Consider the following 57,671-nt stretch of genomic DNA (forward strand, 5'->3'; position numbering starts at 1 on the left):
GCCCCTGCAGGCGATACCCCATACGGTTACTTTGCGGGCTAAGCTGCCACGGCAGGCGCCAGAGCGCATCCTGCGAGGCCTTATCAAACTCGTGATACTCCGGCCCCGGCAAGACGCGCACGCGGTTATCCCACAGCAGTTGTTTTACCCCCTGGGCTTCGATGAACGCCCGCGCGCCAGGCCGAACGGCCAGGCGATCGCCATCTTTCAGCAGGCGTCCCTCGTGACCACCCAGCCCCACTTTCAGGTCGGTGCTGAGAGAGTTCATGACCGATGGCACGTCGATACCGCCCGCAATCGCCAGATAGCTGCGCATGCCACGGCGGGGACGATTCAGGGTGAGCTGTTGCCCGGCTTTCACCGGCAGACGCCAGCCGGTCCAGACCGCTGCGCCGTCAAGGTGGGCGTCGCAGCCCGCCCCGGTCAGGGCAAACCAGCCGTCTTGCTCGAATTCGAAAGTACACTGCCCGAGGGTGATCTCCAGCGCAGCATCGTCCGGGTCATTCCCCACCAGCAGATTGCCGATCTGTAATGCCGGTTTATCCAGCGCGCCACAGTAGCTGATCCCTGACTGGCGAAAACCGATACGTCCGCCATCCTGCACCGAGGTATATAACCCTGCGCGAATAATTTTTAGCATACCCCCTCCTTTTGCGGGATAAACCGCACGGTATCGCCCGGTCGCAACAGCACCGGCTCGTCACGATGGGGATCAAACAGCGGCAGCGGAGTGTGCCCAATCAGCTGCCAGCCGCCAGGGGTGGCTAACGGATAAATGCCGGTTTGCGCCCCGCCAATCCCCACCGAGCCAGCCGGAACCAGCAGCCGGGGCTCATCCCGGCGCGGCGTCGCCAGCTGCTCGGGCAACCCGCCCAAATAAGGAAAGCCCGGCTGAAAACCTAAAAACCAGACCACATAATCAACGGAGGCGTGAAGCTCCACGACCTGTTTCTCGGTCAGCCCGGCGTGCCGGGCCACCTCGCCCAGATCGGGGCCTGCTGCGGTGCCATAGACGACGGGAATGTCGATATTGCGGGACTCAGGTTCCAGCGCCTCGCTCTCCTCCCACCAGCGCTGCAGACGCTCAATCGCATCCAGCGCCAGCGAGTGAGGATTGCGCAACACCACGGTGATGTTATTCATCCCCGGAATGGCTTCCACCACTTCGGGGATCTCCCCCAGCCGCTGGGTCAGGCGCCAGATCCGTTTTTGCGTCGCCAGCGTGACCGGCGGCTCCAGTTCCAGCACTACGGCGGTTTCGCCTAACAGATAACAACGTGCTCGCTGCACTTATACACCTCTCATCAGGCTGGATTAGGGATATCCACAAAGGTGACATCCAGGTCAGTCGTTTCCGTCAACCATTCGCTGAGGGCACGGATGCCGCCGCGTTCCGTGGCATGGTGTCCCGCGGCATAAAAATGCAGCCCCTGCTCCCGGGCAGAGTGAATGGTTTGCTCCGACACTTCGCCGGTAATAAAGGCATCGACGCCAAAGCGCGCCGCGCTGTCAATAAAGCTCTGCCCGCCGCCAGTACACCAGGCGACGCGCTGTACGTTGTCCGGCCCGGTGTCGCCGCTCCACAGCGGACGACGCCCCAGACGGGCTTCAATCCAGGAGGCCAGTTCCAGGCCCGGTACCGGCATGGATAGCTCGCCCCAGGGCACCAGCGGCTCGATTTCGCCCATGACGGTAATGCCGAGCAGCGCCGCCAGCTGGGCGTTGTTCCCCAGCTGCGGGTGAGCGTCCAGCGGCAGATGCCAGCCGTAGAGGTTGATGTCGTTTTCCAACAGCGTTTTCAGGCGATTGCGCTTCATACCGCGGATCACCGGGGATTCGCCTTTCCAGAAATAGCCGTGGTGGACAATTACCGCATCGGCTTTCTGGCGCACTGCTTCATCGATCAGCGCCTGACTTGCGGTCACCCCGGTTACAATCTTCTGCACCTGCTCACGCCCTTCTACCTGCAGGCCGTTCGGCGCATAGTCACTAAAGCTGCTGCTGTTCAGCTTGTCGTTAATCAGTTTTTCCAGTTCACTGTTTTTCATTGTTGCTCCCTTACGCTTTTCGGGCGGCTTCATACGCTGCCAGCGTGGCTACGCGCGCCTGTTTATGATCGACAACCGGGCGCGGATAATCGAGGGTGATCCCCTGCTTGTCTGCCCAGGTCCAGGGGTCATGGATGGCCTTGTCCGGCACGGCGGCCAGCTCCGGCAGCCAGCGGCGGATAAACACGCCGTCGGAATCGAACTTCTGCCCCTGGGTTGTCGGGTTAAAAATACGAAAATAAGGGGCCGCGTCGGTGCCGGTTGACGCCGCCCACTGCCAGCCGCCGTTGTTGGCGGCCAGGTCGCCATCAATCAACTGCGAAATAAAGTAACGTTCCCCGGCTCGCCAGTCGATCAGCAGATCTTTCACCAGAAAACTGGCGGTAATCATACGTAGGCGGTTATGCATCCAGCCTGTTTCATTCATCTGGCGCATGGCGGCATCGACGATCGGGTAGCCGGTCTGTCCATATTGCCAGGCCCGCAACTGAGTCTCGTCTGCCTGCCACTGAACGTTATCAGTCCAACGAATGAAGGGTCGATATTTACACAAATCAGGGTGATACGTCATCAGGTGGCGATAAAACTCTCGCCAGATCAGTTCATTTAGCCATACCGAACCCGGGCCGCCTTCCAGGGCCTGGGGTTGCTCGGCGAGCAATCTGTGCAGGCACTGGCGGGGGGAAAGCACCCCCAGTGCCAGACAGGCGGAGAGACGGCTGGTGCCTTCGATAGCCGGGAAATCACGCTGTGTCTCGTAGTCGCCCGCGCTCTGCTGGCAGAACTGGCGCAGCCGGGCAATCGCCTCTTTCTCGCTCGCCGGAAACAGGTCTGCATCGAACGCCTGCTGCGGGTAGTCGAACTCCAGCGTCTCCAGCGTAACTTTTTCGCCCTCGCGCCCGGCAGGTGCCGCCGCACACTCAGGTAGCCCCTCTTTCAGTCGCCGCAGCCAGGCGTTTTTGAAGGGCGTAAACACTTTGTACATCTCGTGATTACCGGTCATGACGCTGCCGGGAGGCAGGATAACGCTGTCATCAAATCCCTGACACGTCACGTCCTCCAGCGCGCGCTCCAGCTGGCGATCGCGCTGTTGCTCGTTCAGTTCGTACTGATAGTTATAAAAAAGTTGGGTGACGTCATGCTCGGCGCAAATCTGCGCCACTTTCTCTGCTTGTGCCGCAAAATCATCGACCTGAGCGTACAGCAGCGGAATGCCTTTATCGGCCAGCTGCTGCTGTAAGCCGTTGAGATGGGCGTGAAGAAACGCGGCCTGGCGCTGTGCCATCGCGTGCTGCTGCCACTGTTGCGGCGTAGCGATGAAAAGCGCCAGTACGCGGGCATTTTTGTTGCGACAGGCGGCGGCAAGCGCCAGGTTGTCGTGGATGCGCAGATCGGCGCGAAACCAGACCAGATGGGTGGCCATAACACTCCAGTGATTATCGTCTGTAACATCTACAAGTCACCGAGGATACTTCGCTTTAACAAGTGTAGCCATATTGGAATAAAAAAGGCCGCCCTGATGGCGGCCTTAACGCTATTTGTCCTGCATGTACGCGGTAAGGGCAACGGATACGACAGACTCGTCACTTCTTACCACGAATACGCTGGTAACAATGAACGCAATACAAAGATAGCGTTTCATTATGCGGTCCCTGCATATAAACCGCTCCACCGTTCACCACCGGTGATAATCCGGCAGACACAAGCTCTGGAAGATCCTGATTTACGGTTGTGAATGCACCTTTCCCGGGACCGATGCCCATGTGCGAGATGGCAGAAAGGGACGACACATCATAGTAACATCCTGGCTCATAGGCAGACCGCCACAGGCCTTTCCGAATTCATTTAGATTGATTACATTTCCCCTGAGAGCGGTTAAGGATAAGATAGTCTTCTCTGGAAGAGCCTGATAGCTCCACCCAACGGACCGCGAATCCCGAGGGATAAAAAAAACCGCCACATTGCTGTGGCGGTTTTTTGTTGGTGCAAGTGCTGTGTGTAGTCTTTCTGAATGCTTAATAAAAATCACAAATGGCTTTTTCGGCCTGATCCATCCACACCGGTTTATCGCTGGTTTTAGCCCAGACGCGATGCAGATAGCTATAAAAACGAGAACGCTCTTTCCAGAAAAGCATCACTGGTAACGCCAGAACACCCGCTAAAACAGCGAAAGTGCGGCGAATAAAAACGATATGTGCCGGATAAGCTTTGTAAGATTCCATCATTTTCTCCCCTTTTTCTGGCCGGAAACCCTCTCCGGAAAATTGAAATTGCTTAACTGAGGAAAATAATAACGCTTTGGTTGTAATTTTACTACTCATCCGACCACTTTTTTGGTGAATAAGAAGGTACTTTACAATTCATACCGTAATTAAGTTACATAAAAGTTAAATTTATACTAACCATTAGTTAAATTAGGGTCTTATCCCTCTTTATACTTTTTTTACACCTCCCCCTCCGATTTTTGCGAAATCTTTGCGCCCGAAATTTTAGCCTTTGCACCAAGACTAATGTCACCCGGAGGTGAATTGTGAGTGCAGGTGTAATCGCGGGCATCGTGCTGGTGTTCCTGTTACTGGGGTATCTGATTTATGCCCTGTTGAACGCGGAGGCATTCTGATGGCCGCACAAGGATTTCTGCTTATTGCCGGCTTTCTGCTGGTGCTCCTGGTGCTCGCCCGCCCGCTGGGGATGTGGCTGGCGCGGATGATCAACGGCCTGCCGTTGCCGGGGGTGCAAGCCCTTGACGCCGGGTTACTGCGAATGCTCGGGATCCGCACCGGCGAGATGGACTGGCGTCACTATCTGCTGGCGATCCTGTTGCTGAATGGGGTGGGTCTGGCGGTGCTGTTCGCCATGCTGATGCTACAGGGTTATCTGCCGCTTAATCCTCAGCAGCTTCCGGGCCTCTCCTGGCATCTGGCGCTGAACACTGCGGTCAGCTTTGTCAGTAATACCAACTGGCAGTCCTATGCCGGAGAGACCACTCTGAGCTATTTCAGCCAGATGGCGGGCCTGACGGTACAAAATTTCCTCTCGGCCGCCAGCGGCATTGCGGTGATTTTTGCCCTCATCCGCGCCTTTGCTCGCCAGAATGTCACCACACTCGGCAACGCCTGGGTCGACCTGACCCGCATCACCCTGTGGGTGTTGCTGCCGCTGTCGCTGGTCATCGCCTTGCTGTTTATCCAGCAGGGGGTGTTGCAAAACCTGCTGCCTTATCAGCCCTTCACCTCGCTGGAGGGGGCAAAGCAGCTGCTGCCGATGGGGCCGGTGGCCTCGCAGGAGGCGATAAAAATACTTGGCACCAACGGGGGCGGCTTCTTCAATGCGAACTCTGCCCATCCGTTTGAGAACCCCACGGCACTGACGAACGTGGTGCAGATGCTGGCGATCTTCCTGATCCCCGCCGCGCTGTGCTTTGCCTTTGGCGAGGCGGTCAGCGAACGTCGCCAGGGGCATGCGATCCTCTGGACCATGTCCATCATCTTTGCGATCTGCGCAGCGCTGGTGATGTGGGCGGAATGGCAAGGCAACAGCCACTTCATGCTGCTGGGGGCAGACAGCAACAGCAATATGGAGGGCAAAGAGAGCCGCTTTGGCATTCTTGCCAGCAGCCTGTACGCCGTGGTCACGACTGCGGCCTCCTGCGGGGCGGTTAACGCCATGCACGACTCTTTCACCGCGTTGGGCGGGATGATCCCGCTGTGGCTGATGCAGATTGGTGAAGTGGTGTTTGGCGGCGTCGGATCGGGTCTGTACGGCATGCTGCTGTTTGTGCTGCTGGCGGTGTTTATCGCCGGGTTGATGATTGGCCGCACCCCGGAATATCTGGGCAAGAAAATCGACGTGCGGGAGATGAAGCTTACCGCGCTGGCGATCCTCGTCACCCCGGCGCTGGTGCTGCTTGGTACCGCGCTGGCGCTGATGACCGACGCCGGACGCAGCGGCATTTTCAACCCCGGCATCCACGGGTTCAGCGAGGTGCTGTACGCAGTTTCGTCGGCGTCCAACAACAACGGCAGCGCCTTCGCGGGCCTGAGCGCCAACTCGCCATTCTGGAACTGCCTGCTGGCGTTCTGCATGTTAGTGGGTCGCTTTGGGGTAATTATACCGGTCATGGCTATCGCCGGATCGCTGGTGAATAAGACTCGCCAGCCCGCCTCTGGCGGCACGCTCCCGACCCACGGTGCGCTGTTTGTTGGCCTGCTGATCGGCACCATCCTGCTGGTGGGTGCCCTCACCTTTATTCCCGCCCTCGCCTTAGGCCCGGTCGCGGAACATCTCTCTTTACGCTGATTTTGCGGAGTATTGGTCATGAGTCGTAAGCAACTGGCCCTGCTCGAACCCTCGCTGGTTCGTCAGGCGCTGATGGATGCGGTTAAAAAAGTCGACCCGCGCGTGCAGTGGCGCAATCCGGTAATGTTTATTGTCTGGCTGGGTAGCCTGCTGACCACCCTGTTGGCCCTGGCCATGGCGGGCGGATTACTGGCAGGCAGCGCCACCTTTACCGCAGCGATCAGCCTGTGGCTGTGGTTTACCGTGCTGTTTGCCAACGTCGCCGAAGCCCTGGCAGAAGGACGCAGCAAAGCGCAGGCCAACAGCCTCAAAGGAGTACAGAAAACGGCTTTCGCCCGTAAGCTGCGCGAAGCCCGGTACGGTGCCGCAACGGACAAGGTTCCGGCGGATACGCTGCGCAAAGGCGACATCGTGCTGGTAGAAGCCGGAGACATTATCCCCTGCGACGGGGAGGTGATCGAAGGGGGGGCCTCGGTGGATGAGAGCGCCATCACCGGCGAATCCGCGCCGGTGATCCGTGAGTCCGGCGGCGACTTTGCCTCGGTCACCGGCGGGACGCGCATTCTTTCAGACTGGCTGGTGATCCAGTGCAGCGTTAACCCCGGTGAGACCTTCCTCGACCGGATGATCGCCATGGTGGAAGGCGCGCAGCGGCGCAAAACCCCGAACGAAATTGCCCTGACCATTCTGCTGGTGGCGCTGACCATTGTCTTCCTGCTGGCGACTGCCACCCTGTGGCCCTTCTCGTCATATGGCGGCACGGCGGTAAGCGTCACCGTGCTGGTTGCCCTGCTGGTCTGTCTGATCCCAACCACCATCGGCGGCCTGCTGTCGGCCATCGGCGTGGCGGGCATGAGCCGGATGCTGGCGGCCAACGTCATTGCCACCAGCGGCCGGGCGGTGGAGGCGGCCGGTGATGTCGACGTGCTGCTGCTGGATAAAACCGGCACCATCACCCTGGGTAATCGTCAGGCATCCGAGTTTCTGCCTGCCCCGGGCGTGGATGAGAAAACGCTGGCCGATGCTGCCCAACTGGCCTCACTGGCGGATGAAACCCCGGAAGGCCGCAGCATCGTGATCCTCGCCAAACAGCGCTTTAATTTGCGCCAGCGCGACGTACAGAGCCTGCAGGCCACCTTTGTGCCCTTTACGGCACAAACACGGATGAGCGGAATTAACTTCCAGGATCGGTTGATTCGCAAAGGCTCGGTGGATGCCATTCGCCGTCACATTACCGCCAACAACGGCCACTTCCCGCCGCAGGTCGATACCCTGGTGGAGAACGTCGCCCGTCAGGGCGCCACGCCGCTGGTGGTTGCGGAAGGCTCGACTGTGCTGGGGGTGATCGCCCTGAAGGACATCGTTAAAGGCGGTATCAAGGAGCGTTTTGCCCAGCTGCGTAAAATGGGCATTAAAACGGTGATGATTACCGGGGATAACCGTCTGACCGCCGCGGCCATTGCCGCCGAAGCAGGCGTGGATGATTTTCTCTCCGAGGCAACGCCCGAGGCCAAACTGGCGTTGATCCGGCAGTATCAGGCCGAAGGACGGCTGGTGGCGATGACCGGGGATGGCACCAACGACGCCCCGGCGCTCGCCCAGGCAGATGTGGCGGTGGCGATGAACTCCGGTACCCAGGCGGCAAAAGAGGCGGGCAACATGGTCGACCTTGACTCCAACCCGACCAAGCTGATTGAGGTGGTGCATATCGGCAAACAGATGCTGATGACCCGCGGCTCCCTGACCACCTTCAGTATCGCCAACGACGTGGCGAAATATTTCGCCATCATCCCGGCGGCATTTGCGGCGACCTATCCGCAGCTAAACGCCCTGAACGTGATGCACCTGCACTCCCCCGCCTCGGCAATCCTGAGCGCGGTGATCTTTAACGCGCTGATCATTGTCTTTCTGATCCCGCTGGCGCTGAAGGGGGTGAGCTACAAGCCGCTCACCGCCGCCGCCATGCTGCGCCGCAATCTGTGGATTTACGGTCTGGGTGGGCTGGTGGTGCCTTTTATCGGCATTAAAGCCATTGACCTGGTGCTTACCCTGTTCGGGCTGGTTTAAGAGGAAAATCAAATGGCTATGTTACGTCCCGCTATACTGTTGTTTATTCTGCTGGCCCTGGTCACCGGCGGCGTTTATCCGTTGGTTACCACCGCCCTGGGTCAGTGGTGGTTTGCCGACCAGGCCAACGGATCCCTTATCCGTCAGGAGGGGGAGATCCGCGGCTCACGTCTGATTGGACAAGACTTTACCGCGCCGGGATACTTTCACGGTCGTCCTTCTGCCACGGCAGAAAGCCCGTATAATCCGCTGGCCTCAGGCGGCAGTAACCTGGCAGGCAGCAATCCTGAACTGGATAATGCCGTTCGCGCCCGCATAGCGGCATTACGCGTCGCCAACCCGCAGGCCAGCCAGGCGGTGCCGGTGGAGCTGGTGACCGCCTCCGGTAGCGGGCTGGACTACAGTCTGACGCCGCAGGCCGTCGCCTGGCAGATCCCCCGCGTGGCACAGGCGCGTCAGCTCACGCCTGCGCAGCTCAGCCAGCTGGTGGCCGAACATACGCAAAAACCGCTGTTCAGCGCGATGGGCGGCACGGTGGTCAACATTGTTGAATTGAATCTGGCGCTGGACGCACTAAGGAAAAACTAAATGATCGACGAGCCTCAGCGCCCGGACCCGGACAAACTGCTGGAGCAGGCTGCCACCCCCCATCGCGGCAAGCTGAAAATCTTTTTCGGCGCCTGCGCGGGGGTCGGCAAGACCTTCGCCATGCTCAGTGAAGCGCAGCGTCTGCGCGCCCAAGGGCTTGATATTTTGATCGGCGTGGCGGAAACCCACGGTCGCCAGGAGACCGCCGCCCTGCTGGCCGGGCTGGCGACCCAGCCTTCCCGGCGTATTCATCATCGTGGTCGTCTGGTGACGGAATTCGATCTGGACGCCGCCCTCGCCCGCCGTCCGGCATTGATCCTGATGGACGAACTGGCGCATAGCAACGCCCCCGGCTCGCGTCACCCTAAACGCTGGCAGGACGTTGAAGAGCTGCTGGAAGCGGGCATTGATGTCTTTACCACCGTCAACGTGCAGCATCTGGAAAGCCTTAACGACGTGGTGAGCGGCGTCACCGGCATCCAGGTACGGGAGACGGTCCCGGATCCCTTCTTCGACGCGGCAGATGAAGTGGTGCTGGTGGATCTGCCCCCGGACGATCTGCGCCAGCGCCTGCACGAAGGCAAGGTTTACATCGCCGGGCAGGCCGAGCGGGCGATCGAGCACTTCTTCCGTAAAGGCAATTTGATCGCCCTGCGCGAGTTGGCCCTGCGCCGTACCGCCGACCGGGTGGACGATCAGATGCGGGCCTGGCGCGACCGTCAGGGCGAGGAGAAGGTGTGGCATACCCGCGACGCCATCCTGCTCTGCATCGGCCACGGCAGCGGTAACGAGAAACTGGTGCGCACCGCCGCGCGTCTGGCGGCGAAGTTCGGCAGCGTCTGGCACGCTGTCTACGTCGAGACGCCGCAGCTGCACCGTCTGCCGGAGAACCAGCGCCGCGCCATTCTCAGCGCCCTGCGTCTGGCGCAGGAGCTGGGGGCCGAAACCGCCACCCTGGCCGAACAGGCAGAAGATAAAGCCATCCTGCGCTACGCCCGGGAGCATAACCTGGGCAAGATTGTCATCGGCAGGCGTTCTCATCGCCGGTGGTTTAACCGGGACACCTTTGCCGACAGGCTGGCGCAGCGCGCGCCCGACCTCGACCTGTTGATCGTCGCCCTTGACGACAAGCCCGCCGCCCTGCCCGCAAAGACGCCGGATAACCGGGCGTTTACCGAAAAATGGCGCATCCAGCTGCGCGGTTGTCTGGTGGCGGTATTGCTGTGCGCCCTGATCACCTTTATCGCCAACCAGTGGCTACCCGACTTTGATGCCGCCAATCTGGTGATGATCTACCTGCTTGGGGTGGTGATCGTGGCGCTGTTTTATGGCCGCTGGCCCTCGGTCCTGGCGACGGTGATCAACGTGGTCAGCTTCGATCTTTTTTTCATCGCCCCACGCGGTACCCTGGCGGTGTCGGATGTGCAGTACGTGCTGACCTTCGCCGTGATGCTGGCGGTGGGCTTGCTGATCGGTAACCTGACGGCGGGGGTGCGCTATCAGGCGCGGATCGCCCGCTACCGCGAGCAGCGCACCCGCCATCTGTATGAGATGTCGAAGGCGCTGGCGGTGGGCCGCACGCCGAAGGATATCGCCCACACCAGCCAGCAGTTTATTCACTCGACCTTTCACGCCCGCAGCCTGATCCTGAGCCCGGATCGCGAGGGCGCGCTGCGCCCATTGACCCCGGTCTCGGGAATGACGCCCTGGGATGAGGCCATTGCCCGCTGGAGCTTTGACAAGGGCCAGCCCGCCGGGGCAGGCACCGACACCCTGCCCGGCGTGCCCTATCTTATCCTGCCGCTCCAGCATCAGGGGGTGGCGATCGTTGAGCCGTCTAACCTGCGCCAGCTGATGATCCCCGAGCAGCAGCGCCTGCTGGAGACCTTCACCCTGCTGGTCGCCAATGCCCTTGAGCGGCTGGCTCTGACCGCCAGCGAAGAGCAGGCGCGGTTAGCCAGTGAGCGGGAGAGCATTCGCAATTCGCTGCTGGCGGCACTCTCCCATGACCTGCGCACGCCGCTGACGGTGCTGTTCGGCCAGTCGGAAATTTTGACCCTCGACCTGGCGGCAGAAGGCTCCCGCCATGCCCCGCAGGCCAGTGAGATCCGCCAGCACGTACTGAATACCACCCGACTGGTGAATAACCTGCTGGACATGGCGCGGATCCAGTCCGGCGGTTTTAACCTGAAAAAAGAGTGGCTGACGCTGGAAGAGGTGATCGGCAGTGCCTTAAAAACGCTGGAGCCGGGACTGGGTGGGCGGCATATCGCGCTCGATATGCCCGATCCCCTGGCGTTAATCCACGTGGATGGTCCTCTGTTCGAGCGGGTGCTGATTAACCTGCTGGAGAACGCTGGCAAATACGCGGGCCGCAAAGCGCAGATCGGCATTCATGCCAGCGTCACCCCGGAACAGCTCCAACTGGAAGTGTGGGATACTGGCCCCGGCATCCCGGCGGGTCAGGAACAGGCTATCTTTGATAAGTTCGCCCGGGGTAATAAGGAGTCGGCCATTCCCGGCGTCGGGCTGGGGCTGGCCATCTGCCAGGCTATTGTTGAGGTACACGGCGGCACCATCACGGCCCATAACCGCCCTGAAGGGGGGGCCAGATTCTGTGTTACACTGCCGCGCGATACGCCACCCGAACTGAATGAATTGCCAGAGGATTTGTGATTAACGTCCTGATTGTTGAAGATGAACTCGCTATCAGCCGTTTTCTGCGCGCCGCGCTGGAAGGTGAAGGGCTGCGCGTACACGATGCCGGGACGTTACAGCGGGGTCTGATAGAAGCCGCCACCCGCAAACCGGATCTGGTGATCCTCGATCTGGGCCTGCCTGACGGCGACGGCCTCGACTTTATCCGGGAAGTGCGTCAGTGGAGCCAGATGCCCATCATTGTGCTCTCGGCGCGTCTGGAAGAGACCGACAAAATCGCCGCGCTCGATGCCGGTGCCGACGACTATCTCAGCAAGCCGTTTGGCATTGGCGAACTGCAGGCGCGGCTGCGCGTTGCCCTGCGCCGCCACGCAACCACCTCTCCTGTCGACCCGGTGTACACCTTCTCTGATATTCGCGTCGATCTGGCGTCACGACGCATTCAGCGGGGGGAGGCAGAAATCCATCTGACCCCTATCGAGTTCCGCCTGCTGGCGGTCCTGCTCAACAATCATGGCAAAGTGCTCACCCAGCGCCAGCTGTTAAGCCAGGTCTGGGGGCCGAATGCGGTGGAGCATAGTCACTATCTGCGCATCTATATGGGCCACCTTCGGCAGAAGCTCGAAGTGGATCCCGCGCGCCCGCGCCACCTGTTAACCGAAACCGGCATTGGCTATCGGTTTATGCTTTGAGAGAAAGCAAAACGGCAACCCTGAGGTTGCCGTTTTTAGAGGTACCAGGCCGGGCAATCGCCTTGCCGCCCGGCACACAAACCGCACTTACGCGTTCTTCAATACTTCACTCACAATCTCAACCGCTTCTTTCTCAATCAGCTGACGGTGCTCGTCGCCGAGGAAGCTTTCACAGTAGATTTTGTACGCATCTTCCGTACCGGATGGACGCGCAGCGAACCAGCCGTTCTCGGTCATTACCTTCAGGCCGCCAATCGACGCGCCATTACCCGGTGCTGCCGTCAGACGGGCCGTGATCGGGTCACCTGCCAGGGTGCTGGCGCTGACCATTTCTGGTGACAGCTTAGACAGCGCTGCTTTCTGTGCGGAAGTGGCAGACGCCTGCAGACGGTTGTAGCTCGGGGCACCAAAACGGGCTGCCAGCTCGTTGTAGTGCTCCTGCGGGTTCTTACCGGTAACGGCAGTGATTTCCGCCGCCAGCAGGCACATGATGATGCCATCTTTATCGGTAGACCACGGCGTACCGTTGAAGCGCAGGAAGGACGCCCCCGCGCTCTCTTCGCCGCCAAAGCCGAAGCTGCCATCGAACAGACCATCAACAAACCATTTAAAGCCAACCGGCACTTCCACCAGCTTGCGGCCCAGGTCGTTGACCACACGGTCGATCATGGCGGAGGAGACCAGCGTTTTACCTACTGCAACCTCTTTGCCCCACTGCGGACGGTGCTGGAACAGGTAGTTGATCGCAACCGCCAGATAGTGGTTCGGGTTCATCAGCCCTGCCGGGGTGACGATGCCGTGACGGTCATAATCCGGGTCATTTGCGAAGGCAAGGTCAAACTTGTCGCGCAGCGCCAGCAGGCCAGCCATCGCGCACTCGGAGGAGCAGTCCATGCGGATCGCGCCGTCTTTATCCAGGTGCATAAAGCGGAAGGTCTGATCGACATGGTCGTTAACGATGGTCAGATCCAGCTTGTAGTGCTCTGCAATACGTTTCCAGTATTCGATACCGGAACCGCCGAGCGGGTCAACGCCTAGCTTCAGACCGGCTTTCTGGATCGCCGCCATATCGACGATATCCGCCAGCCCTTCAACGAACGGCTGCACCAGATCCTGCTCTTTCACGTGGCCGGAGGCCATCGCCTCGTCCAGGGAAATGCGCTTCACGCCGTTCAGACCGGCGGCCAGCAGGGCGTTAGCACGATCTTCCACCACTTTGGTAACGTTGGTGTCAGCCGGGCCACCATTCGGTGGGTTGTATTTGATGCCGCCATCTTCCGGCGGGTTGTGGGATGGCGTGATCACAATGCCATCGGCCTGTGCGCCGCCTTTCTGGTTGTGCACCAGAATTGCGTTAGAGACCGCAGGGGTCGGCGTATAGCCGTTGTTTTCCTGAATCACGACGTCCACGCCGTTGGCCGCCAGCACTTCCAGTACGGAAATAAATGCAGGCTCTGACAGGGCGTGAGTATCTTTACCCACGTAGCACGGACCGGTGATACCGTTTTTGGCGCGCTCTTCGGCGATAGCCTGAGCAATGGCCAGAATATGTGGCTCGTTAAAGCTGTGGCGTACCGCACTGCCGCGGTGCCCGGATGTACCAAACTTCACTGCATGTTCTGCGTTACCCACTTCCGGCTTCAGCACGTAGTACTGCGCGGTAAGTTGGGCGACGTTAATCAAATCGCTCTGTTGTGCAGGTTGACCCGCACGCTCATGATTTGCCATTGCCTGGTCCTTCTGATGCAAGGGTTAGATAGTGCCGCAAACCTTATCAGTCAATTCCGCCGGAAACTGCATGGATTGCATGATGTGTTCGATCATGCTGCGCTTGCGTCCGGTATTGGTATTGGTGATCACCCAGTACGGCGTACCGGGCAGGTGCTTGGGCTTAGTTTGATTGCCATTCTGTAACAGCGTTTGCTCATCCGCCGCGAAATAGACGCGGGTACGACCGTGAAGTGACTCTGTCGCGTCGGCAAATGCGTTGTTATCCAGTGAATAGAGTGTAGTCAGCACCAGCATAAAGCGGTTAACTGCTTTCTTCTGCTCAGCGTATTCGTCAGAAAGCAGCAATTCGCGCATCGCACGCACTTTGTCTTTAACCGGTGACAGCGGCTTCTCCTGCACGACAGCCGCGGGCTGGCGCGTTTCTTTGATGGCCGGAGCGGCAGACTGCGAGGCGGCGGCGATTTTCAGCATGCGCCGTAAAATGTCGGACGCGCTCTCACCGATATGCCGCGTCTGGCTGGCGATATACTGATAAAGCTCGTCATCAACTTCGATTGTTTTCATCTTAATCCAGTGCGATATCTTATCTGAATACAAGTCGTTGGGAGTATAAGGTCAAAACCCAACAGCGGATAGCGTCAAGCCAGAATGGCGGCAAAAGTCAGAATTAACTGTTTCCTTGCAGCCGGGCGGCAGAATGGTCAACATGATACCCTAACCTGACATACGTAAAAAAAGAACTTTGCCATGAAATTGAATACCCGAGCGCAATCTGCACAATCGCCGCACAATAATTCTCCCATCGTCCTGGTGCATGGCCTGTTTGGCAGCCTTGATAACCTTGGCGTGCTGGCGCGGGATCTGGTGACCGACCACACGCTGCTCCAGGTGGATATGCGCAACCACGGTCTGTCGCCGCGCTCGGCGCAGATGACCTATGCCGATATGGCCCAGGATCTGCTGGATACGCTGGATGAACACCATATCGAAAAGGCTATCCTGATTGGCCACTCGATGGGCGGCAAAGCGGTGATGGCGCTGACGGCGTTAGCGCCGGAGCGGATTGCCGGGCTGGTGGTGATCGACGTCGCGCCTGTGGATTACGACGTGCGTCGCCACGATGAGATCTTCGCCGCCATCAATGCCGTGACCGACGCAGGCGTCAGTACCCGCCAGCAGGCCGCAGCGCTGATGCGTGAACATCTCGACGAAGAGGGCGTGGTGCAGTTCCTGCTGAAATCCTTTGTTGACGGCGAGTGGCGCTTCAACGTGCCGGCGCTGTGGGACCAATATGACCGGATCGTTGGCTGGCAGTCGGTGCCCGCCTGGCCGCACCCTACTCTGTTTATTACCGGCGGCAGTTCACCCTATGTGACCGAGGCGTACCGTGACGCGCTGCTGGCGCAATTTCCTCAGGCCCGTGCGCATGTGATTGCCGGGGCCGGACACTGGGTTCATGCCGAAAAACCGGACGCCGTGCTGCGCTCTATCCGCCGTTACCTCGCTGACATCGAAAATTGATTAAAAAGAGAGCGACTGGTCGCCTGCGGGCCTCCAGTCGTTGGCGTGCCGTTTTCGGTGATGTATGATGGCGCGCTTATCGCCCGGGCATTAGCAGGGTGTCTTGTTTCCCCCGAAGTCTCAAAATCATGGCCAAAGAACACACGGACCGCACGACATTAGATCTGTTCGCGAATGAGCGTCGCCCGGGACGACCGAAAACCAATCCGCTTTCGCGTGATGAACAGCTGCGCATCAATAAGCGCAATCAGCTTAAACGCGATAAAAGTCGTGGGCTCAAACGCGTCGAGCTGAAACTGAATGCTGAAGCCGTCGATGCGCTGAATGAGCTGGCGAACGCCCGTGAGATCAGCCGCAGTGAGCTTATCGAAGAGATGCTGATTTCTCAGCTCGAGAAATGGCACGGCAAAGCGTAAGTCAGAAAACTCCCCTTCTTGTTGTTTTCATGTAGCACAGAGTGCAGTCCTGCGTGATAGCAGTTTCCGCAGGCTTCTCTGTTCTGCTATGATTGCCCTTATCCGTGGCTAAATTGCGCCACCATACCATTAAGTATCAAGAGGTTATTTTACTCATGGCAATCATCGGCATTTTTTTCGGCAGCGACACGGGTAACACCGAAAATATCGCAAAAAACATTCAAAAACAGTTAGGTAAAGACGTTGCCGATGTGCATGACATTGCGAAAAGCAGCAAAGAAGATATCGAAGGTTACGATATTCTGCTGCTGGGCATCCCGACCTGGTATTACGGTGAAGCGCAGTGTGACTGGGACGATTTCTTCCCGTCTCTGGAAGAGATCGACTTCAACGGCAAACTGGTCGCCCTCTTCGGCTGTGGCGATCAGGAAGACTACGCAGAGTACTTCTGCGATGCCCTCGGCACGATCCGCGACATCATTGAGCCACGCGGCGCAGTGATTGTTGGTCACTGGCCAACTGCCGGTTACCACTTCGAAGCCTCTAAAGGCCTTGCCGATGACAACAACTTTGTTGGTCTCGCCATCGATGAAGATCGCCAGCCGGAGCTGACCGCTGAGCGCGTGGACAAATGGGTTAAACAAATTCGCGAAGAGCTGCATCTCGACGCCATTCTGAATGCCTGATGATATCGCGGCGCAACGTTACAGTTGCGCCGCATCAATAGGCAAAACCAATCAAAATAATTGCTACAAATTTTTAACTTTTGCTGCCATACCTGTACAATGATCCAGGAGTAAACGCGGAACCTTGTAACAACTTTGTTGGCGGTACCACGTTTTTATAAGCATACTTTACTTGAGACTTGCAGTTTTCATTAGGTCATGGCAGTTCTATAATGAGACGCATTATCCCAGGTGCATTTTCTGTCACTTCTTCTTTAGAAGTGAATCGTTTAGCAACAGGACAGATTCCGCATGACTGACAACAACACCGCATTAAAGAAGGCCGGACTGAAAGTCACGCTTCCACGGTTAAAAATCCTGGAAGTGCTTCAGGGTCCGGATAACCATCATGTCAGTGCGGAAGACTTATACAAGCGTCTGATCGACATGGGCGAAGAGATTGGTCTGGCTACCGTTTACCGTGTACTGAACCAGTTCGACGATGCAGGCATCGTTACGCGTCATAATTTCGAAGGCGGTAAATCCGTGTTTGAACTGACGCAGCAGCATCACCACGATCACCTGATTTGCCTCGACTGCGGCAAAGTGATCGAATTCAGCGATGATTCCATCGAATTACGCCAGCGCGAAATTGCCGCACGTCATGGCATTCGTCTGACCAACCACAGTCTGTACCTGTATGGCCACTGTGCCGAAGGCGACTGCCGCGAAGATGACCACGCGCACGACACCAAGTAATCTTTGCATCAACTCTGAGCCAACCTGACGGTTGGCTTTTTTTTTGCCTGTCATCATGCAAAAAGCCCGGTGGCGCTGCGCTTACCGGACCTTAGGGGATTTCCCTCTTCAGGCTGTGTAAACGTAGCGCCACCGGGCGTGGCAAACAGCAGATTACTTCGCGTTGTTAGTGCGGATCTCCTGCCAAATCTTATCGCAGTTTTTAGTGACTTCCTGATTGTTACCCGTTTTCCGCGCCTGGATACAGGCCTGGTAATCCGCCACCCTGACGGTCTCCTGAGTTGCAAACTGTTCGTGCGCCTTCTCCTTACGCAGCACGTCGAGCACGCTTTGGCAGGCTTCGATCTTCTCTGGCGAACCTTCAGCGGTATTGATGCAGGCGCTGTAGGCCTCTTTCAGACGGGTATCTTCTTTCTGGGTCTGGGGCTGCGCGCAGGCGGCCAGTCCTGATGCCAGCACCGCAACCACTACGATTTTTTTCAGCATAACGCTCTCCAGTCAGGCGGGGATCGTCCCCGCCCGGATTGTCATCAGAAGATGGTGAACGGGGCGATAACCATAAACTTCACGTCACGCTCATCCTGGAAGATGTTGCCGTAGCCGCCGCCGTAGCTTGGGATATCGGAGTGGTTGTCATACTGCGTGAAGTGCAGTTTGAACATGGTTCCTTTCGCGCGGCCGTCCTGCAGGGTGTAGCTCGCATCCAGGCTATAGGCCGATTCTTTGATCTTGTTAGAGGCGATATCCTCACGCTGACCGGCGCTGTTGATTAACCAGTCTGCCGGTTTCGCATCCCAGGCGTAGACATAAGACGCACCAACGCTCCAGCCCGCCAGGTTCCAGTTGCTCAGGTCATACATGGCGCCAAAGAAGACCGCTTTTTCACCGTTGGCGTTAAAGTCAGAGCGGTTATCCCACCATACGTCCAGACGACCGTTGGAGGAGGCGTAAGTTGGGGTCATACGTTGCAGGAAATACCCCTGCTGCCCTTCGGCCTTGACGTAAGTCCCTTCCAGACGTAAATCCACCTGGCCAACTTTGTAGCCCAGGGTGAGCGCCTGCAGCCATGCCGTACCGTCATAAATATCATTCACGGTGCCGCTGTCGGCTTTATCACGCGTGCCGTAGAACTGATAGGTGGTAGAGAGCGGGCCGCCCACGATATCGAGCTTGTAGCTGGCTTTGGCAAAGTACTGATCGATAAAACCTTCAGCCTGGCCAAAAGCGGCTTCCAGAATCAGGTCATTTTTGAAATCGTACTTCGCACCAAAGGAGTGGAGATAATCGACGCGGGTTTTGCGGTCATTCTGATAAAACTTGTCCATCTCGAGATGCCACGGCGCTTTATACTCGTTGGTCCACATGTAAGAGAAACTCAACTCACCGCTATCGCCGTAGTCAAATTTTGCCCCGGCTTCGGCCCCCTGATAGGTACCCGGCATAAAGCTCCAGTGCGGTGCTAAAAGGGTTTGACCGGTTGGCTGCAGCCAGCCACCGCGCGCCCAGACCGGACCGTATTTAAATTTTGCAGCCGCTTTGTACAGGCTGATCCCGCTCTTATCACCGGACCAATCCTCTTTATAGGCTTTGTTGCTGGAGGAGAAGGCAATTTCGTTCGGGTGGCCGCTGTCGCCGTTTTCGGCCATTTCGATGGCAGTAAAGGCTGCCAGATCAAGACCAAACATATCGGCGGCATAGCCGGACTGGAAATCAAGGTTAGCGTTCCAGGTGGAATGAGCCAGGTTAGTTTTATATTTATCTGACTCAACATCTTTACGGTCACGTTCACGCTGCCAGTAATAGACACCGCCCGTGAGGGTTGAATCATCAATAAAACCTTCGGCCTGAGCTTTTGGAGAAACCATCAAGCCTGACATTGCTGTAACACCGGCGATAGCCAGCGCAAGCGCACTACGTTTGCCACTAAACGCACGCATAATTAATCCTCTTTGACGTATTAAAAGCGCCTTAAACGGCGAAAAACAAAAAAGTAAAAAGTGGAGGTAACCGGCAATAGCCACTTACATCTCCTGCCCTTAGACTATTTTTCGCGACGCGAATTATCAACGCTTTTCAGCGATCAAAAGTCAGGATTATGACAAAGCGCACATATTTGGTTGCTGTTTGTAACAAAAGAAATAAGGGAGAATTTTTGCTTAAAATAATATTAAGAATGAGTCATTTATTTTTATTAAATTAAATTTAATTATCCCATCCGGTAGTAATAACGGTTAATTTGCGTGAAGGAAGAGAAAGCGAACCGTTTTAAGAAACAGGATTAATTCGCAACGCGAAGATTTAAATGGCCAGGCTACGATCGACAGGTAAAAAAAACGCCGCAGTACGCGGCGTTTTTAAGAGGAGAAAGAGGTTATTCGCCCGCTTTCGCCCAGGTATCACGCAGACCAACGGTACGGTTAAATACCAGTTTGTCGGCGGTAGCATAGCGGCTGTCGAGGCAGAAATAGCCTTCGCGCTCGAACTGATAAGCGTGACCGGCAACGGCATCTTTCAGGGATGGCTCAGCAAAGCCCTGCTTGATCACCAGTGAATCCTGGTTAATCACCTGCAGGAAGTCCTCTGCGGCACCCGGGTTTGGCACGCTGAACAGACGATCGTACAGACGGATTTCAACCGGCAGCGCATGAGCCGCGCTCACCCAGTGGATAACCCCCTTCACTTTGCGACCGTCGGCCGGGTCTTTGCTCAGGGTCTCGGCATCGTAGGTGCAGAAGATGGTCGTGATGTTGCCTTCTGCATCTTTCTCGACACGCTCGGCTTTGATCACGTAGGCATTACGCAGACGCACTTCTTTGCCCATCACCAGACGTTTGTACTGCTTGTTGGCTTCTTCACGGAAGTCGGCGCGATCGATCCAGATTTCTGCGCTGAACGGCACGTCACGGCTGCCCATCTCCGGCTTGCTCGGATGATTCGGCATGGTCACCAGCTCGCTTTCGCCCTGCGGATAGTTTTCGATAACCAGTTTTACCGGATCGATAACAGCCATGGCGCGCGGCGCATTGTCATTCAGATCTTCGCGGATACAGGATTCCAGCGACGCCATCTCGATGGTGTTGTCCTGCTTGGTTACGCCGATGCGTTTGCAGAACTCACGGATAGAGGCAGCGGTATAGCCACGGCGACGCAGACCAGAGATGGTCGGCATACGCGGGTCATCCCAGCCTTCAACGTGCTTGTCGGTCACCAGCAGGTTCAGCTTGCGCTTGGACATCACGGTGTATTCCAAATTCAGACGAGAGAACTCGTACTGACGCGGATGCACCGGAATAGAGATGTTATCCAGCACCCAGTCGTACAGACGACGGTTGTCCTGGAACTCCAGCGTACACAGTGAGTGAGTAATGCCTTCCAGCGCATCGCTGATGCAGTGGGTGAAGTCGTACATCGGATAGATGCACCACTTGCTGCCGGTCTGGTGGTGATCGGCAAACTTAATGCGGTACAGCACCGGGTCGCGCATCACGATAAACGGCGAAGCCATATCAATTTTGGCGCGCAGACAGGCTTTGCCCTCTTCGAAGCCACCGGCACGCATTTTTTCAAACAGCGCCAGGTTCTCTTCCACGCTGCGATCGCGATACGGGCTGTTTTTACCCGGCGCGGTCAGCGAGCCGCGGTATTCGCGGATTTCGTCCGCAGAAAGCTCATCAACGTAGGCCAGGCCTTTGTTGATCAGCTCAACGGCGTAGGCATACAGCTGGTCAAAATAGTCAGAGGAGTAGCAGATGTCGCCAGACCAGTTGAAGCCCAACCATTGCACGTCGTTCTTAATGGACTCTACGTATTCGATATCTTCTTTCACCGGGTTGGTGTCATCGAAACGCAGGTTGCATTGACCCTGGTAGTCCTGCGCGATGCCGAAGTTCAGGCAGATAGATTTCGCGTGACCAATGTGCAGGTAGCCGTTCGGCTCCGGCGGAAAACGGGTATGAACTGTGGTGTGCTTACCAGTGGCCAGATCTTCATCGATGATCTGACGAATAAAGTTGCTTGGGCGGGCTTCAGCCTCACTCATCGTAGATTCCTCAAAGCGTAAACGACGTATAACGGCATATGATCTTATAAGCCGGGCGTAGTGACAACCTTTAGTTACACGAAAAAGGTCTCTGAAGAGAATAATCGGGGCGATTGCTGCAAAAAAAAGCGGCGGGGATATCCCCGCCGCTCAGGCATTAACGCTAACTCAGGAGCACTTATTTGCCTTTAATTTCATACAGTGGCGTCTGACCAGCAACAACCTGACCCTGCGCCTTAATCACCAGGCCGCTAAAGTCGTCGATGTTGCTGCAGACAACCGGGCTGATCATTGAGCGCGCATTGGCGTTCAGGTAAGCAAGATCCATTTCCAGAATCGGCTGACCTGCCACCACTTCTGCGCCCTCTTCAACCAGGCGTTTGAAGCCCTGTCCACCCAGCGCGACGGTACCGATACCCATATGGACAACGATCTCCGCACCTTTCTCCGTTTCCAGACAGAAAGCGTGGTTAGTATTGAAGATTTTAACGATGGTGCCCGCTGCCGGAGAAACGACGGTTTTATCCGTTGGTTTCACCGCCACGCCATCACCGACAGCTTTGCTGGCGAAGGCTTCATCAGGCACCTGTTCCAGGGCAACCACTTCACCGGTCACTGGTGAAACCAGCGCCGCGATGGTGGTGGTGGCATTGGCAACAGCCTGTGGTTTAACGGCTGCAGGTGCGGCAGCGGCTGCAGGTGCAGTTTCAGCAGCGGCAACCGGACCGGTGGTTTTCATTGCGTTAGCGATTTTCTCAGCCACAAAGCCGACGATGATCTGCACGCTGGTTTTGTTCAGGCGGATGACGCCAGAAGCACCCAGGCGTTTCGCCAGCGCTTCGTTGACCAGGGAAGAATCTTTCACGTTCAGACGCAGACGGGTGATACAGGCATCAATACCGGTCAGGTTGTCTGAACCGCCGACTGCCGCGATGTACTGACGCGCCAGACCGGAAACATCTTCAGTCCCTGCGCCGCTCACGTTCACATCCTGGCCATCCGCTTCGCTACCGGCAACCGCCAGCTCGCGACCCGGAGTCATCAGGTTGAATTTGGTGATGGTGAAGCGGAACACCACATAGTAGATCACGAAGAACGCCAGACCCTGCAGGATCAGCATATACCAGTGAACCGCCAGCGGGTTACGGGAAGACAGCACCATATCCACCAGACCCGCACTGAAGCCGAAGCCAGCAATCCACTGCATGGATGCAGCGATGAACACGGAGATACCGGTCAGCACGGCGTGGATCACGTACAGTACCGGGGCAACGAACATGAAGGAGAATTCCAGCGGCTCGGTGATACCGGTGAAGAAGGCCGCGAAGGCGCCCGCCATCATGATGCCCAGCACTTTTGCTTTGTTCTCTGGACGCGCGCAGTGGTAGATAGCCAGCGCAGCACCCGGCAGACCGAACATCATAATCGGGAAGAAGCCCGCCTGGTAACGACCAGTGATACCAACGACCGCTTTACCTGCTTCGATGGACTGTGCGCCGCCGAGGAAGTTAGGGATATCATTAATACCTGCAACGTCAAACCAGAACACGGAGTTCAGCGCGTGGTGCAGACCAACCGGGATCAGCAGACGGTTGAAGAACGCATAGACGCCCGCACCGACGGAACCCAGCTTCTGAATATGCTCACCGAAGTTTACCAGACCGTCGAAGATCACCGGCCAGATGTACATCAGAATGAAAGCAACAACGATCATGACGAAGGAGGTCAGGATCGGCACCAGACGACGGCCGCTGAAGAAGGAGAGTGCTTTTGGCAACTCAACGCTACTGAAGCGGTTGTACAGTTCAGCGGAGATGATACCCACCATAATACCCACGAACTGGTTGCTGATCTTGCCGAACGCTGCCGGAACCTGGTCCGCAGGGATCTTCTGAATCATGGAAACCGCAGCCGGGGAGCAGAGCGTGGTCAACACAAGGAAGCCCACGAAGCCGGTCAGTGCCGCAGCACCGTCTTTATCTTTGGACATACCATAAGCCACACCAATGGCAAACAGTACGGACATGTTATCAATAATGGCAGAACCGGACTTAATGAAGAACGCCGCTAACGCGTTGTCTCCACCCCAACCCACCGGGTCAATCCAGTAACCGACACCCATCAGTATTGCTGCCGCTGGCAGCGTGGCGACCGGCACCATCAAGGCGCGGCCAACCTTTTGTAAGTAACCTAAAATGCTCAATTTGTTCCCCCTATGAGACCCCGTTAACGGTGTGTTCTCAGCTGTGTTTTTTTTGTGTCACTAACTTATAAATACAGTTGATGATTCACTGGCTGATTGAGTGTGTGGAAAATTAATTCGTATCGCAAATTAAACGCGTACTTTTTGTGATTTTTGTCACCAAATATTGTTTATCATCCTCCCCCGCACTGGCAAACCGCCAAAACTTATTTTATGATACGAAAAATCAAGACGGATTACCCCCTCTCGGTGTGAACCAGGTTAGTCTTAATCATACCCGGACATGCAATCCGCCAACTTTTATGAAAACTTCAGAGGTGAATAATGAGACTGATCCCCCTGGCAACTGCAGAACAAGTCGGTAAATGGGCTGCCCGCCATATCGTAAACCGTATCAATGCGTTCAAACCGACTGCCGATCGTCCTTTCGTGCTCGGCCTGCCAACCGGTGGCACACCTCTTACCGCCTATAAAGCTTTGGTTGAGATGCATAAAGCGGGCCAGGTAAGTTTTGAACATGTTGTCACCTTCAACATGGATGAATACGTTGGCCTGCCAAAAGATCACCCGGAAAGCTACCATAGCTTTATGCACCGTAACTTCTTTGACCATGTTGATATTCAGCCAGGAAATATAAACCTGCTGGATGGAAATGCACCTGATATCGAAGCTGAGTGCCGTCATTATGAAGAAAAAATCCGCGCTTATGGCAAAATCCACCTGTTCATGGGTGGCGTAGGCAACGATGGTCATATCGCGTTTAACGAACCGGCCTCTTCTCTGGCGTCCCGTACCCGTATCAAAACCCTGACTCATGACACCCGTGTGGCAAACTCCCGCTTCTTTGATGGCGACGTTAACCAGGTGCCAAAATACGCTCTGACCGTTGGCGTGGGTACGCTGCTGGATGCAGAAGAAGTGATGATTCTGGTGCTGGGTGGCGTGAAAGCACAGGCGCTTCAGGCCGCCGTTGAAGGCAACGTCAACCACATGTGGACCATCAGCTGCCTGCAGCTGCACCCGAAAGCGGTGGTCGTGTGTGATGAGCCGTCCACGATGGAACTGAAAGTGAAGACGTTGAAATATTTCAACGAATTAGAAGCAGAAAACATCAAAGGTCTGTAATGTAACGCCGCCTCTGTTTGCAGAGGCGGGATGCTATTTTTAAACCGGGGGTCGTTATGTACGCTTTAACCCACGGTCGGATTTATACCGGCCATGAAATTCTGGATGACCATGCGATTGTGATCGCAAATGGCCTGATTGAACGTGTCTGCCCACTGGCCGAACTGCCGGCGGAAATAGAACAACGCTCGCTCAATGGGGCAGTCATCTCCCCCGGTTTTATCGACGTACAGCTTAACGGCTGTGGCGGCGTGCAGTTCAACGATACTGCGGAAGCCGTCACGGTTGAGACGCTGGAGATCATGCAGCACGCCAACGAAAGATCGGGCTGCACCAGCTACCTGCCGACGCTTATCACCACCAGCGACGATCTGATGAAACAGGGCATCCGCGTGATGCGCGAATACCTGGCGAAATACCCGCATCAGGCCCTGGGCCTGCATCTTGAAGGACCGTGGCTGAATATCGTCAAGAAAGGCACCCATAACCCGGACTTCGTGCGTAAACCTGACGGCGAACTGGTCGATTTTCTGTGCGCCAACGCGGATGTGATCACCAAAGTGACCCTGGCACCAGAGATGGTCGAGCCGGACGTTATCCGCAAGCTGGCGGATGCGGGGATCGTGGTTTCTGCCGGGCACTCCAACGCCACGCTGAAAGAGGCCAAAGTGGGCTTCCGCGCCGGTATCACCTTCGCTACCCATCTTTATAATGCCATGCCGTATATTACCGGACGTGAGCCGGGTCTGGCCGGGGCGATCTTTGATGAGCCGGACGTTTACTGCGGCATTATTGCTGACGGGTTACACGTCGATTATGCCAACGTGCGTAACGCCAAACGCCTGAAAGGCGACAAGCTGTGTCTGGTCACGGATGCAACCGCACCTGCGGGGGCAAATATTGAACAGTTCATTTTTGCTGGTAAAACAATATACTACCGGAATGGACTGTGTGTGGATGAAAACGGAACCTTAAGCGGTTCGGCGCTGACCATGATTGAAGGCGTGCGCAATCTGGTGGAACATTGCAGTATTGCCTTGGATGAAGTGCTGCGTATGGCAACCCTTTATCCGGCTCGCGCAATTGGCGTGGACAAACAGCTGGGCAGCATTGCTCCGGGCATGGTGGCTAACCTCACCGCATTCACACACGATTATAAAATCATCAAGACCATCGTTAATGGTAACGAGGTCGTCACAGAGTAAGTAAACGTATGACACCTGGCGGACAAGCTCAAATTGGTAACGTTGATCTGGTAAAGCAGCTGAACAGTGCTGCGGTGTATCGACTGATCGACCAGCATGGACCCATCTCGCGGATCCAGATTGCAGAACAGAGCCAGCTTGCCCCCGCCAGCGTGACGAAAATTACCCGTCAGCTCATTGAGCGCGGGTTAATTAAAGAAGTGGATCAGCAGGCCTCTACCGGAGGCCGTCGCGCCATTTCCATTGTCACCGAAACCCGCCATTTTCACGCCATTGGCGTACGCCTTGGCCGTCATGACGCCACCTTGACGCTGTACGACCTGAGCAGCAAAGCGGTTGCCGAAGAGCATTACTCCCTGCCGGAACGTACGCAAGAGACGCTTGAGCATGCCCTGCTCAATGCCATTGAGGAGTTCATCGAATCCTGTCAGCGTAAAATCCGCGAGCTGATCGCTATTTCCGTGATCCTGCCCGGGCTTGTCGACCCAGAAAGCGGCGTGATCCGCTATATGCCGCACATTCAGGTCGAAAACTGGGGGCTGATTGATGCTCTGGAGAAGCGCTTCGCCGTAACCTGCTTTGTCGGTCACGATATCCGCAGCCTGGCGCTGGCTGAGCACTACTTTGGTGCGAGTCAGGACTGTGAAGACTCTATCCTAGTGCGCGTACACCGCGGTACGGGGGCCGGGATCATCTCCAACGGACGCATTTTTATTGGCCGAAACGGCAACGTTGGGGAGATTGGCCATATCCAGGTCGATCCGCTGGGCGAGCGCTGCCACTGCGGCAACTTTGGCTGTCTGGAAACGGTGGCCGCCAACGCCGCGATAGAGCAGCGCGTGCGTCATCTCCTTGAGCAGGGTTATCAGAGCCGTATCACGCTGGATGACTGTAAAATTAATGCCATCTGCAAAGCCGCTAATAAGGGCGACGCGCTGGCCAGCGAAGTGATCGAACAGGTTGGCCGCCATCTTGGCAAAACTATTGCCATCGCCATCAACCTGTTTAACCCACAAAAAGTGGTGATCGCGGGCGAAATTACCGAAGCCGAAAAGGTCCTGCTGCCTGCCATCGAAGGATGCATCAATACGCAGGCGCTGAAGGCGTTTCGCCAGAATCTGCCGGTGGTTCGCTCCGCGCTGAACGATCGCTCCGCCATTGGTGCCTTTGCGCTGGTAAAACGCGCCATGCTTAACGGTATCCTGTTGCAGCGTTTGCTGGAAAGCTGACAGCGCTTTATAGTGTCGCCTTCTTTTTTTGATGCCGGGAAGTCCATGACCATTAAGAACGTTATTTGTGATATCGACGGCGTGCTGATGCACGACAACGTTGCCGTACCGGGCGCAGCCGAATTTCTTAACCGCATCATGGAACAAGGCATGCCGCTGGTTCTGCTCACCAACTTCCCGTCCCAGACCGGGCAGGATCTGGCGAACCGCTTTGCCACTGCTGGTATCGATGTGCCTGACAGCGTGTTCTACACCTCGGCGATGGCTACCGCCGACTTCCTGAAGCGTCAGGAAGGCAAAAAAGCCTATGTGGTGGGCGAAGGTGCGCTGATCCATGAGCTATACAAAGCAGGCTTTACCATCACCGATGTGAATCCCGATTTTGTGATCGTCGGTGAAACGCGCTCCTATAACTGGGAGATGATGCACAAGGCGGCGTTCTTTGTTGCCAGCGGCGCTCGCTTCATTGCCACCAACCCCGATACCCACGGCCGCGGCTTTTATCCGGCCTGTGGCGCGCTCTGTGCCGGTATTGAGAAAATGACCGGCCGTACGCCGTTTTATGTGGGTAAGCCCAGCCCGTGGATCATTCGCGCGGCCCTCAACAAAATGCAGGCCCACTCCGAAGATACTGTGATCGTAGGCGACAACCTGCGTACCGATATTCTGGCTGGCTTCCAGGCGGGTCTGGAGACCGTCCTGGTGCTGTCGGGAGTATCGACCCTCGATGATATTGATTCGATGCCTTTCCGCCCGAGCTGGATTTACCCCTCGGTCGCGGAAATCGATATTCTGTAACCCGAAACCACGTCCCCGGACGTGGTTTTTTCATTTTGTCGTGGCAAAAACAAAGACGTATTTAATTAAAACCGTCATTCATTGAACAATCATCAATAAATAACCCCAGTACATACGCTTTTTTCAACATTCGGCAATGACCGTTGCACTTTTTCTCTTTTACCCGGCAAAACGCTTGCCGCCCCTCCCCTTTTGCGGCATTTTCATAAGCAAGCAACATCACACTGCAACAGGGTTAATGGAGAAGGTTATGTGTTCAATTTTCGGCGTACTGGATATTAAAACTGACGCAGGCGAACTGCGTAAAAAAGCACTGGAATTGTCCCGTCTGATGCGCCATCGCGGCCCGGACTGGTCCGGTGTTTACGCCAGCGATAAAGCCATTCTGGCTCATGAGCGTCTGTCGATTGTTGACGTCAATGCCGGTGCCCAGCCGTTATATAACGAGAAAAAAACCCATGCGCTGGCGGTCAACGGTGAAATCTACAACCATCAGGCGCTGCGTGCGGAATACGGCGATCGTTATGCCTTCCAGACCGGTTCTGACTGTGAAGTGATCCTGGCGCTGTACCAGGAAAAAGGCCCGGAATTCCTCGATGAGCTGCAGGGGATGTTCGCCTTCGCCCTGTACGACAGTGAAAAAGATGCGTATTTGATTGGTCGCGACCATATCGGGATTATCCCGCTGTATATGGGCCACGACGAATTCGGCAACTTCTATGTTGCATCCGAGATGAAAGCCCTGGTGCCGGTGTGCCGCACCATTAAAGAGTTCCCGGCCGGGAGCTTCCTGTGGAGCAAAGATGGCGAGATCCGCTCTTACTATCAACGCGACTGGTTCGATTACGATGCCGTTAAAGACAACGTGACCGACAAAGTTGAGCTGACGCAGGCTCTGGAAGAGGCGGTAAAAAGCCACCTGATGTCAGACGTGCCGTACGGCGTGCTGCTCTCTGGCGGTCTGGACTCGTCTGTTATCTCGGCGATCACCAAAAAATACGCCGCCCGCCGCGTGGAAGATCAGGAGCGCTCCGAAGCCTGGTGGCCGCAGCTGCACTCCTTCGCCGTCGGTCTGGAAGGATCCCCGGATCTGAAAGCCGCGCAGGAAGTGGCTAACCACCTCGGCACCGTACACCACGAAATTCACTTCACCGTGCAGGAAGGTCTGGATGCGATCCGTGACGTTATCTATCACATTGAAACCTATGATGTGACCACCATTCGTGCCTCGACGCCGATGTACCTGATGTCGCGTAAAATTAAAGCGATGGGCATCAAAATGGTGCTGTCAGGTGAAGGGTCTGACGAAGTGTTTGGCGGTTATCTGTACTTCCATAAAGCGCCGAACGCCAAAGAGCTACATGAAGAGACAGTACGTAAGCTGCAGGCGCTGCACATGTTCGACTGCGCCCGTGCCAACAAAGCGATGTCTGCCTGGGGCGTGGAAGCGCGCGTGCCGTTCCTGGATAAGAAGTTCCTTGACGTTGCCATGCGTATCAACCCGCAGGACAAGATGTGCGGCAACGGTAAAATGGAAAAACATATCCTGCGCGAATGTTTTGAATCTTACCTGCCGGCAAGCGTGGCCTGGCGTCAGAAAGAGCAGTTCTCGGACGGCGTAGGTTATAGCTGGATCGACACCCTTAAAGAGGTGGCCGCGAAGCAGATTTCCGATCAACAACTGGAAACAGCCAGCTTCCGCTTCCCGTACAACACACCGGGTTCGAAAGAAGCCTATCTGTACCGTGAGATCTTTGAAGAGCTGTTCCCGCTGCCAAGCGCAGCAGAGTGTGTTCCGGGTGGCCCATCCGTCGCCTGCTCCTCTGCGAAAGCCATTGAGTGGGATGAGGCGTTCAAAACCATGAACGATCCGTCAGGTCGTGCCGTGGGTGTCCACCAGTCTGCTTATAAATAAGCAACAAGCGTCGCCATGAGGTCCTTCGGGGCCTCTTTTTTTGCCTCGCGTTTCGCTGGACAAAAACGATTAATAACCAATAATTGCCGAATATTCGGTCACGCTGTTCGCAACCTAACCAAACAGTCACATTCCAGACATTTTCGTTGAAAAAGGTGTTGACGCTGCAAGGGTCTATACGCATAATGCGCCCCGCAACGCCGATAAGGTAACGCGAAAAAAAGATGGCTACGTAGCTCAGTTGGTTAGAGCACATCACTCATAATGATGGGGTCACAGGTTCGAATCCCGTCGTAGCCACCATCTTTTTTGCGGGAGTGGCGAAATTGGTAGACGCACCAGATTTAGGTTCTGGCGCCGCAAGGTGTGCGAGTTCAAGTCTCGCCTCCCGCACCATTCCCAGGAAAGCGTTGCACGGATGGGGTATCGCCAAGCGGTAAGGCACCGGTTTTTGATACCGGCATTCCCTGGTTCGAATCCAGGTACCCCAGCCATATTTCTTCGATTTGCGGTTCTCCGCGGTTATTGGGGTATCGCCAAGCGGTAAGGCACCGGTTTTTGATACCGGCATTCCCTGGTTCGAATCCAGGTACCCCAGCCATCGAAGAAAGCAGTTTGGCTACGTAGCTCAGTTGGTTAGAGCACATCACTCATAATGATGGGGTCACAGGTTCGAATCCCGTCGTAGCCACCAAATTAGTCATTTACCGATTATTTCGGTAAACTAGAAAAAATTGTTGGGGTATCGCCAAGCGGTAAGGCTCTGGTTTCTGATACCAGCATTCCGAGGTTCGAATCCTCGTACCCCAGCCAATTTAAAAAAGTCGTTAAATGTTTTTTGTTTAACGCAATTGGGGTGTCGCCAAGCGGTAAGGCTCTGGTTTCTGATACCAGCATTCCGGGGTTCGAATCCCTGCACCCCAGCCACTTAGTTACAAAAAAGCCCGCTCTGCGGGCTTTTTTGTTTTTGTCATCTGATGCGGTCCGATGCCTCACTCTGGCCCTCTCCCACCGGGAGAGGGAAAAAGATTAAAGACCCAGAGCGTACTTGAGTGCCTGGCGTTTCAACCCACCTGCTCGCTGCGCCGCCATCAATCCCACGTTACGCAGAACGCGTAGCGGCCCAATATCGTTGCTGAATCCGGCATAAAACAGATCCATCCCGGACTGCATAATGAAGTTGTCCGCCATCCGTCGCATCTGATAACGCTTCAGCACCTGATGGCTTGCCCATGCCTCACCCTGGTTGCGGGCGCTGCATAACACCTCTATCAACGCGTCAACATCGCGATAGCCAAGGTTGACCCCCTGCCCCGCCAGCGGATGAATGGTGTGCGCCGCATCGCCTACCAGTGCCAGGCCTTCCTGCGCATAGTTCAGCGCATGGCGGCGAGTCAGAGGAAATGCCCCTGCGGCAACCGGTGTGACTGTGCCCAGGCGGGCCGGAAACTCGCGGGCAATCTCCCGCTGTAGCTGTTCCATGGGCATTCCCTGCAACTGCCGAATACGCGCAGGCGTGTCGTACCACACCAGTGAGGCCCAGCGGTCGAACAGCGGTAAAAAGGCGTGCGGACCATGCGGGGTGAAGTGTTGCCAGGTGCTGTCGCCCGGATCATTTTCACAGGCAACGGTAATCAACATACAGGATTGCTGATACTGCCAGGCGTGAATACCGATCCCCGCCAGCTCGCGTACCCGGGAATTCGCCCCGTCGGCACCAATCAGCAGTTTTACCGCCAGCTGCTCACCGCTATCCAGTTCAATCAGGTGCTGCTCGTTGTGGCGGTGCAAATGTTTCACCGACGCAGGGACCCGCAGCGTGACCTGAGGATGTGCCTCCAGCGCCTGCCAGAGCGCCTGCTGCAGCACCGTATTTTCAACCATATACCCCAACAGCGGCAGTTTGAGCTCCGCGGCGTCAAACATCACATGGGCGTTTTCCCACTCCCAGGTCTCCAGGCGGCGATACGGGTGCGCACGCATCCCCAGGATCGTGTCCCATACACCCAGCCCGCGGAGCAGATCAACCGAGGCGGCGCTGATGGCAGAGATACGTACATCCGGTTGTGCAGAATCGTCAAAGGCAGGCGGCGGCGCCTGTTCGATAACCGTTACGTCGAACCCGTGTTGCGCCAGCCCCAGCGCCAGCGCCCCGCCGACCATACCGCCGCCGACAATGGCGATCCCGGTTTGTTGGATAGTCATGGTCATTTGTCCTTATTTGAGAATCCCTTAAGTTTACCGGATTTTTTCACCTTGAGTCCGGGAACCTTCATACTGGTCACAACCGCACCAAAGCATTACAATACGCGCCCTGCAATCCTGAGCACGAGCAAGTCGATGACAAAAAAACTCCATATTAAAACCTGGGGCTGTCAGATGAACGAATACGATTCATCAAAGATGGCCGATCTGCTGGATGCCACCCATGGGTATCAACTTACCGACGTGGCGGAAGAAGCAGACGTGTTGCTGCTGAACACCTGCTCAATCCGTGAGAAGGCGCAGGAAAAAGTCTTTCACCAGTTAGGTCGCTGGAAGCTGATCAAACAAAAAAGGCCGGACGTGATCATCGGCGTCGGCGGCTGTGTCGCTTCGCAGGAAGGTAAGCTGATTCGTCAGCGCGCCCACTATGTCGATATTATTTTTGGTCCACAGACCCTGCATCGTCTGCCGGAGATGATCAACTCCGTGCGCGGGAGCGGTAATCGCAAAGCGATCATCGACGTCAGCTTCCCGGAAATCGAAAAATTCGACCGTCTGCCGGAACCGCGTGCGGATGGCCCGACCGCCTTCGTCTCTATCATGGAAGGCTGCAACAAATACTGTACTTACTGCGTAGTGCCTTACACCCGCGGTGAAGAAGTCAGCCGTCCTTGCGACGACATTCTCTTTGAAATCGCACAGCTCGCGGCGCAGGGTGTGCGTGAAGTGAACCTGCTCGGGCAGAACGTAAACGCCTGGCGCGGCGAGAACTACGACGGCAGCACCGGCACCTTTGCGGAACTGCTGCGCCTGGTGGCGGCCATCGACGGCATCGACCGTATTCGCTTCACCACCAGCCACCCGATTGAGTTCACTGATGACATCATCGATGTCTATCGCGACACGCCGGAGCTGGTGAGCTTCCTGCACTTGCCGATTCAGTGTGGCTCTGACCGCGTGCTGAACCTGATGGGTCGTACCCATACTGCGCTGGAATATAAAGCGATTATCCGCAAGCTGCGTGAAGCGCGCCCGGATATTCAGATTAGCTCGGACTTCATTGTCGGCTTCCCGGGTGAAACGGACGAAGACTTTGAACGCACGATGAAGGTTATCGGCGACGTGAACTTCGACGTGAGCTATAGCTTCATCTTCTCGGCTCGCCCGGGTACGCCTGCCGCCGATATGGTTGACGACGTGCCGGACGAGGTGAAAAAGCAGCGTCTCTATATCCTGCAGGATCGCATCAACCAGCAGGCTAACGCCTGGAGCCGTCGGATGCTCGGCACCGTGCAGCGCGTGCTGGTAGAAGGCACCTCCCGTAAGAGCATCATGCAGTTGTCAGGCCGTACGGAGAACAACCGCGTCGTGAACTTCGAAGGTACGCCAGATCTGGTGGGCAAATTCGTTGATATCGAGATCCTTGAAGTGCTGACCAACTCCCTGCGCGGAAAACTGGTTCGCACCGAAGACGAAATGGGTCTGCGTATCGCCGAGTCACCCGAATCGGTGATTGCCCGTACCCGTAAAGAAAGCGATCTGGGCGTCGGCGTTTATCAGCCATAATTCCTCTGGCCTGCTATTGTGGCAGGCCTTGTTTTCCCCTGTTCTTTCCCCCATATCCTTCGCAATGCTTGCGCCTTTATCCTGGGGCGTGAATACTTTCATAAGACAGAAACACTGCCTTCTGACACCCGAGACATTAAGAGGACCGGTTTGAATATAGACACACGTGAAATTACCCTTGAGCCAGCAGACAACGCTCGCCTGCTGAGCCTGTGCGGGCCGTTTGATGACAACATCAAACATCTGGAGCGACGTCTGGGTATTGAGATTAATCGTCGCGATAACCAGTTCAAACTCACCGGACGCGCAATTTGCGTCAATGCCGCTGCGGATATCCTCCGCAACCTGTACGTCGATACCGCCCCGATGCGCGGTGAAACGCAGGATATTGAGCCGGAACAGATCCATCTGGCGATCAAAGAATCGCGGGTACTGGAGCAGAGTGCGGAGAGCGTGCCGGATTTCGGCAAAGCTATCCACATCCAGACCAAACGTGGCGTCATTAAGCCACGCACGCCAAACCAGGCGCAGTACATCGCCAATATTCTCGATCATGACATCACCTTCGGCGTCGGCCCGGCGGGTACCGGTAAAACCTACCTTGCCGTAGCCGCTGCCGTGGATGCTCTGGAGCGCCAGGAGATCCGCCGTATTCTGCTCACCCGTCCGGCCGTTGAAGCGGGCGAGAAGCTGGGCTTCCTGCCTGGCGACCTGAGCCAGAAAGTCGATCCTTACCTGCGCCCGCTTTACGATGCGCTGTTTGAGATGCTCGGCTTTGAGAAGGTCGAAAAACTGATTGAACGTAACGTCATCGAAGTGGCTCCGCTGGCCTATATGCGCGGTCGTACGCTGAACGATGCGTTCATCATCCTGGATGAGAGCCAGAACACCACCATCGAGCAGATGAAGATGTTCCTGACCCGTATTGGCTTTAACTCCAAAGCGGTGATCACCGGTGATATCACCCAGGTCGACCTGCCACGCAGCACCAAGTCGGGTCTGCGTCACGCCATTGAAGTCCTATCCGAAGTGGACGAAATCAGCTTTAACTTCTTCCACAGTGAAGACGTGGTGCGCCACCCGGTGGTTGCCCGCATCGTCACGGCGTATGAAGCATGGGAAGCAGCAGATCAAAAACGTAGAGCAGAACAGGCCGCGGAACGTAAACGCGAAGCCCAGGAGCAAGAGCAGAAATGAGTAAGGTGATCCTCGATTTACAGCTGGCCTGTGAAGATAATTCCGGCCTGCCGGAAGAGAGCCAGTTCCAGGCGTGGTTGAACGCCGTCATCCCTCAGTTTCAGGAAGAGTCAGAGGTCACGATTCGCCTGGTGGATGAAGCCGAAAGCCACGACCTGAACCTGACCTATCGCGGGAAAGATAAGCCGACCAACGTGCTCTCCTTCCCGTTTGAAGCACCACCGGGCATCGAACTGCCGCTGCTGGGTGATTTAATCATCTGTCGGCAGGTGGTCGAGCAAGAGGCGCAGGAGCAGCAAAAGCCGCTCGAAGCGCACTGGGCGCACATGGTGGTGCACGGTAGCCTGCATCTGCTGGGCTACGACCATATTGAAGATGAAGAAGCGGAAGAAATGGAATCCCTCGAGACAGAGATAATGCTTGCTCTGGGCTATGAGGATCCGTACATTGCCGAGAAAGAGTAGTCTGTTCGGCGCTTATGCGCCGGACTGACATAATGTGCCGTCGTGTCAGACACTGGTCCGCGACGGCAGTTTTATATCAACATGAGAACCCTTAACAAACGCCATGAGCGACGACAATTCACACAGTAGCGACACACCAACCAGCAAAAAGGGATTTTTCTCCCTCATTCTAAGCCAGCTGTTCCACGGTGAACCCAAAAACCGTGACGAACTGCTTGAGCTGATCCGTGACTCCGGGCAGAACGATCTTATCGATGAAGATACGCGCGAGATGCTCGAAGGGGTAATGGATATCGCCGACCAGCGTGTTCGCGATATCATGATCCCCCGCTCGCAGATGATCACCCTGAAACGCAACCAGACCTTAGATGAGTGCCTCGACGTCATAATCGAGTCTGCCCACTCGCGTTTCCCGGTCATCAGCGAGGATAAAGATCACATCGAAGGGATTTTGATGGCGAAAGATCTGCTGCCGTTTATGCGCAGCGATGCCGAAGCCTTCAGCATGGAAAAAGTGTTACGCCCGGCGGTCGTTGTCCCGGAAAGCAAGCGGGTAGACCGCATGCTGAAAGAGTTTCGCTCTCAGCGCTACCACATGGCGATTGTTATCGATGAATTTGGCGGTGTTTCGGGCCTGGTCACCATCGAAGATATTCTCGAACTGATTGTGGGCGAAATCGAAGACGAGTATGACGAAGAAGAGGATATCGACTTCCGTCAGCTGAGCCGCCACACCTGGACCGTACGTGCGCTGGCGCCGATCGAAGATTTCAATGACACCTTTGGCACGCACTTCAGCGATGAAGAGGTGGATACCATCGGCGGGCTGGTGATGCAGGCATTTGGTCACCTTCCGGCGCGCGGTGAGACCGTAGAAATAGATGGTTACCAGTTCAAGGTCGCGATGGCCGACAGTCGACGTATTATTCAGGTTCATGTAAGAATGCCGGACGATGCTCCGCAACCCACACTGGATGATTGATTTAAATGGCATTTGCCCCACTGTTTGAACGCCAGCGCGTACGTCTGCTGCTGGCGCTAATCCTCGGAGCCAGCGGTACGCTGGCTTTTTCCCCTTATGACTTCTGGCCCGCCGCGCTCCTCTCTCTGATGGGGCTTCAGGGGCTGACCCTGAACCGCCGGCCCGTACAGGCCGCGGCCATTGGTTATGTCTGGGGGCTGGGCCTGTTTGGTTCCGGCATTAACTGGGTTTACGTCAGTATTGCGCAGTTTGGCGGTATGCCGGGACCGGTGAATGTCTTCCTCGTCGTGCTGCTGGCGGCCTACCTCTCGCTCTATACCGGTCTGTTTGCCGGTATTTTGTCGCGCCTGTGGCCGAAAACCAGCTGGCTGCGGGTGGCCATTGCCGCCCCGGTAGTCTGGCAAATTAGCGAATTCCTGCGCGGCTGGGTGCTGACCGGCTTTCCGTGGCTGCAGTTCGGCTACAGCCAGATCGACGGCCCGCTGAAAGGGCTGGCACCGGTAATGGGCGTCGAGGCCATCAACTTCCTGCTGATGGTTGTGAGCGGCCTGCTGGTCCTGGCATTGGTGCAGCGTAACTGGCGACCGCTGGTTGCGGGGCTGATCCTCTTTGCGCTGCCCTTCCCGTTGCGCTACATCCAGTGGTTTACCCTTGAGCCTGAGCGCGCCACCCAGGTGTCGATGGTGCAGGGTAATATTCCCCAGTCGCTGAAATGGGATGAGGGTCAGCTGGTCAACACCCTGAAAATTTATCTGGATGCCACGCAGAAAGAGATGGGCAAATCCCAGTTAATTATCTGGCCGGAGTCAGCGATCCCGGATCTGGAGATCAACCAGCAGCGTTTCCTCGCCATGATGGACGATCTGCTGCGCGCCCGTGACACCACCCTGATCACCGGGATCGTGGATGCACGTCTGAACAAGCAGAACCGGTACGATACCTACAACACCATCATTACGTTGGGGAAAGACAATCCGTACAGCTACGAGTCGGCTAACCGTTACAACAAAAACCACCTCGTACCGTTTGGTGAGTTCGTGCCGCTGGAGTCAATTCTGCGTCCGCTGGCGCCGTTCTTCGATTTACCGATGTCCTCGTTTAGCCGCGGTCCGTACATCCAGCCTCAGCTCAGCGCCCACGGCTTTTTACTGACCGCTGCCATTTGCTACGAGATCATTCTGGGTGAGCAGGTGCGCGATAATTTCCGCCCGAACACCGACTATCTGCTGACGATCTCTAACGATGCGTGGTTTGGTAAGTCGATTGGTCCGTGGCAGCACTTCCAGATGGCGCGGATGCGCTCGCTGGAGCTGGCGCGCCCACTGCTGCGCAGCACCAACAATGGCATCACAGCCGTGATTGGTCCGCAGGGCGAAATTCAGGCCATGCTCCCGCAGTTTACCCGCGATGTGCTGACTGCAAAGGTCACGCCAGCTACCGGGCTGACGCCTTATGCCCGCACCGGCAACTGGCCGCTGTGGATCCTGACCGCGCTGTTCGGCTTTAGCGCAGTGCTGATGAGCCTTCGTCAGCGTCGTAAGTAATCCCCTTCCTTTTTGCCCGGCGGCGCTACGCTTGCCGGGCTTACCGTTTTTAAGCCGGGTAAGGCGCAGCCGCAACCGGGCAATTCCCTCCATTCGACAACTCTGGCACGTCTATTGCTTTGTTTATTCACGCAAACGCGATTTGGCTTAACGTGCAACCGGGTCGCACCAGCATAGTTCGTCGGTAGCACCGAAACGGTGCAACGGGAGATTTATGCCTCTGAATGGTGCGGCGCGCTTCGCAAAAATAAACAATAACGCAGCAAAATCTTTACATTAAGCCAAACTAAATGTTAACAAACATGTATAACACTGCACTCGTATCGCGCGAGCTATAACAACATCACACCGAATATCAATGCGCCCCTGACGCTGATAAAAAAGGAGTTGGATATGCAATTACGTAAACTGGCCACAGCAATGCTGGTGATGGGATTGTCTGCAGGCGTTGTTCACGCCGAAGATGCTGCACCAGCAGCGGGCGGCACCCTGGAAAAAATCGCTAAAAACGGCGTGATTGTGGTCGGCCACCGTGAATCCTCCGTTCCATTCTCATACTACGACAACACGCAAAAAGTCGTGGGTTACTCTCAGGCTTACTCCAACGCCATCGTGGACGCGGTGAAGAAGAAGCTGAACAAACCGGATCTGCAAGTGAAGCTGATCCCAATCACTTCACAAAACCGTATCCCGCTGCTGCAAAACGGCACCTTTGATTTTGAGTGCGGCTCCACCACCAACAACCTTGAGCGTCAGAAACAGGCTGCCTTCTCCGACACCATTTTCGTGGTGGGTACCCGTCTGCTGACCAAAAAAGGCGGCGATATTAAAGACTTCGCTGACCTGAAAGGCAAAGCGGTGGTCGTCACCTCCGGTACTACGTCTGAAGTGCTGCTGCACAAGCTGAACGAAGAGAAGAAAATGGACATGCGCATCATCAGCGCCAAAGATCACGGTGACTCCTTCCGTACGCTGGAAAGCGGTCGCGCCGTTGCGTTCATGATGGATGATGCATTGCTGGCCGGTGAGCGCGCTAAAGCGAAGAAACCGGACAACTGGGAAATCGTCGGTACCGCGCAGTCTAAAGAAGCGTATGGCTGCATGATGCGCAAAGACGATGCGGAATTTAAGAAACTGGTCGATGACACCATCGCTCAGGTTCAGACCTCCGGCGACGCGGAGAAATGGTTCGATAAGTGGTTCAAGAACCCAATCCCACCAAAAAATCTGAACATGAACTTTGAACTGTCTGACGACATGAAAGCCCTGTTTAAAGAACCGAACGACAAAGCACTTAACTAATTAGAACCACTAAGGGGCGGGATCTCCTGCCCTCTCGATTGTCGGGAAGCGCGGACAGACTAAACGTTGAGGGGTCGTTCCCCACTCAGCGCGACGATTAAAGCTTCTCACCAATCTTCGAGGGTAGCGCTGCTACCCTTTTTTTTCTGGAGTTTATTATGTCAATCGACTGGAACTGGGGCATTTTCCTGCAGCAAGCCCCGTTCGGCAACACCACCTATCTTGGCTGGCTGTGGAGCGGTTTTCAGGTCACGGTCGCACTGTCGATCACCGCCTGGATCATCGCTTTCCTTGTCGGCTCGCTGTTCGGTATTTTGCGTACCGTCCCGAATCGCTTTCTCTCCTCGCTGGGAACCTGCTACGTCGAACTGTTCCGTAACGTTCCGTTAATCGTGCAGTTTTTTACCTGGTATTTGGTTATTCCAGAGCTGCTGCCGGAAGATCTCGGCATGTGGTTCAAATCAGAGCTGGATCCTAACGTTCAGTTCTTTGTCTCCTCCATGCTCTGCCTGGGTCTGTTTACTGCCGCCCGCGTGTGTGAGCAGGTGCGTGCAGCGATTCAGTCTCTGCCACGCGGGCAGAAAAATGCTGCGCTGGCGATGGGCCTGACCTTACCGCAAGCCTACCGTTACGTTCTGCTGCCCAATGCCTATCGCGTGATCGTACCGCCGATGACCTCGGAAATGATGAACCTGGTGAAAAACTCGGCCATCGCGTCCACCATCGGTCTGGTGGATATGGCGGCGCAGGCGGGCAAACTGCTGGATTACTCTGCCCATGCGTGGGAATCCTTTACCGCCATTACCCTGGCGTATGTTCTGATTAACGCGGTGATTATGTTGGTAATGAACCTTGTCGAACGTAAAGTTCGCCTGCCGGGCAACCTGGGGGGCAAATAATGTACGAATTTGACTGGAGTTCCATTGTTCCTTCCCTTCCCTATCTGATGGATGGCCTGATCATTACCCTCAAGATCACCCTGACGGCGGTCGTGGTCGGGATAATCTGGGGTACGCTGCTGGCGGTAATGCGCCTGTCGAGCTTTAAGCCTGTCGCCTGGTTTGCAACGGCTTACGTTAACGTGTTTCGCTCCATCCCGCTGGTGATGGTGCTGCTGTGGTTCTATCTCATCGTGCCTGGCCTGCTGCAGGATGTCCTCGGCCTGTCGCCGAAAAATGACATCCGTTTGATCTCGGCGATGGTGGCCTTCTCGATGTTTGAGGCGGCGTACTATTCAGAGATTATCCGTGCCGGGATCCAGAGCATCTCCCGCGGGCAATCGAGTGCCGCGCTGGCGTTAGGCATGACCCACTGGCAGTCGATGAAGCTCATCATTCTGCCGCAGGCGTTCCGCGCCATGGTTCCGCTGCTGCTGACCCAGGGCATCGTGCTGTTCCAGGACACCTCTCTGGTGTATGTATTGAGCCTGGCAGACTTCTTCCGTACCGCTTCTACCATCGGCGAGCGCGATGGTACGCAGGTCGAGATGATCCTGTTCGCAGGTGCGGTCTATTTTGTTATTAGTTTAAGCGCGTCGCTGTTGGTCAGCTGGCTGAAGAAAAGGACAGTGTAATGATTTCCCTGAAAAATGTTTCTAAATGGTATGGGCACTTTCAGGTGCTGACCGACTGCTCCACGGAAGTGAAAAAAGGCGAGGTTGTGGTGGTGTGCGGGCCGTCCGGCTCGGGTAAATCAACGCTGATCAAAACCGTGAATGGCCTGGAGCCTGTGCAGCAGGGCGAGATTATCGTCAATGGCACCAAAGTGAATGACAAGAAAACCAACCTGGCGAAGCTGCGTTCTAACGTTGGGATGGTATTCCAGCATTTTGAGCTGTTCCCGCATCTGTCGATTATCGAGAATCTGACTCTCGCGCAGGTGAAAGTCCTCAAACGCGATAAGGCGCTAGCCCGTGACAAAGCGTTGAAGCTGCTGGAACGTGTCGGACTTACTGCCCATGCCGATAAATTCCCGGCACAGTTGTCCGGTGGCCAACAGCAGCGTGTAGCGATCGCCCGTGCGTTGTGTATGGATCCGGTAGCCATGCTGTTTGATGAGCCGACTTCTGCGCTTGACCCGGAAATGATCAACGAAGTGCTGGACGTCATGGTGCAGCTGGCACAGGAAGGCATGACCATGATGGTGGTTACCCACGAAATGGGCTTTGCGCGTAAAGTGGCGAACCGCGTGATCTTTATGGATGAAGGGAAAATCGTGGAGGACTCAGCCAAAGAGGAGTTCTTTGCCAACCCACAGTCCGATCGCGCGAAAGATTTCCTCGCCAAAATTCTGCATTAATCTTCCCGGTGCGCAATCGCAGGATTGCGCACTGCTTCACGCTTTTCATCTCTTTTTCTCGTATGCACATTTCTTCAGCGTTAGCCTTGTCACAAAACAACACTGAGAAATGGAGAATTCTATGGCACTGCCCATTATCCTCGATTGCGATCCGGGTCATGATGACGCGATAGCTCTCGTGCTTGCCCTCGCCTCGCCAGAGCTGGAAGTCAAAGCCGTTACCTCCTCTGCCGGTAACCAGACACCGGACAAAACCCTGCGTAATGTTCTGCGGATGCTGACGCTGTTAAAGCGCAGCGATATTCCGGTTGCCGGAGGCGCGGTTAAACCCCTGATGCGCGACCTGATCATTGCCGATAACGTCCACGGAGAAACCGGTCTTGATGGCCCCGCCCTGCCCGAGCCGGGTTTTGCCCCACAGAATTGCACCGCTGTAGAGCTGATGGCAAAGGTGCTGCGCGAAAGCCCTGAACCGGTGACGCTGGTCGCAACCGGCCCGCAGACCAACGTCGCCCTGCTGCTGAACAGCCATCCTGAATTGCATGCAAAAATCGCCCGGATAGTGATCATGGGCGGCGCCATGGGGCTGGGGAACTGGACGCCAGCCGCGGAATTCAATATTTATGTCGATCCTGAAGCGGCAGAAATTGTCTTCCAGTCCGGCATTCCGGTGGTGATGGCCGGTCTGGATGTGACGCATCGGGCGCAGATTATGGCGGACGATATTGAGCGTTTTCGCGCGATCAATAACCCCGTAGCCCGGACCGTAGCGGAGCTGCTCGATTTCTTTATGGAGTATCACAAGACGGAGAAATGGGGTTTCCAGGGCGCGCCGCTGCACGATCCCTGCACCATCGCCTGGCTGTTGAAACCGGAGATATTCACTACCGCCAGACGCTGGGTCGGCGTAGAAACGCAGGGGAAATATACGCAGGGCATGACGGTGGTCGATTATTTCATGCTCAGTGGCAACGAACCCAACACCGACATCATGCTGGATATCGATCGCCAGGCCTTCGTTGATTTACTGGCAGAACGCCTCGCGTTTTATCAGTAGTAATCTGATGTCACCACGATGCATCATCGGACGCATCGTGGTGGTCTCTGTTAAGGTTCAAACGGGCGACGCTGGAACTGGTCATGACCGCATTTGGGGCACAATGGCAGGAGATCCGGGGTGTAAACGGCCAGATGGAAGTGACATTTTTCGCAGACCAGATTTCCCAGCCCAACGACCTCTCCACTGTGGTATACGCCATGATGGTTCAGATCCTGAAACACCTCACGCCACTCCAGCTGCGTTTTATCGGTGATATCTGCCAGCTCCTGCCACACACTCTCTTTAATCACCCGCATAAAGACGCTATCGGCAACCTCATCCTGGCTCTCCTCATAGCTACGGGCAAACTCTTCCAGATCGCGGCGAACCGCGCGGGTCACCTCTTCCACTTCGGTACGTGTTAACTCACCCGTCTGCATCACCCTCAGGCGAGCCTGGTCGACGAGCGCGTCAATATCCCGCTCACCATTACGCAGACGTTCGGTCAAGGTGGCGACCAGTTCACGGTAAAATTGAGCAACCTTGTTCATCATTTTCCTCCCGGGTAAGTAACTCTCTCTAATGATAGACCTTATTTGCGCCCCGCTTTGTCAGCTCATCCACACTCTGCGTAAATTCCTGCAAGAGCCTTTTCAGCTAAAGGCTGTTTTGACGCAGGCGTTTGGGCTATGCTATGCGGATCTGAAATACCACATCCTTTGGCTACGTTTGTAGCTGTAATAAACACAGGACCACTGGCTGCCATGCAAGAGCAATACCGCCCGGAAGAGATAGAATCGAAAGTCCAGCAACACTGGGACGAGAAGCGCACTTTTGAAGTCACCGAAGACGAGAGCAAAGAGAAGTATTACTGCCTGTCGATGCTTCCCTATCCTTCTGGCCGACTACACATGGGCCACGTGCGTAACTACACCATCGGTGATGTGATCGCCCGTTACCAGCGTATGCTGGGCAAAAACGTTCTGCAGCCGATCGGCTGGGATGCGTTTGGTCTGCCTGCGGAAGGTGCTGCGGTAAAAAACAATACTGCCCCTGCGCCCTGGACCTACGACAACATCGCCTACATGAAAAACCAGCTCAAGATGCTGGGCTTTGGCTATGACTGGAGCCGCGAACTGGCGACCTGTACCCCGGAATATTACCGCTGGGAACAGAAGTTCTTCACCGAGCTGTACAAAAAAGGGCTGGTCTACAAAAAAACATCCGCCGTTAACTGGTGCCCGAACGACCAGACCGTTTTGGCAAACGAACAGGTCATCGACGGCTGCTGCTGGCGCTGCGACACTAAAGTTGAGCGTAAAGAGATCCCACAGTGGTTTATCAAAATCACCGCTTACGCCGACGAACTGCTGAGCGATCTGGATAATCTGGATCACTGGCCAGATACCGTTAAAACCATGCAGCGCAACTGGATCGGCCGTTCTGAAGGGGTGGAAATCACCTTCAACGTGGAAAATTACGATCAGAAGCTGACCGTTTACACCACCCGCCCGGACACCTTCATGGGTGCCACCTACCTGGCCGTGGCGGCAGGTCACCCGCTGGCGCAGAAAGCGGCAGAGAACAATCCAGAACTGGCTGCCTTTATCGACGAATGCCGCAACACCAAAGTGGCCGAAGCCGACATGGCGACCATGGAGAAGAAAGGCGTTGCTACCGGTTTCTACGCCACGCACCCGCTGACTGGCGAAGCGATCCCTGTCTGGGCAGCCAACTTCGTGCTGATGGAGTACGGTACGGGCGCAGTCATGGCCGTTCCGGGTCACGACCAGCGCGACTACGAATTTGCCACTAAATACCACCTGGCGATCAAGCCGGTTATCCTCGCGGCAGACGGCTCTGAGCCGGACCTGTCCGAACAGGCGCTGACCGAAAAAGGCACCCTGTTCAACTCTGGCGAATTCAGCGGCCTGAGCTTCGAAGAGGGCTTCAACGCCATTGCCGATAAACTGGCCTCGCTGGGCGTTGGCGAGCGCAAAGTTAACTACCGTCTGCGCGACTGGGGTGTTTCCCGTCAGCGTTACTGGGGCGCACCAATTCCGATGGTCACCCTGGAAGATGGCACCGTCATGCCAACCCCGGAAGATCAGCTCCCGGTGATCCTGCCGGAAGATGTGGTCATGGATGGCATCACCAGCCCGATTAAAGCCGATCCTGAGTGGGCAAAAACCACCGTGAACGGCATGCCTGCGCTGCGTGAAACTGACACCTTCGACACCTTTATGGAGTCCTCCTGGTACTACGCGCGTTATACCTGCCCGCAGTATCAGGAAGGCATGCTGGATTCCGACGCGGCAAACTACTGGCTGCCGGTCGATATCTACATTGGCGGGATTGAACACGCCATCATGCACCTGCTCTACTTCCGCTTCTTCCATAAACTGATGCGCGACGCAGGCCTGGTGACCTCCAATGAACCTGCCAAACAGCTGCTGTGTCAGGGCATGGTGCTGGCAGATGCCTTCTATTACGTGGGCGCGAACGGCGAGCGTAACTGGGTCTCCCCGGTTGATGCCATCGTTGAGCGCGACGAGAAAGGCCGCATCGTTAAAGCGAAAGATGCCGCTGGCCATGAGCTGGTGTATACCGGCATGAGCAAAATGTCGAAGTCTAAAAACAACGGCATTGACCCTCAGGTGATGGTTGAGCGTTACGGTGCGGATACCGTGCGTCTGTTCATGATGTTTGCTTCTCCGGCAGACATGACGCTGGAGTGGCAAGAATCCGGCGTTGAAGGGGCTAACCGCTTCCTGAAACGTGTCTGGAAACTGGTTTACGAGCACACCTCCCAGGGCGCAGCACCTGCACTGGATACCGCGGCACTGACGGAAGATCAGCAAGCGCTGCGTCGTGATGTTCATAAAACTATTGCTAAAGTGACCGATGATATTGGTCGCCGTCAGACCTTCAATACCGCAATTGCGGCTATTATGGAATTGATGAACAAGCTGGCGAAAGCCCCGCAGGAAGGCGAGCAGGATCGTGCCTTGATGCGTGAAGCGCTGCTGGCGGTTGTCCGTATGCTGAACCCGTTCACCCCTCACGCCAGCTTTACGCTGTGGCAGGAGCTGAACGGTGAAGGCGATATCGATAATGCACCGTGGCCGGTGGCGGATGAATCCGCAATGGTTGAAAACACCACGCTGGTCGTTGTTCAGGTTAACGGTAAAGTGCGCGGTAAGATTACTGTTCCGGTTGATGCAACCGAAGAGCAGGTCCGCGAACGTGCCGGCCAGGAACATCTGGTGGCGAAGTATCTTGATGGCGTTACCGTACGTAAAGTGATCTACGTGCCCGGTAAACTGCTGAACCTGGTCGTTGGCTAAGCGCGGGAGGAAGCGTGCGACAACTGGCAACATTACTGTTATCGCTGGCGGTGTTAGTCACCGCCGGCTGTGGCTGGCACCTGCGTAATACCACACAGGTGCCGGAACAGATGAAAACGATGATTTTCGATTCGGGCGATCCTAATGGTCCGCTGAGCCGTGCCATTCGCAATCAGCTGCGTCTTAACGGCGTTGATCTGATCGAACAAGGAACGCTGCGCCAGGATATACCGTCATTCCGCGTATTAAGCTCTACCCTGAGCCAGGATACCGCGTCCATCTTCCAGGATGGCCGTACTGCGGAATACCAGATGGTGATGGAAGTCCATGCCGCGGTTCTGATCCCGGGTAGCGATATTTATCCTATCAGCACCAAGGTCTACCGTTCGTTCTTCGATAACCCGCAGACTGCGCTGGCGAAAGATGCTGAGCAGACCATTATCATTAACGAAATGTATGACAAGGCAGCGGAGCAGCTGATCCGTAAGCTGCCGAGCGTCCACACTGCTGAAAAAGAGAATGCCCTGAAAGCTCAGCCTGGTACTCAGCCAGCGGCATCCTCACCACGCGTCTCCACGACGCTGGGTCAGTAATGCTCAGGTTGTACCCTGAACAACTCCGCGCGCAGCTCAATGAAGGGCTGCGCGCGGCGTATCTGCTTCTCGGAAACGATCCGCTGTTGCTGCAGGAGAGCCAGGATGCCGTACGTCAGCTTGCGGCGACCCAGGGCTTTGAGGAGCACCACAGTTTCACGCTGGATAACAGCACCGACTGGCAGGAGATTTTCTCCCTCTGTCAGGCGATGAGCCTGTTTGCCGCCCGGCAAACCCTGCTTATTCAGTTACCGGAAAACGGCCCTAATGCGGGCATCAACGAACAGCTGGCCACGCTGGTCAGTTTGCTGCATAGCGATCTTCTGCTGATTGTTCGCGGCAATAAACTCACTAAAGCCCAGGAAAATGCCGCCTGGCTTACTGCACTGGCAAACCATTCGGTGCTGGTGACCTGCCAGACCCCGGAGCAGGCCCACCTGCCAAAATGGGTTGCGGCCCGGGCTAAGCAGAACAATCTGCAGCTGGATGACGCTGCGAATCAGCTGCTCTGTTACTGCTACGAAGGCAATCTGCTGGCTCTGGCCCAGGCCCTTGAGCGGCTGTCTCTGCTCTGGCCGGATGGCAAACTGACCCTGCCGCGCGTCGAACAGGCAGTTAACGACGCCGCCCATTTCACCCCTTTCCATTGGGTCGATGCCCTGCTCTCAGCGAAAAGCAAGCGCGCCCTGCACATCCTGCAACAGCTGCGTCTTGAAGGCAGTGAGCCGGTGATCCTGCTCAGAACCCTGCAGCGTGAACTGCTGCTGCTCCTGACCCTGAAACGTCAGTCGGCGCACACGCCCCTGCGTGCGCTGTTTGATAAACACCGGGTCTGGCAGAACCGTCGCGGCATGACCACCGAGGCCCTGAATCGCCTCAGCCCGGATCAGCTGCGCCAGGCCGTTCAACTGCTGACACGCACCGAGCTGACCCTGAAGCAGGATTACGGCCAGTCGATCTGGTCAGAGCTGGAAAGCCTCTCGCTGCTCCTGTGCCACAAAGCGCTGGCCGATATTTTTATAGAAGGTTGAGATGCACTCTCTACAGGCTCTGTTTGGTGGCACCTTTGACCCGATCCACTACGGGCATCTGAAACCGGTCGAAATTCTGGCAAACCAGATTGGCCTGCAGCGCGTCACTATTATGCCGAATAATGTGCCGCCGCACCGTCCACAGCCGGAGGCCAGCGCCGCACAGCGTAAAATGATGCTGGAGCTGGCGATTGCCGATAAGCCGCTGTTTCAACTGGATGAGCGTGAGCTGCGCCGGGACAGCCCGTCGTATACCGCGCAGACGTTGCAGGAGTGGCGCGCCGAACAGGGGCCGGAGACACCGCTGGCCTTTATCATCGGCCAGGACTCGCTGCTCACGTTCCCGGGGTGGTATCAGTATCAAACGATCCTCGAAAATAGCCATGTGATCGTTTGTCGCCGCCCGGGCTATGCTCTGAGGATGAAAGAGGAGCAGCATCAGCAGTGGCTTGAGGCGCACCTGACGTATCAGGTTGAAGATCTGCATACCCTGCCTGCCGGTAAAATTTTCCTCGCGGAAACGCCGTGGTTTGATATTTCGGCCACGCTGATCCGCCAGCGTCTGCAACAGGGGCTGCCCTGCGATGAGATGTTACCCCTGCCGGTTTTGCGTTACATTCAACAGCAGGGTCTGTATCAGAAAAGCAGCAACTGACTGGGCGCCGGGAGAAAAAGCGCGCCATTCGCGCTCTCGCCATTGACACCCCCGTCCAGGCTGATATCCTCCGCTGCCAGACTTCCCGCCAGCACTGTTTTACAAAAACTGTTTTACAAAAATGGCGATGCAATCTCCGGCATAGGGTGGGATGATACCCGCCTTCGCAGGCCCGTGCGGTGACATTTGTCCCGACACTGCGGCCAGTTCAGGTATACTGACTGGCTACGAATTTACAGTTACTCAATCTCACTCTCCCAGGGGGAAAACTTGCAGGGTAAAGCACTCCAGGATTTTGTTATCGACAAAATTGATGACCTGAAAGGTCAGGACATCATCGCCATCGACGTTCAGGGCAAATCAAGCATCACCGATTGCATGATTATCTGCACCGGTACCTCCACTCGCCACGTTGCTTCTATCGCTGACCATGTTGTTCAGGAATCCCGCGCTGCCGGTATGCTGCCGCTGGGCGTTGAAGGCGAAGCGACCGCTGACTGGGTCGTCGTTGACCTTGGCGATGTGATTGTCCACGTCATGCAGGAAGAGAGCCGTCGCCTGTATGAGCTGGAAAAACTCTGGGGTTAATGCGTGAAGCTGCAACTGGTAGCCGTCGGCACAAAAATGCCCGATTGGGTACAAACAGGGTTTACCGAATATCTGCGTCGTTTTCCGAAAGATATGCCGTTTGAGCTGGTGGAGATCCCCGCCGGCAAACGCGGCAAAAACGCAGATATCAAACGCATTCTCGATAAAGAGGGTGAACTGATGCTGGCTGCCGCAGGCAAAAACCGCATCGTCACGCTCGATATTCCGGGCAAGCCCTGGGATACACCGCAGCTGGCGCATGAACTGGAGCGCTGGAAGCAGGACGGTCGCGACGTCAGCCTGTTAATTGGCGGTCCAGAGGGATTATCCTCCGCCTGCAAAGCGGCAGCAGAACAGAGTTGGTCTCTCTCCGCGCTGACGCTGCCCCACCCGCTGGTTCGGGTGTTGGTTGCTGAAAGTCTCTATCGCGCGTGGAGCATCACGACTAACCATCCTTATCACCGTGAGTAATGATGACATCCTGGATAAATTAAGCAGCGGATGAAACTACAGAATTCTTTTCGCGACTATACGGCTGAGTCCGCGCTGTTTGTGCGCCGGGCAGTGGTCGCCTTTTTGGGGATTTTGCTGCTGACTGGCGTGCTGATCGCCAACCTCTATAATCTGCAGATTGTCCGTTTTACCGATTACCAGACCCGCTCCAACGAAAACCGCATTAAACTCGTCCCTATCGCCCCAAGCCGCGGCATTATCTACGATCGCAACGGTACGCCACTGGCGTTGAACCGCACGATCTATCAGATTGAAATGATGCCAGAGAAGGTCGATAACGTGCAGCAGACGCTCGAAGCGCTGCGCAGCGTAGTCGATTTGAATGACGACGATATTGCCGCCTTCAAAAAAGAGCGCTCCCGCTCGCATCGCTTCACGTCGATACCGGTAAAAACCAACCTCACCGAGGTGCAGGTAGCCCGTTTCGCCGTGAACCAGTACCGCTTTCCCGGCGTAGAGGTCAAAGGCTACAAGCGCCGCTTCTACCCGTACGGCTCTGCCCTGACGCATGTCATCGGCTATGTCTCGAAAATCAACGATAAAGACGTCGACAGGCTGGACAAAGACGGCAAACTCGCCAACTACGCGGCGACGCACGATATTGGCAAGCTGGGCATTGAGCGCTATTACGAAGAGATTCTCCACGGCCAGACCGGGTATGAAGAGGTTGAAGTCAACAACCGTGGCAGAGTGATCCGTCAGCTGAAAGAGGTGCCACCTCAGGCCGGGCATGACATTTATCTCACCCTGGATCTCAAACTTCAGCAGTATATTGAAACCCTGCTGGCAGGCAGCCGCGCGGCGGTAATTGTGACCGACCCACGTACCGGCAGCATTCTGTCGCTGGTCTCGACGCCGAGCTACGACCCGAATCTGTTCGTCGATGGCATCTCCAGCAAGGACTATTCTGGCCTGCTCAACGACCCTAATACGCCGCTGATCAACCGCGCGACCCAGGGTGTTTATCCCCCGGCCTCGACGGTTAAACCTTATGTGGCCGTGTCGGCGCTCAGCACAGGTGTTATCACCCGTAATACCAGTCTCTTCGACCCGGGTTGGTGGCAGTTGCCTGGCTCGGAAAAACGCTACCGCGACTGGAAGAAGTGGGGCCACGGCCATCTGAACGTCACCAAATCGCTGGAGGAGTCGGCGGATACCTTCTTCTACCAGGTAGCCTATGACATGGGCATTGACCGTCTGTCGGAATGGATGGGCAAATTTGGCTACGGCCACTATACCGGTATCGACCTGTCAGAAGAGCGTTCCGGTAACATGCCAACCCGGGAATGGAAGCAGAAGCGCTTTAAAAAACCGTGGTATCAGGGTGACACAATTCCGGTAGGGATCGGCCAGGGCTACTGGACCGCCACCCCCATCCAGATGAGCAAAGCGCTGATGATCCTTATCAACGACGGGGTGGTAAAAGTGCCGCACCTGCTGATGAGCACCGTTGAAGACGGCAAAAAAGTGCCCTGGGCGCAGCCGCACGAGCCGCCAGTGGGCGATATCCATTCCGGTTACTGGGAAATCGCCAAAGACGGGATGTATGGCGTAGCCAACCGTGCAAACGGTACGGCACACAAATACTTCGCCGGCGCGCCCTATAAAATCGCGGCAAAATCCGGTACCGCCCAGGTGTTTGGCCTGAAAGCCAATGAAACCTATAACGCGCATAAAATTGCTGAACGTCTGCGTGACCATAAGCTGATGATTGCGTTTGCACCATACGAAAACCCGCAGGTCGCCGTGTCGATTATTCTGGAAAACGGCGGTGCAGGCCCGGCGGTCGGTACCATCATGCGCCAGATCCTTGACCACCTCATGCTGGGTGACAACAACACTGACTTGCCGAGTGAAAACCCGGCTACCGCCGGCGCGGAGGACCAATAATCGTGACGGATAATCCGAATAAAAAATCGCTGTGGGACAAGATCCACATCGACCCGGCCATGCTGCTGATCCTGCTGGCGCTGCTGGTTTACAGTGCCCTGGTTATCTGGAGCGCCAGCGGCCAGGATCTCGGCATGACGGAGCGTAAGATCGGCCAGATCACCATGGGTCTGGTCGTCATGGTGGTGATGGCGCAGATCCCACCTCGCGTGTACGAAGGCTGGGCGCCCTATCTCTACATCTTCTGCATCATTCTCCTGGTTGCGGTGGACGCCTTTGGTGCCATCTCGAAAGGCGCGCAGCGCTGGCTCGACCTCGGCATCGTCCGTTTCCAGCCCTCGGAGATTGCGAAAATCGCCGTTCCACTGATGGTGGCGCGCTTCATCAACCGTGATGTCTGCCCACCGTCGCTGAAAAACACCGCTATCGCACTGGTGCTGATCTTCCTGCCTACGCTGCTGGTAGCCGCGCAGCCGGACCTCGGGACCTCGATTCTGATCGCACTCTCTGGCCTGTTCGTTCTGTTCCTCTCCGGGCTGAGCTGGCGGCTTATCGGGATTGCGGTGGTATTAGTGGCGGCCTTTATACCGATTCTGTGGTTCTTCCTGATGCACGATTATCAGCGCCAGCGCGTAATGATGTTGTTGGATCCAGAGAGCGACCCGCTCGGAGCAGGCTATCATATTATACAGTCGAAGATTGCAATCGGCTCTGGCGGCCTGCGCGGCAAGGGCTGGCTGCACGGTACGCAGTCGCAGCTTGAGTTTCTGCCCGAACGCCATACCGACTTTATCTTTGCGGTTCTGGCTGAAGAGTTAGGGCTGGTCGGAATTTTAATCCTGCTGGCGCTGTACCTGCTGTTAATCATGCGCGGATTGTGGATTGCCGCCCGGGCACAAACCACCTTTGGCCGCGTCATGGCCGGTGGCTTGATGTTGATTTTATTCGTTTATGTTTTCGTAAATATTGGTATGGTGAGCGGTATTCTGCCGGTGGTAGGCGTACCGCTTCCGCTGGTGAGTTACGGAGGCTCGGCCCTGATCGTTCTGATGGCCGGGTTCGGGATCGTCATGTCGATCCACACACACAGAAAAATGTTGTCAAAAAGCGTATAAGGGGCACGCAATGCGTAAGCAGTGGTCTGGGATCTGCATCGCAGTGAGTTTACTGGCAGCCTGTACAAGTGACGATGGTCAGCAGCAAGCGACCGTCGCACCGCCGCAGCCGGCAGTATGTAATGGTCCGGTGGTTGAGATCAGCGGAGCCGATCCGCGTTTTGAACCCCTGAGCGCCACGGCTAATCAGGATTACGAGCGCGACGGAAAAAGCTACAAAATTGTTCAGGATCCTTCCCGCTTCAGTCAGGCTGGCCTGGCGGCTATTTATGACGCCGAGCCGGGAAGCAACCTGACCGCAAGCGGTGAAGCGTTCGATCCTATGCAGCTCACCGCTGCGCACCCGACGCTGCCGATCCCAAGCTACGCGCGTATCACCAACCTGGCGAATGGCCGAATGATTGTGGTACGTATCAACGATCGTGGCCCTTACGGCAATGACCGCGCGATCTCGCTGTCACGCGCCGCAGCCGACCGTCTGAATACCTCCAACAACACAAAAGTGCGTATCGACCCGATTATTGTTGCTCAGGACGGTTCGCTCTCCGGCCCCGGTATGGCCTGTACCACCGTGGCTAAACAGACTTATGCCCTGCCCGCACGTCCCGATTTGAGTGGCGGTATGGGCAGCGCGTCGTCCGTTTCTGAACCTGCGCCGCAGGGTGACGTACATGCCATCAGTAACGACACGCTGAAAAGCGAAGACACTATGGGCGCACCGGTCAGCAGCGGTGGTTTCCTTGGCGCGCCTACTACCCTCGCCTCCGGCGTGCTGGAAGGCAGCGAACCGCCTGCACCTCAGCCAGTCGTCACCGCGCCGGTGAACCAGACGGCACCGGTCACGGCACCTGTATCTGCTCCGACTCAGGCTCCGGTTACGGCACCTGGTTCTGCTCAGACTCCGGTTACGGCGCCTGTTTCCGCACCCGCACAGGCAGGCGGTTATGTTGTTCAGGTTGGCGCGGTCAGCGATCAGGCTCGTGCCCAACAGTATCAGCAGCGCCTCGGCCAGCAGTTTGGCGTGCCGGGCCGCGTAGAGCAAAATGGTGCGGTATGGCGTATTCAGCTCGGCCCGTTTGCCAGCAAATCTGAGGCCGCAGCCTTACAGCAACGTCTGCAGAATGAAGCGCAGTTACAGTCATTTATCGCTGTTGCAAAATGATTAATAGGCGGTATCCGAATTGTCAGTTTTTGTCATGATGATTCACACTCTCATGCTTAAAGTCGGATGCCTGCCTGTATAGCATTTGCTATAGTAAGGCACTTTTTTTAATTCCATCACGGATGTCGTTTTTCTGACCATGAAGACCACTTTCTCCGCTCGTTTTATGCAGCGCATGGCGCTCACTACGGCGCTTTGTGCAGCCACGCTTTCTGTTGCTCACGCCGATGACCTGAATATCAAGACCATGATCCCGGGCGTTCCGCAGATCGACGCGGAATCCTACATCCTGATCGATTACAACTCCGGTAAGGTGTTGGCTGAACAGAATGCTGACGCACGACGCGATCCGGCCAGTCTGACTAAAATGATGACCAGCTACGTCATCGGTCAGGCCATGAAAGCAGGTAAATTCAAAGAAACCGACCTGGTAACCATCGGTAACGATGCGTGGGCCACCGGCAACCCGGTATTTAAAGGGTCATCCTTGATGTTCCTGAAACCCGGCATGCAGGTTCCCGTCTCCCAGCTGATCCGTGGCATCAACCTCCAGTCCGGTAACGATGCCTGCGTGGCGATGGCAGACTTTGCCGCCGGCAGCCAGGACGCTTTTGTTGGCCTGATGAACAGCTACGTTTCCGCACTGGGTCTGAAAAACAGCCACTTCCAGACCGTACACGGCCTGGATGCTGACGGTCAGTACTCCTCTGCGCGTGATATGGCGCTGATTGGCCAGGCGCTGATCCGTGACGTACCGAACGAATACACCATCTATAAAGAGAAAGAATTTACCTTTAACGGTATCCGTCAGACCAACCGTAACGGCCTGCTGTGGGATAACAGCCTGAACGTTGACGGCATCAAAACCGGACATACCGATAAAGCCGGTTACAACCTGGTGGCCTCTGCCACTGAAGGCCAGATGCGTCTGATCTCTGCGGTAATGGGCGGTCGTACTTTCAAAGGGCGTGAAACCGAGAGCAAGAAGCTGCTGACCTGGGGCTTCCGCTTCTTCGAAACGGTAAACCCACTGAAAGCGGGCAAAGAGTTCGCCTCAGAACCGGTCTGGTTTGGTGATAACGACCGCGCCTCTCTGGGCGTCGATAAAGATCTCTACCTGACCATCCCACGCGGTCGCATGAAAGATCTGAAAGCCAGCTATGTGCTGACCGCCAGCGAACTGCACGCTCCGCTGAAGAAAAATCAGGTTGTGGGCACCATCAACTTCCAGCTTGATGGCAAAACCATCGACCAGCGTCCGCTGGTTGTGTTGGATGAAATCCCGGAAGGCAATTTCTTTGGCAAAATCATTGATTACATTAAATTGATGTTCCATCACTGGTTTGGTTAAAAATTGAACACTTGAAAGTGTGATTTCCATCCCCATATACTATGTAACCTGATAACTCCCACCCGACGTGGGAGTTATTCTTTTTTTGACGTACTGCCGGAGTTGACATGAAAACCAAACTTAACGAACTGCTTGAATTCCCTACTCCTTTTACTTACAAAGTAATGGGGCAGGCGTTGCCTGAGCTGGTTGATCAGGTGGTTGAAGTGGTACAGCGCCATGCGCCAGGCGACTACTCTCCGACGGTGAAACCAAGCAGCAAAGGCAACTACCATTCCGTGTCTATCACCATCACGGCGACGCATATCGAACAAGTTGAGACGCTCTACGAAGAGCTGGGTAACATCGATATCGTTCGCATGGTGCTGTAACACCTTTCGGTTACCCGCATCGCCGGGTAACCTGTTTCTCCTCTGTGATATACTCCCCGCTACAGTTTGTCCCTTCGTTCGGAGATATCGTTTTGTACCAGGATACCATTCTCGTCCGCCAGCTTGGGCTGCAGCCCTATGAACCTGTCTCCCAGGCTATGCATGATTTCACTGACACACGCGACGAGAACACGCCGGATGAGATCTGGCTGGTAGAGCATTTGCCGGTGTTTACCCAGGGTCAGGCCGGAAAAGCAGAGCATCTGTTAATGCCCGGCGATATCCCGGTTATCCAGAGCGATCGTGGGGGCCAGATCACCTACCACGGGCCGGGACAACAGGTCATGTATGTCCTGCTTAACCTGAAGCGCAGAAAGCTCGGGGTACGCGAACTGGTGACGCTGCTTGAACAAACGGTAGTCAATACGCTGGCGGAATTTGATATTGATGCGCACCCGCGGGCAGATGCACCCGGCGTCTATGTTGGCGAAATGAAAATATGTTCTCTTGGTCTGCGGATTCGTAAAGGGTGCTCTTTCCACGGCCTTGCTTTGAATATCAATATGGATCTTTCACCTTTCCAGCGGATCAATCCTTGCGGTTATGCGGGTATGGAAATGGCCCAAATGCGCCAGTGGGTAGAGAACATTACACCGGAAATTGCACGTCCGCATTTGCTTAATGCTTTTTTAGCGCTGCTAAACAATCCACCCCATAAATATATTACTGCTTAATTATCCCGGCAATTTGGCTCATTATTTGATGAGCCATTCTTATTTCAAGGCTTTAAGCTTTACAACAATCCGTACTTTCTATATTTTCAAAATACCTGCAACGCGCTTGCGTATTAGCATTTACCCGTTATCTACTCCGCCAGGGCCAACCGACTGGTATGAATATCGCCTGCGCAAAAATTAGACAAGATGATGAATTTACTTAGAAATGTTGATTATCAAAACTAGTTTAACCACAACAATAAGCACATTATTTAAATTCAACTATTATTTATATTGTGAATAATTAGGGAGAGATCGCGTGGATAATAATAATTCACCAGATAAGCGCTTGAGTGATCCTGGCAGTGAAACAAAACCACAGGTTTTTCGGACGTTACGCAATATTGACCTTAATTTATTGACGATTTTTGAGGCCGTGTATGTCCACAAAGGGATCGTCAATGCTGCGAAAATTCTGAATCTCACTCCCTCAGCAATAAGTCAGTCCATCCAAAAATTACGCTCAATTTTCCCCGATCCGCTGTTTATACGTAAAGGCCAGGGCGTGACGCCGACCGCCTACGCCACGCATCTGCATGAATATATAAGCCAGGGACTGGAGTCAATTCTTGGAGCGCTGGATTTAACCGGCACCTATGATAAGCAACGCACCATCACCATTGGTACCACCCCGACCGTGGGCGCGCTGGTTTTGCCGCAAATTTACCAGGCCGTGAGAACCCATGCCCCGCATCTGATGCTGCGCAATATTTCGGTCAATGATGCCGAAACCCAGCTCGGCCAGTTCCAGACCGACCTGATCGTGGACAGCAACGCACTGAATGCCCGCGCCCTAAGCCACAACGTGCTGTTCGCTGACAAACTTTTGCTGATCTGCCGTAAAAACCATCCGGCGCTAAGCCAGGCAGCCACGGTAGATAATCTGGGGAACTACGAACAAACGTTGCTGATGCTGGAAGGACAAAACCTCAACGGCTTACGCCAACGTATCAACGACATTTTCCCTGAACGTCTGGTGCACTTCAGCAGTTACAATCTCTTTACGATTGCCGCCCTGATCGGCAGCAGCGATCTGATTGGCATCATCCCCGAGCGCCTGTTTAATCTGGTACGTCACTGCTGGCCGCTGGAACAGATCCCCTTCGCCCCGCTCAATGCCGAATGCGTTGAAATCTCGCTGTATTACAACAAACTGAGCTTGCGCGATCCGGTGCTGGAAAATTTGATAAACGTTATCCGCCAGGCCTTCTGATCAGGGGGTATTTCCCTTAAAGCCGCGCAGCCCCACATAAAAGGCACTAAACAACAACTATTTTACAATTTGGCGACCGGGCAGGCTGCTTTATCGTCCGTATCAATGATATACTGCCTGTCGTTCGTTCAAAAATAGTTGATAAATACAACATTCCCTTGAATTGAAACGCTTTCCTTCGATTTTCGCAACTGGAAGACGCACGCTATGAGTAAACCCATTGTGATGGAACGCGGTGTTAAATACCGTGATGCCGATAAAATGGCCCTAATCCCGGTTAAAAACGTGGCTACGGAGCGCGAAGCGCTGTTAAGAAAACCGGCCTGGATGAAGATTAAACTTCCGGCGGACTCTTCGCGTATTCAGGGAATTAAAGCAGCGATGCGCAAAAACGGTCTTCACTCCGTTTGCGAAGAGGCCTCCTGCCCGAACCTTGCTGAATGTTTTAACCACGGCACTGCGACTTTCATGATCCTCGGCGCGATTTGTACCCGCCGCTGCCCATTCTGTG

Annotated in this window: 52 protein-coding genes and 7 tRNA genes (2 of these 59 cut by a window edge); 46 read left to right on the top strand and 13 right to left on the bottom strand. The window is 55.6% G+C overall.

Annotation, left to right across the window (positions count from 1 at the left end; all coding sequences use genetic code 11):
* The 5 genes from pxpC to ABIE02_RS04970 form a co-directional block, all read right to left on the bottom strand.
* Nucleotides 1–640 carry the 5' portion of a 5-oxoprolinase subunit PxpC gene (gene pxpC / locus ABIE02_RS04950; protein ID WP_032617071.1) on the bottom strand. The gene continues 293 nt to the left of window position 1, outside the view, so 640 of the gene's 933 nt are visible here — the first part of the coding sequence; its start codon is at nt 638–640; its stop codon lies off the left edge, out of view.
* A complete protein-coding gene (gene pxpB / locus ABIE02_RS04955) occupies nt 634–1,290 on the bottom strand; it encodes a 5-oxoprolinase subunit PxpB (RefSeq protein ID WP_032617070.1) in 657 nt (218 codons plus the stop codon). The genes pxpC and pxpB overlap by 7 nt, the downstream gene beginning before the upstream one ends.
* Before the next feature lie 14 nt (nt 1,291–1,304).
* Nucleotides 1,305–2,048 (bottom strand): type 2 GTP cyclohydrolase I, encoded by a 744-nt coding sequence (locus ABIE02_RS04960; RefSeq protein WP_077227898.1) that lies wholly within the window; start codon nt 2,046–2,048, stop codon nt 1,305–1,307.
* A 10-nt stretch (nt 2,049–2,058) separates the two neighbouring features.
* Entirely contained in the window at nt 2,059–3,471 is a 1,413-nt protein-coding gene (phrB, locus tag ABIE02_RS04965; protein WP_336994768.1) for a deoxyribodipyrimidine photo-lyase, read from the bottom strand.
* Between the two features lie 592 nt (nt 3,472–4,063).
* Nucleotides 4,064–4,270: a YbfA family protein gene (locus ABIE02_RS04970; protein WP_032617134.1), complete on the bottom strand. Its 207-nt coding sequence runs from the start codon at nt 4,268–4,270 to the stop codon at nt 4,064–4,066.
* Nucleotides 4,271–4,578: 308 nt separating this feature from the next.
* On the opposite strand from ABIE02_RS04970, the gene kdpF reads away from it, so the two are divergent.
* Genes kdpF through kdpE form a run of 6 tightly spaced genes read left to right on the top strand, consistent with a single transcriptional unit; the run spans nt 4,579 to nt 12,352 of the window.
* On the top strand, nt 4,579–4,668 hold the full coding sequence (gene kdpF / locus ABIE02_RS04975; protein WP_071886481.1) for a K(+)-transporting ATPase subunit F: 90 nt from the start codon (nt 4,579–4,581) through the stop codon (nt 4,666–4,668).
* Entirely contained in the window at nt 4,668–6,347 is a 1,680-nt protein-coding gene (gene kdpA, locus ABIE02_RS04980; RefSeq protein ID WP_059308504.1) for a potassium-transporting ATPase subunit KdpA, read from the top strand. Before kdpF ends, kdpA begins: the two co-directional genes overlap by 1 nt.
* Before the next feature lie 18 nt (nt 6,348–6,365).
* Entirely contained in the window at nt 6,366–8,414 is a 2,049-nt protein-coding gene (gene kdpB, locus ABIE02_RS04985) for a potassium-transporting ATPase subunit KdpB (protein WP_032617065.1), read from the top strand.
* A gap of 12 nt (nt 8,415–8,426) precedes the next feature.
* Complete coding sequence (gene kdpC, locus ABIE02_RS04990) at nt 8,427–9,002, top strand: potassium-transporting ATPase subunit KdpC (RefSeq protein WP_032617064.1); 576 nt, start codon at nt 8,427–8,429, stop codon at nt 9,000–9,002.
* Nucleotides 9,003–11,678 (top strand): two-component system sensor histidine kinase KdpD, encoded by a 2,676-nt coding sequence (gene kdpD / locus ABIE02_RS04995; RefSeq protein ID WP_336994769.1) that lies wholly within the window; start codon nt 9,003–9,005, stop codon nt 11,676–11,678.
* The gene (kdpE, locus tag ABIE02_RS05000) at nt 11,675–12,352 is read left to right on the top strand and encodes a two-component system response regulator KdpE (RefSeq protein ID WP_032617062.1); all 678 of its coding nucleotides are present in this window, start codon (nt 11,675–11,677) and stop codon (nt 12,350–12,352) included. The genes kdpD and kdpE overlap by 4 nt, the downstream gene beginning before the upstream one ends.
* Nucleotides 12,353–12,439: 87 nt before the next feature.
* On the opposite strand, the gene pgm is transcribed toward kdpE, so the two are convergent.
* Nucleotides 12,440–14,080, bottom strand: coding sequence for a phosphoglucomutase (alpha-D-glucose-1,6-bisphosphate-dependent) (gene pgm, locus ABIE02_RS05005; protein ID WP_032617061.1), 1,641 nt, complete (start codon nt 14,078–14,080; stop codon nt 12,440–12,442).
* 24 nt (nt 14,081–14,104) lie between these two features.
* Complete coding sequence (gene seqA / locus ABIE02_RS05010) at nt 14,105–14,647, bottom strand: replication initiation negative regulator SeqA (protein ID WP_032617060.1); 543 nt, start codon at nt 14,645–14,647, stop codon at nt 14,105–14,107.
* Nucleotides 14,648–14,830: 183 nt separating this feature from the next.
* Between seqA and ybfF the strand changes: the two genes are divergently transcribed.
* The 4 genes from ybfF (at nt 14,831) to fur (ending at nt 17,444) form a co-directional block, all read left to right on the top strand.
* Entirely contained in the window at nt 14,831–15,604 is a 774-nt protein-coding gene (gene ybfF / locus ABIE02_RS05015; RefSeq protein ID WP_429211237.1) for an esterase, read from the top strand.
* Between the two features lie 128 nt (nt 15,605–15,732).
* Nucleotides 15,733–16,020, top strand: coding sequence for a LexA regulated protein (gene ybfE / locus ABIE02_RS05020; protein ID WP_032617058.1), 288 nt, complete (start codon nt 15,733–15,735; stop codon nt 16,018–16,020).
* A gap of 155 nt (nt 16,021–16,175) precedes the next feature.
* Nucleotides 16,176–16,706, top strand: a complete 531-nt coding sequence (gene fldA, locus ABIE02_RS05025; RefSeq protein ID WP_032617056.1) for a flavodoxin FldA — start codon at nt 16,176–16,178, stop codon at nt 16,704–16,706.
* A 291-nt stretch (nt 16,707–16,997) separates the two neighbouring features.
* Nucleotides 16,998–17,444, top strand: a complete 447-nt coding sequence (gene fur / locus ABIE02_RS05030) for a ferric iron uptake transcriptional regulator (protein ID WP_032617055.1) — start codon at nt 16,998–17,000, stop codon at nt 17,442–17,444.
* 153 nt (nt 17,445–17,597) lie between these two features.
* On the opposite strand, the gene chiQ is transcribed toward fur, so the two are convergent.
* The 4 genes from chiQ to nagE form a co-directional block, all read right to left on the bottom strand.
* On the bottom strand, nt 17,598–17,927 hold the full coding sequence (gene chiQ, locus ABIE02_RS05035; RefSeq protein WP_077227907.1) for a ChiQ/YbfN family lipoprotein: 330 nt from the start codon (nt 17,925–17,927) through the stop codon (nt 17,598–17,600).
* A 47-nt stretch (nt 17,928–17,974) separates the two neighbouring features.
* Nucleotides 17,975–19,381, bottom strand: coding sequence for a chitoporin ChiP (gene chiP, locus ABIE02_RS05040; RefSeq protein WP_032617054.1), 1,407 nt, complete (start codon nt 19,379–19,381; stop codon nt 17,975–17,977).
* Between the two features lie 434 nt (nt 19,382–19,815).
* Nucleotides 19,816–21,483: a glutamine--tRNA ligase gene (glnS, locus tag ABIE02_RS05045; RefSeq protein WP_032617053.1), complete on the bottom strand. Its 1,668-nt coding sequence runs from the start codon at nt 21,481–21,483 to the stop codon at nt 19,816–19,818.
* Nucleotides 21,484–21,661: 178 nt separating this feature from the next.
* On the bottom strand, nt 21,662–23,686 hold the full coding sequence (gene nagE, locus ABIE02_RS05050) for an N-acetylglucosamine-specific PTS transporter subunit IIBC (RefSeq protein ID WP_336994771.1): 2,025 nt from the start codon (nt 23,684–23,686) through the stop codon (nt 21,662–21,664).
* A gap of 324 nt (nt 23,687–24,010) precedes the next feature.
* Here nagE and nagB point away from each other — a divergent pair, with 324 nt between their 5' ends.
* From nagB to ABIE02_RS05110, 12 genes are all read left to right on the top strand, one after another.
* On the top strand, nt 24,011–24,811 hold the full coding sequence (gene nagB / locus ABIE02_RS05055; RefSeq protein WP_032617050.1) for a glucosamine-6-phosphate deaminase: 801 nt from the start codon (nt 24,011–24,013) through the stop codon (nt 24,809–24,811).
* A 56-nt stretch (nt 24,812–24,867) separates the two neighbouring features.
* Nucleotides 24,868–26,016 (top strand): N-acetylglucosamine-6-phosphate deacetylase, encoded by a 1,149-nt coding sequence (gene nagA, locus ABIE02_RS05060; RefSeq protein WP_077227904.1) that lies wholly within the window; start codon nt 24,868–24,870, stop codon nt 26,014–26,016.
* Between the two features lie 8 nt (nt 26,017–26,024).
* Entirely contained in the window at nt 26,025–27,245 is a 1,221-nt protein-coding gene (gene nagC, locus ABIE02_RS05065) for a DNA-binding transcriptional regulator NagC (RefSeq protein WP_032617048.1), read from the top strand.
* A gap of 45 nt (nt 27,246–27,290) precedes the next feature.
* On the top strand, nt 27,291–28,043 hold the full coding sequence (locus ABIE02_RS05070) for an HAD-IIA family hydrolase (RefSeq protein WP_032617047.1): 753 nt from the start codon (nt 27,291–27,293) through the stop codon (nt 28,041–28,043).
* Between the two features lie 250 nt (nt 28,044–28,293).
* Nucleotides 28,294–29,958, top strand: coding sequence for an asparagine synthase B (asnB, locus tag ABIE02_RS05075; protein WP_032617046.1), 1,665 nt, complete (start codon nt 28,294–28,296; stop codon nt 29,956–29,958).
* A gap of 226 nt (nt 29,959–30,184) precedes the next feature.
* Nucleotides 30,185–30,261, top strand: a tRNA-Met gene (locus tag ABIE02_RS05080).
* Between the two features lie 8 nt (nt 30,262–30,269).
* Nucleotides 30,270–30,354, top strand: a tRNA-Leu gene (locus ABIE02_RS05085).
* Between the two features lie 23 nt (nt 30,355–30,377).
* Nucleotides 30,378–30,452, top strand: a tRNA-Gln gene (locus ABIE02_RS05090).
* A 32-nt stretch (nt 30,453–30,484) separates the two neighbouring features.
* Nucleotides 30,485–30,559, top strand: a tRNA-Gln gene (locus tag ABIE02_RS05095).
* 16 nt (nt 30,560–30,575) lie between these two features.
* Nucleotides 30,576–30,652, top strand: a tRNA-Met gene (locus tag ABIE02_RS05100).
* 44 nt (nt 30,653–30,696) lie between these two features.
* Nucleotides 30,697–30,771 (top strand) — tRNA-Gln (locus ABIE02_RS05105).
* Nucleotides 30,772–30,810: 39 nt separating this feature from the next.
* Nucleotides 30,811–30,885, top strand: a tRNA-Gln gene (locus ABIE02_RS05110).
* Nucleotides 30,886–30,987: 102 nt separating this feature from the next.
* Here ABIE02_RS05110 and ubiF read toward each other — a convergent pair.
* Nucleotides 30,988–32,163: a 3-demethoxyubiquinol 3-hydroxylase gene (gene ubiF / locus ABIE02_RS05115; RefSeq protein WP_032617045.1), complete on the bottom strand. Its 1,176-nt coding sequence runs from the start codon at nt 32,161–32,163 to the stop codon at nt 30,988–30,990.
* 135 nt (nt 32,164–32,298) lie between these two features.
* On the opposite strand from ubiF, the gene miaB reads away from it, so the two are divergent.
* The 10 genes from miaB (at nt 32,299) to rihA (ending at nt 42,573) form a co-directional block, all read left to right on the top strand.
* A complete protein-coding gene (gene miaB, locus ABIE02_RS05120; protein ID WP_032617043.1) occupies nt 32,299–33,729 on the top strand; it encodes a tRNA (N6-isopentenyl adenosine(37)-C2)-methylthiotransferase MiaB in 1,431 nt (476 codons plus the stop codon).
* A gap of 150 nt (nt 33,730–33,879) precedes the next feature.
* A complete protein-coding gene (locus ABIE02_RS05125; protein WP_032617042.1) occupies nt 33,880–34,926 on the top strand; it encodes a PhoH family protein in 1,047 nt (348 codons plus the stop codon).
* The gene (ybeY, locus tag ABIE02_RS05130) at nt 34,923–35,390 is read left to right on the top strand and encodes an rRNA maturation RNase YbeY (protein WP_285125322.1); all 468 of its coding nucleotides are present in this window, start codon (nt 34,923–34,925) and stop codon (nt 35,388–35,390) included. The genes ABIE02_RS05125 and ybeY overlap by 4 nt, the downstream gene beginning before the upstream one ends.
* Before the next feature lie 103 nt (nt 35,391–35,493).
* The gene (corC, locus tag ABIE02_RS05135) at nt 35,494–36,372 is read left to right on the top strand and encodes a CNNM family magnesium/cobalt transport protein CorC (protein WP_032617040.1); all 879 of its coding nucleotides are present in this window, start codon (nt 35,494–35,496) and stop codon (nt 36,370–36,372) included.
* 5 nt (nt 36,373–36,377) lie between these two features.
* Nucleotides 36,378–37,916: an apolipoprotein N-acyltransferase gene (gene lnt, locus ABIE02_RS05140; RefSeq protein ID WP_230431285.1), complete on the top strand. Its 1,539-nt coding sequence runs from the start codon at nt 36,378–36,380 to the stop codon at nt 37,914–37,916.
* Nucleotides 37,917–38,309: 393 nt separating this feature from the next.
* On the top strand, nt 38,310–39,218 hold the full coding sequence (locus ABIE02_RS05145) for an amino acid ABC transporter substrate-binding protein (RefSeq protein WP_032617038.1): 909 nt from the start codon (nt 38,310–38,312) through the stop codon (nt 39,216–39,218).
* Nucleotides 39,219–39,376: 158 nt separating this feature from the next.
* The gene (gene gltJ / locus ABIE02_RS05150) at nt 39,377–40,117 is read left to right on the top strand and encodes a glutamate/aspartate ABC transporter permease GltJ (protein ID WP_032617037.1); all 741 of its coding nucleotides are present in this window, start codon (nt 39,377–39,379) and stop codon (nt 40,115–40,117) included.
* On the top strand, nt 40,117–40,791 hold the full coding sequence (gene gltK, locus ABIE02_RS05155; protein WP_032617036.1) for a glutamate/aspartate ABC transporter permease GltK: 675 nt from the start codon (nt 40,117–40,119) through the stop codon (nt 40,789–40,791). The genes gltJ and gltK overlap by 1 nt, the downstream gene beginning before the upstream one ends.
* Nucleotides 40,791–41,516, top strand: coding sequence for an amino acid ABC transporter ATP-binding protein (locus ABIE02_RS05160; protein ID WP_059308513.1), 726 nt, complete (start codon nt 40,791–40,793; stop codon nt 41,514–41,516). Before gltK ends, ABIE02_RS05160 begins: the two co-directional genes overlap by 1 nt.
* 121 nt (nt 41,517–41,637) lie before the next feature.
* Nucleotides 41,638–42,573, top strand: a complete 936-nt coding sequence (gene rihA, locus ABIE02_RS05165; protein ID WP_077226193.1) for a pyrimidine-specific ribonucleoside hydrolase RihA — start codon at nt 41,638–41,640, stop codon at nt 42,571–42,573.
* A gap of 50 nt (nt 42,574–42,623) precedes the next feature.
* Here rihA and ABIE02_RS05170 read toward each other — a convergent pair whose 3' ends face one another.
* Nucleotides 42,624–43,106, bottom strand: coding sequence for a zinc ribbon-containing protein (locus tag ABIE02_RS05170; protein ID WP_032617044.1), 483 nt, complete (start codon nt 43,104–43,106; stop codon nt 42,624–42,626).
* Nucleotides 43,107–43,319: 213 nt separating this feature from the next.
* Here ABIE02_RS05170 and leuS point away from each other — a divergent pair, with 213 nt between their 5' ends.
* The 14 genes from leuS to lipA all read left to right on the top strand — a co-directional run.
* Nucleotides 43,320–45,902 carry a leucine--tRNA ligase gene (gene leuS, locus ABIE02_RS05175; protein ID WP_032617033.1) on the top strand — a complete coding sequence of 861 codons (2,583 nt, stop codon included), beginning with the start codon at nt 43,320–43,322 and terminating at the stop codon, nt 45,900–45,902.
* A 14-nt stretch (nt 45,903–45,916) separates the two neighbouring features.
* Nucleotides 45,917–46,495: an LPS assembly lipoprotein LptE gene (gene lptE, locus ABIE02_RS05180; RefSeq protein ID WP_032617032.1), complete on the top strand. Its 579-nt coding sequence runs from the start codon at nt 45,917–45,919 to the stop codon at nt 46,493–46,495.
* Nucleotides 46,495–47,526 (top strand): DNA polymerase III subunit delta, encoded by a 1,032-nt coding sequence (gene holA / locus ABIE02_RS05185; RefSeq protein ID WP_059308515.1) that lies wholly within the window; start codon nt 46,495–46,497, stop codon nt 47,524–47,526. The genes lptE and holA overlap by 1 nt, the downstream gene beginning before the upstream one ends.
* A gap of 1 nt (nt 47,527) precedes the next feature.
* Complete coding sequence (gene nadD / locus ABIE02_RS05190) at nt 47,528–48,181, top strand: nicotinate-nucleotide adenylyltransferase (protein WP_103791903.1); 654 nt, start codon at nt 47,528–47,530, stop codon at nt 48,179–48,181.
* A gap of 270 nt (nt 48,182–48,451) precedes the next feature.
* Complete coding sequence (gene rsfS / locus ABIE02_RS05195; RefSeq protein ID WP_032617029.1) at nt 48,452–48,769, top strand: ribosome silencing factor; 318 nt, start codon at nt 48,452–48,454, stop codon at nt 48,767–48,769.
* 3 nt (nt 48,770–48,772) lie between these two features.
* Nucleotides 48,773–49,240 (top strand): 23S rRNA (pseudouridine(1915)-N(3))-methyltransferase RlmH, encoded by a 468-nt coding sequence (gene rlmH / locus ABIE02_RS05200; protein ID WP_064325297.1) that lies wholly within the window; start codon nt 48,773–48,775, stop codon nt 49,238–49,240.
* Nucleotides 49,241–49,270: 30 nt separating this feature from the next.
* On the top strand, nt 49,271–51,172 hold the full coding sequence (gene mrdA / locus ABIE02_RS05205; RefSeq protein WP_032617028.1) for a peptidoglycan DD-transpeptidase MrdA: 1,902 nt from the start codon (nt 49,271–49,273) through the stop codon (nt 51,170–51,172).
* Nucleotides 51,173–51,174: 2 nt separating this feature from the next.
* Complete coding sequence (gene mrdB / locus ABIE02_RS05210; RefSeq protein ID WP_032617027.1) at nt 51,175–52,287, top strand: peptidoglycan glycosyltransferase MrdB; 1,113 nt, start codon at nt 51,175–51,177, stop codon at nt 52,285–52,287.
* Between the two features lie 10 nt (nt 52,288–52,297).
* Entirely contained in the window at nt 52,298–53,449 is a 1,152-nt protein-coding gene (gene rlpA, locus ABIE02_RS05215; protein ID WP_059308517.1) for an endolytic peptidoglycan transglycosylase RlpA, read from the top strand.
* A 139-nt stretch (nt 53,450–53,588) separates the two neighbouring features.
* Nucleotides 53,589–54,800, top strand: coding sequence for a D-alanyl-D-alanine carboxypeptidase DacA (gene dacA / locus ABIE02_RS05220; protein WP_032617024.1), 1,212 nt, complete (start codon nt 53,589–53,591; stop codon nt 54,798–54,800).
* Nucleotides 54,801–54,907: 107 nt separating this feature from the next.
* Entirely contained in the window at nt 54,908–55,171 is a 264-nt protein-coding gene (ybeD, locus tag ABIE02_RS05225; protein WP_003022706.1) for a DUF493 family protein YbeD, read from the top strand.
* A 92-nt stretch (nt 55,172–55,263) separates the two neighbouring features.
* Complete coding sequence (gene lipB, locus ABIE02_RS05230; protein ID WP_144839794.1) at nt 55,264–55,905, top strand: lipoyl(octanoyl) transferase LipB; 642 nt, start codon at nt 55,264–55,266, stop codon at nt 55,903–55,905.
* Between the two features lie 301 nt (nt 55,906–56,206).
* Nucleotides 56,207–57,160: a YbeF family transcriptional regulator gene (locus ABIE02_RS05235; protein WP_059308518.1), complete on the top strand. Its 954-nt coding sequence runs from the start codon at nt 56,207–56,209 to the stop codon at nt 57,158–57,160.
* 207 nt (nt 57,161–57,367) lie between these two features.
* A protein-coding gene (gene lipA, locus ABIE02_RS05240; RefSeq protein WP_032617021.1) for a lipoyl synthase crosses the window boundary here: on the top strand, nt 57,368–57,671 show its beginning. Its footprint extends 662 nt past the window's final position; the window shows 304 of its 966 coding nt (coding positions 1–304); the start codon lies at nt 57,368–57,370; its stop codon lies beyond the right edge, outside the window.

It is taken from the genome of Leclercia sp. 1548 (assembly GCF_050435045.1).
Lineage (GTDB): Bacteria > Pseudomonadota > Gammaproteobacteria > Enterobacterales > Enterobacteriaceae > Enterobacter > Enterobacter adecarboxylatus.

Bases quoted from the DNA above. Each gene is read 5' to 3' on its own strand.
- ABIE02_RS04960 (WP_077227898.1), bottom strand. From the start codon at position 2,048: ATGAAAAACAGTGAACTGGAAAAACTGATTAACGACAAGCTGAACAGC.
- phrB (WP_336994768.1), bottom strand. From the start codon at position 3,471: ATGGCCACCCATCTGGTCTGGTTTCGCGCCGATCTGCGCATCCACGAC.
- ABIE02_RS04970 (WP_032617134.1), bottom strand. From the start codon at position 4,270: ATGGAATCTTACAAAGCTTATCCGGCACATATCGTTTTTATTCGCCGC.
- kdpA (WP_059308504.1), top strand. From the start codon at position 4,668: ATGGCCGCACAAGGATTTCTGCTTATTGCCGGCTTTCTGCTGGTGCTC.
- kdpB (WP_032617065.1), top strand. From the start codon at position 6,366: ATGAGTCGTAAGCAACTGGCCCTGCTCGAACCCTCGCTGGTTCGTCAG.
- kdpC (WP_032617064.1), top strand. From the start codon at position 8,427: ATGGCTATGTTACGTCCCGCTATACTGTTGTTTATTCTGCTGGCCCTG.
- kdpD (WP_336994769.1), top strand. From the start codon at position 9,003: ATGATCGACGAGCCTCAGCGCCCGGACCCGGACAAACTGCTGGAGCAG.
- pgm (WP_032617061.1), bottom strand. From the start codon at position 14,080: ATGGCAAATCATGAGCGTGCGGGTCAACCTGCACAACAGAGCGATTTG.
- seqA (WP_032617060.1), bottom strand. From the start codon at position 14,647: ATGAAAACAATCGAAGTTGATGACGAGCTTTATCAGTATATCGCCAGC.
- ybfF (WP_429211237.1), top strand. From the start codon at position 14,831: ATGAAATTGAATACCCGAGCGCAATCTGCACAATCGCCGCACAATAAT.
- ybfE (WP_032617058.1), top strand. From the start codon at position 15,733: ATGGCCAAAGAACACACGGACCGCACGACATTAGATCTGTTCGCGAAT.
- fldA (WP_032617056.1), top strand. From the start codon at position 16,176: ATGGCAATCATCGGCATTTTTTTCGGCAGCGACACGGGTAACACCGAA.
- fur (WP_032617055.1), top strand. From the start codon at position 16,998: ATGACTGACAACAACACCGCATTAAAGAAGGCCGGACTGAAAGTCACG.
- chiP (WP_032617054.1), bottom strand. From the start codon at position 19,381: ATGCGTGCGTTTAGTGGCAAACGTAGTGCGCTTGCGCTGGCTATCGCC.
- glnS (WP_032617053.1), bottom strand. From the start codon at position 21,483: ATGAGTGAGGCTGAAGCCCGCCCAAGCAACTTTATTCGTCAGATCATC.
- nagB (WP_032617050.1), top strand. From the start codon at position 24,011: ATGAGACTGATCCCCCTGGCAACTGCAGAACAAGTCGGTAAATGGGCT.
- nagA (WP_077227904.1), top strand. From the start codon at position 24,868: ATGTACGCTTTAACCCACGGTCGGATTTATACCGGCCATGAAATTCTG.
- nagC (WP_032617048.1), top strand. From the start codon at position 26,025: ATGACACCTGGCGGACAAGCTCAAATTGGTAACGTTGATCTGGTAAAG.
- ABIE02_RS05070 (WP_032617047.1), top strand. From the start codon at position 27,291: ATGACCATTAAGAACGTTATTTGTGATATCGACGGCGTGCTGATGCAC.
- asnB (WP_032617046.1), top strand. From the start codon at position 28,294: ATGTGTTCAATTTTCGGCGTACTGGATATTAAAACTGACGCAGGCGAA.
- ubiF (WP_032617045.1), bottom strand. From the start codon at position 32,163: ATGACTATCCAACAAACCGGGATCGCCATTGTCGGCGGCGGTATGGTC.
- miaB (WP_032617043.1), top strand. From the start codon at position 32,299: ATGACAAAAAAACTCCATATTAAAACCTGGGGCTGTCAGATGAACGAA.
- ybeY (WP_285125322.1), top strand. From the start codon at position 34,923: ATGAGTAAGGTGATCCTCGATTTACAGCTGGCCTGTGAAGATAATTCC.
- corC (WP_032617040.1), top strand. From the start codon at position 35,494: ATGAGCGACGACAATTCACACAGTAGCGACACACCAACCAGCAAAAAG.
- lnt (WP_230431285.1), top strand. From the start codon at position 36,378: ATGGCATTTGCCCCACTGTTTGAACGCCAGCGCGTACGTCTGCTGCTG.
- ABIE02_RS05145 (WP_032617038.1), top strand. From the start codon at position 38,310: ATGCAATTACGTAAACTGGCCACAGCAATGCTGGTGATGGGATTGTCT.
- gltJ (WP_032617037.1), top strand. From the start codon at position 39,377: ATGTCAATCGACTGGAACTGGGGCATTTTCCTGCAGCAAGCCCCGTTC.
- gltK (WP_032617036.1), top strand. From the start codon at position 40,117: ATGTACGAATTTGACTGGAGTTCCATTGTTCCTTCCCTTCCCTATCTG.
- ABIE02_RS05160 (WP_059308513.1), top strand. From the start codon at position 40,791: ATGATTTCCCTGAAAAATGTTTCTAAATGGTATGGGCACTTTCAGGTG.
- rihA (WP_077226193.1), top strand. From the start codon at position 41,638: ATGGCACTGCCCATTATCCTCGATTGCGATCCGGGTCATGATGACGCG.
- ABIE02_RS05170 (WP_032617044.1), bottom strand. From the start codon at position 43,106: ATGAACAAGGTTGCTCAATTTTACCGTGAACTGGTCGCCACCTTGACC.
- leuS (WP_032617033.1), top strand. From the start codon at position 43,320: ATGCAAGAGCAATACCGCCCGGAAGAGATAGAATCGAAAGTCCAGCAA.
- holA (WP_059308515.1), top strand. From the start codon at position 46,495: ATGCTCAGGTTGTACCCTGAACAACTCCGCGCGCAGCTCAATGAAGGG.
- nadD (WP_103791903.1), top strand. From the start codon at position 47,528: ATGCACTCTCTACAGGCTCTGTTTGGTGGCACCTTTGACCCGATCCAC.
- mrdA (WP_032617028.1), top strand. From the start codon at position 49,271: ATGAAACTACAGAATTCTTTTCGCGACTATACGGCTGAGTCCGCGCTG.
- rlpA (WP_059308517.1), top strand. From the start codon at position 52,298: ATGCGTAAGCAGTGGTCTGGGATCTGCATCGCAGTGAGTTTACTGGCA.
- dacA (WP_032617024.1), top strand. From the start codon at position 53,589: ATGAAGACCACTTTCTCCGCTCGTTTTATGCAGCGCATGGCGCTCACT.
- ybeD (WP_003022706.1), top strand. From the start codon at position 54,908: ATGAAAACCAAACTTAACGAACTGCTTGAATTCCCTACTCCTTTTACT.